This window comes from Vibrio sp. EA2 (assembly GCF_033042495.1).
GTDB lineage: Bacteria > Pseudomonadota > Gammaproteobacteria > Enterobacterales > Vibrionaceae > Vibrio.
In genome coordinates this window covers 287,419-344,946 of sequence record NZ_JAWLID010000004.1, presented here as the reverse complement: position 1 = coordinate 344,946, position 57,528 = coordinate 287,419, and the positions used below count along the sequence as shown (strand labels likewise).

The window sequence follows — 57,528 nt, the reverse complement described above, 5'->3', positions numbered from 1 at the left end:
TGCAAAAGCCAAAGCAGAGCGACACCTTTCGCCAGGCAGCTCACCAAAGAGTGATGGTAACTCTTCTAAAAGCAGCAGTAGTGGCAACCGCAAAAGTAGCCGTAAGAAGAACAGCATTGAACACCTGACAGAAGATGACTTTAAAGGCTGGCACGAATCTCTGTTCGAATACCAGCACACGATGCGTAACAACATCAAACAGCGTATTCGTAATATTCTCAAGTCTCGCCAGATTGGTGCTACCTACTATTTCAGTGGTGAAGCCTTAGAAGATGCGATTCTGACTGGTGACAACCAAATCTTTCTTTCTGCATCACGCGCACAGGCTGAGGTTTTCCGCAGCTACATCATTGCGATTGGTAAAGAGTTCTTAGACATCGAGTTAACTGGCAACCCGATTATTCTCTCCAACGGGGCCGAACTGCGCTTTTTGTCCACGAACAGCAAAACCGCACAGAGTTATCACGGCCACGTTTATGTCGATGAATATTTCTGGATCCCTAAGTTCGACGAGCTGAACAAACTGGCTTCGGCAATGGCAACGCATAAGAAGTGGCGCAAAACCTACTTTTCTACGCCATCGTCGAAGATGCACCAGGCTTACCCGTTCTGGACTGGCGACCAGTGGCGCAAAGGTAAAGACTCACGCGCCCATGTCGAATTCCCGACTTTTGATGAATTCCGAGACGGCGGGCAACTCTGCCCAGACAAACAGTGGCGTTATGTTGTCACCATTGAAGATGCGGCAAACGGTGGTTGTGACCTGTTTGACATTGACGAACTGCGCGACGAATACAGTGATGACGACTTCAAAAACCTGTTTATGTGTGTGTTTGTCGATGGTTCGCTATCTGTCTTCAAATTCTCTGACCTCGAAAAAGGCATGGTGGATGCCGCCCACTGGCAAGACTTCAAACCAAATAACAAACGACCTTTTGCCAATCGCGAAGTTTGGTTAGGTTACGACCCAAGCCGAACCCGAGACAATGCCTGTTTGGTAGTTGTCGCTCCGCCTGTCGTCGCGGGTGAACGTTTCCGTGTATTAGAAAAACACTATTGGAAAGGGCTTAACTTCCAATATCACGTTGCGGAAATAGATAAAGTCTTTCAGCGCTACAAAGTGACTTACATCGGCGTCGACACCACGGGTATTGGTGGCGGTGTTTGGGACTTAATTTCAAAGAAATACCCACGTGAAGCTCACGCAATCCACTACAGCAATGAAAACAAAAACCGCCTTGTAATGAAGATGATTGATGTAGTAGAAGCCAAACGCCTGCAGTTCGATGCCGAACACAAAGACATTGCGATGGCGTTTATGGCGATTAAGCGCGTACCAACCGCCAGCGGTAACGCTATGACCTTTAAAGCAGAACGCAGTGAAACGACCGGACACGCCGATGCATTCTGGGCGATTTCTCACGCCGTATCTAACGAACCGTTAGATCACTCAACACCAACTAAATCAACCTGGGCCACTGCAGCATGACCGAGCAAATGAACACTTTAGTCAAACAAGAAGAACACGCGCCAGAGTCGGTCTATCACATCGACTCTTCACCAGAGTCCATCGACTCAAACAGTTGGATGACCACCTATTCAGATTTGTTCTACAACGATTCCGACGATTATTGGGAGCCACCTATTTCACGAAGTGGTTTAGCTGATATTGCTCGTGCCAACGCCTATCATGGCTCACTGTTGATAGCCCGGGCTAACTATGTAGCCGGACGCTTCCTAAATGGAGGCGCGACCCGCCGCCGACACGTCCAAGCTTTTTGTCGTGATTACTTCACCTTTGGTGATGGGGCTTTTCTTAAAATCCGTGATGGTTTCAAACGTGTGGTTCGCTTGCATCCATTACCTGGCATGTACCTGCGCCGACGCAAAAACGGCAATTTCGTCATTCTGGAACGCGACAACCAGCAACGTGAATATCGCAAGGAAGATGTTATTTTCTTGCCTCAGTACGACCCGCAGCAGCAAATCTACGGTTTGGCGGATTATCTTGGCAGCATTCAAAGCAGCTTGCTGAACAAAGACGCCACCTTGTTCCGCCGTCGCTACTACAAGAACGGCGCACACATGGGCTTTATCTTCTACGCTACCGACCCTAGCCTTAGCGAAGATGATGAAAAGATGTTGAAGGAAAAGATCGCCAGCTCTAAAGGCGTTGGTAACTTCCGCAGTATGTTTGTGAACATTCCGAATGGTAAAGAGAAAGGGATTCAGCTGATTCCGGTTGGTGATATCGCCACTAAAGATGAATTTGAGCGCATCAAAAATATTACCGCGCAGGACATTCTCGTCGGCCACCGCTTCCCAGCAGGTAAAGGGGGCATTATTCCCTCAAGCGGTTCAATTTCACCCGACCCTGTGAAAGTAGGCAGTGAATATGCCAAGGATGAGATCATCCCGGTGTGTGAGCTGATTATGGATGAGGTTAACTCAGACCCAGAGGTGCCTAAGCACCTTCAATTGCAGTTTGATGTGTCGAAAGTTAGTGAATAAAAGAAAGCCCCTAATCACTATAGTTAGGGGCTTGCATTTACCTTTATTCAGTGGCTTCTGTTGGTTTACTCTCCGCCACTTTTTCTAATGTGTTCACCACTAAACACCGTTCGCCTTCAGTAATGAAACCTAATCGAGCCTCCTCTTCTAAGATTACATCAAGTCTAGAAATAAGTTCTTTGCTTAATTTCATCGAAACATCTACCTTTTGTCGACGATGGTAGGCCGTCCTACCATCATCTAATCCAAGTCATCACGACTACCTCCTATAGCTATTAATAAGATCTGCGCTCCTAATATCGAGCACTCGCATCATGTGTAACACAAAAATTGCACTAAATTAAAGGCAACACTGTACATAAACACAGCACATATTTTAATATTGTTAAGTCAGTCATAAAGTTAGGTCAATGTATGCGAGTTTATTGCCAGTGCGGTGAACGCGCGATTGTTAGCAGAAGCAACGCTGCGGATGCCAATTGCGCGGAATTATCCTGTTCATGTTCAAACCCCAATTGCGGACATACGTTCGTTAGTGCTATCGGGTATAAACATTCTTTAAATCCCTCAAAGCTTCATTTAGGAATTGGGGCGGCAAGTAAACCTTCAATGTTTGGTAGCCGGGTTTATTGTGGCTGTGGGGAACGGGCGGTAATAAAGAAGACGAACCGCCTTTCCAATGATTGTGCTGACCTGTATTGCGAATGTAAGAACCCAGCGTGTGAACATCAATTTGTAATGTCTTTATTTTTCAGCCACACGCTTAGCCCCTCTTCCAAAACGACCAGTGATTTAGCAACCTGCCTTATAAAGGCGTTATCTCCTGACCATCGCGATCACCTGAAACAACAATTGGCATTGTTTTAACACCCAACTCATCCATCTGGGCGGCTATTAGCTGCCCTTTTTTGTGTCTGAGAATCAGCTGCAACAAAAAGACCCCTACCTCATTGCTTTGGTCACTATTGCCGCATGTATCGTCTGCAAGTGCACACAAAACAAACTCCTCTGCTTTTTGATGTAGTTCAGACATTTAGCCTCCCAACCGACGTTTTACTGTATATTAATACAGTGGTTTTTACAGTACAAATATAATTAGTTTTTATGTGGTCAGCTACACTCTAGGAGTGTGCCGTCCTTTTTCACGGCACAGTCTAAAGATAAAAAAACGTAATCACTTGAATTCTTAAGCATTTATGTAAATGCTAACCATGGCTGGCTTTTCATCTACTAAACACGCCAAATTTGGCGTACTGAGAGATCGAAATGCCAAAACTGGACAACCACGTCTATTCAATTAACCAATACTTCACCCAATTAAGAATTGCGCGAAGGGTTACACAGAAAGAAGTGGCAACTAAAACCGGAATACCTTACCGAACGGTGCAACGGCTCGAACAGCAGCGCGCGGTAATTAATGCTGAGCAGATTGAAATGCTGTGTGAGTTTTACCAAATCAGCCTGTTGGAGATGGCACAAGGAACTCTCGCCTTGCGCCCCACCAACAGTATTGAGTTACTAACCTATCTGGAAAGACTCCCAGAGCCAGTAAAAAAGTCGATCACCCAGCTAATCATCACGCTATGCAGCAGTATTAAATGACTCCCACTCTCGCTGATAGATGGCATCTCGCATTGCTCTAAAGTGATTAAGGATATTAACCTGTTCTTCCAGCGTTTTGGCTGTCGCTAACTTCTCTTCTTCTAGGTCTACAACAAATTGGTATGTCGTCTTTGGACTACAGTTTTGCATATGTTATCCTGGTTCTTTTTCTTGTGCTTTTACTTGAGCATAACTGGCGATATAACATTTCCTAAACAGGTTAACTCACCGCTTACCAAACCAACCTAACCTAGGTTTCTGATCACGCAAGTCCTTAGAAAGTTGACGCAAATCACAAAAATAATCTAGAAATCGAGATTGCGGGATTGGATAACCGTGTTAATGACAGAGCTACCCTTTCCTTAAGAAAATTCACATGGGGGAGTTGGGGATGGAGTTTGAACTTATGCTGGATAATTCGTTAGGTCTAGCTCTGTTCTATTTGCCTACTAGTAACGTTTTAACGCTTTAATTTATCTTTAGCATCTAAACGTTTAATAGCGTTGATAGTAGAGCCTACTTCAGAGAGTACTTGATTAAACTCAGCTTTAATAGGCTCAAGTTGTTTGTAAAAATCAGACGAAAAATCAATGCTATTGATGTCAAAAGTGCCACCTTTAGCTTTTGCAAACTGACCTTGGTTACGATACCCATATTCATAAGCCAACGCTGCCTGAGCTTGTTCTAAAGCATTTTTCTTCTGATAGGCAGAAATAAAAGCATCTATCTCTGGATGTTTATTTAGGGGAAAATAACGACTCTGAATAAACATTGGTTTGGTCAATTCTACCGAAATTGAATCGTCCTCAAGAAAGATAGAATGATCTTTAATTGTATCCGTAGGGTATTTTTCTGTAACATCAAATAACTTCCCGTCGGGAGTTCTCCAAACAGCGTGATGCATAGCCTCAATATACCTTTTGGGCCAAATGAAAAATTGCCAACCGTATACAGCCTCCCCTCCATAGTTTCTAACTAGCTCATCCACATTCCAATAACAAAGCCCTATAGGTCGCAGTGTTTTATATGAATTTACCCTTACCACCTTAGCTCCTGGGCATAGTATGGTTGCGAAGCGCCTCAGTTTGGGGTGAGATTTACGAATTGTGCGAACATCAGGCCAAATAGCAGACATACTTTTATCCTCATGGGTTAACTCTTTAGCATATGTCATCACTTTAATATATAGCCCCTCCTTTTAAAATAAGCTTTAAAGCTCCTAGCTGAAATATCTTCAGAACTCAAGGCAAACCATAATCTCACACTAACGGCCAGTCGTTCCCATCAGGGAAGAACGACAAGTCTGGTTGTTGATACTCTTGCTTTTCTGGTTGGGCGAATACCTTGTCCCAACCTTCGAAATCCATCCATTTAAGATCATCTGCAGGTGCACGGCTTACTTCGACCAGCTGCGCCGGACGTATATTGCCGTGTTCGTCTACCTCCGCAGGGCGGATTTGAATACTGGTTGCATCGTCGATGCGAATTGAGCTGCCTTTTAGCAGTGCGGCCAGTGCCGTTTCATCAATATTTGGCGGATTATTCGCCCGACTATTCACCGGGTCTAAAATTCGGGTTAGCTGATCGCTGACCTGTACCTCGCGATGCTCCGTACAGTTATTGACAGAACTCCGAGAGGAGCCAGAGGCTCCAATAGCGGTCGCTGCGCTCCCTTGGGTGATCGCTTCAGCTTCTTCGATAACCTTTGATTTCTTCTGAATCGTCCAGACCTTAGTGCGAGTTTTCACGACTGCTTCTGGTGTTTGGAAACCTTCCACCTTGCGCACGTCTTCACCGTGAGGTGATGCGAATGGAAGGACTTGATATGAATTGGTGATCAGCAAATCTTCGCGTTTAACGAAAGGTCCACCCTGTCCCATGATGTAGCCTTGCCAATTACCATGATCTGCGGCTTTTAAAGTTTCTGTGATGCTTGAATCATCAGTGTTTAAACTTGCTTGGAAACTATCCCCTATTACTTTTATTAACTCTTTATTAGAAATCAGCTTACTAGGCTTAATAGGTCCAACGAGGTCACGCTGTAGCTTAATGTACATAGCAAGCAAATCCTCTCGCACTTGCATGAAGAGGTATTCCATAAAGGCTTTTTTGTTTTGGCTTGCGAATCGGCGCAGCTCACGGTAAGTCGTAACTGGCGCACCACCGAAGAATTGAAACTGGCGAATTGCCCAGCGGCTTTTCCAAGCGCTGACGTTCTTCGCCATGTCTTTGACTGATTTGCCTGTTTCGTCGGACACTTCATCGTCCATAGCAAAGCCGTCGATGTTCTTAGAAATGTATTTAGCGATGTAGCCCGTTGCTGTGCCTTTCTCTGGGTCGATGTAACCAAAGTCACAACGTGGACGGTAATCCATAGGACCAACATAAGCGCACTTGCGAAATGGCTTTTGCTTTTCCTTTTCGTATTGCGGGTGCAGTTCTGCTCGGTCTTCTTTGGTCGCGTATGAAATAAAGATGTCACGCACTTGCGCAACTTCTTCTGGTTTTACCCAGATCAGCAAATGCCAGTGTGGTGTGCCATCGTGATGAGGCTCGGCAACTCGTACACCAAACCAACGGATCTCTTCACGGCCTAACTTGGCGCGGATACGCTGCCAAGCATTGTTTAAATACGCTTGCGCCTCTCGTGGGCTTGCACCGTTCCAATGGTTGATGAAACCGCCTTTCTTGTAGGAATTGTGGTATTTCGACGGAGTGGTCAGAGTCAGGAACAAGCCTTGTAAGCCAAGTTCATTGCCGATGTCTTCACAACCACGGCAACGCACCATCAACTCATGACGCCGAATCGCAGGGTTAGACACGCTTTTCAAAACCATTTCGGACAGGTCTGCTTTCTCTTCGGTTTCTTCGTCGAAGAGTTCACACTGCTTGATGTATTCCCAGTTGCGCTTTTGTTGCTCTTGGTGCTCACGAACACAATCCCAAGACGCATAGGCAGAAGCTTTTGAAGACACTTGCCCCATTGCAATGGCTAGGTGTTCGCGCATAATTTTGCGAGCTTTAACCAAACGACCAAGCCACCACTTTTCACTGATCATGCGAGAGATGTCTTGCAGTGCGGAAAGCTCATTTTGCTTCTTGTATTTACAAGGCGGCTTGATGCCAAACTTAGCAGTGAAAGCAGCTAGCTGATGGTAGCCTTCAACGACAGGACAGAACGTATCGTCCTTTTCCAACTCAGCTTCGGTAATACTTGCCAACTTAGAAGAGATAATTTGGAAGCGCGCATTCATGATTTTTCCAATCTTGAATGCCATCTCTTTGATTTCGTCCAGCTCCAGTTCCGCCAAGATGCGGCATTTTACTGGCTTGCGGTTTTTCTCCGCCTTGTCGAAATCAAAGCGAAGTTGAGGTTTTGCTATCTCTGGATGCGCAGACGTAAAGTCGCTTTGCTCAGTGTTATCTAATTCTTCACTGAGCAAAGCAACCTTTTGGGTTGTTGGTAGCTTTTTGTATTTGCGTAAAACCATAACGGCGCGATCAGCAGCTGGGCCCATTCGTTCACGCAAAAAGATATTTGCTTCTCTGCGACCTTGCTTTTCGAAAACTGTAATGTAGCGAGTCACAAAGTACTTAGTTAGGTAATCTGGCAGGTCTTTGATTTTGCCTTTTGTCCACTCAAAATCATCTGGATTCACGTCAAACAGCTTACGTTCCAGAACACTGAGATCATCAGGCTCAATAGTTGTGTTATATCGACGAGCACCAAAGCAGCCCGCTTCAACTTCCGTTAAAGGGGCTTGCCATGGAAACTCGTATAAATCGATTTCGGTTGGTTCGGATAGATAGTTAGACACGATTGTTCTTATCCACCAAAACCTAGAGCCAAACGCCAAAGCTCTGGAACTTCAGTTGGTTTCTTAATACCAACCAGCTCTATTGGCTTAGCTTTAGATTTAGCGCGAAGCTTGCGAACTTGCTCAGCTCGCTTTTGGCTTTTTTGAACCTTCGCTACCGCTTCATCTATGGTGCATCCTGCTCTCAAATGCTTATAGATTGTGGTGTGCGTGGTGCCAATAGCTTTAGCGATGTTGTCTACACCTTTGATGCCCTTCCACACGTGAGTAGCAACGCCGCAATTGTTCTCACGGCCATCAACAAAATGAACCGCTTCACGAATTGTCTTGCCGTTACGTAAGCGAGATTTCAAAGTACCCAGTGGAACGCCAAACGCTTTCGCGATCGCTGACTGACCTTTATGACCGTCTAGTTCGTAGATGTAATCTGATCTCATGCTGCCACCATCCCTAATTTTTCTTTCGCAAATACAACAAACCGCTTTTGCCAATCTGGCTCATTAACGAAGCTTTCCAACTCTTCAATCCGAATGTTCATGGTTACACCCCAACCTTCTGGGCCAGCAAAGTAGACAACCACGCACTTTTCGAATGTCGCCGTTCTTCCTTCAAAGACTTGGATTTTGTCTTCATCTACAGAGAGGGAAGTAATCTTCTTGTATTTCATACCGCCTCCAATTCCTGAGTTGTCACCAACATAAAACCGCCTTTTCCGTTTCCTTTGCTCAACACACCTTTGGTTAGGTGAGTACAGCTAAGGGAAACACATGCCTGTTCGATCGCTTGGTCTAGTGAGTCGAAGTCGCCAACCATTACATTGGCAACTTCTTGCGTGTCTTCATGGCGAACAACGCCACCATCTGGACAAAGCATGATTGCTGCGTATTCCATTAGCTCTTTACTCCTTAACCAAAACAATGCCATCGTCTGTTTCAATAGCTCCGGTGATGACCGTGCCATCTTCAGTTCTGACTAAACCTAGTTCTTCGGCCTGTTGGATAGCTTCACGTAGTAATTCCACAATGCTCGGTTTCTTCATTGTTTTGGCGTTCGCCAGTGCATTGTTGTATTGAGCTGCATCAACCCAAACGATAAGAGCGGTCTTTTTGCCGTCCGCTAGTTCGGTGGCACCAAGACCATCGGTTTTGAATTTGATTGTGGTGCGCCCTTTGTTGTATTGGGCTGAGTCCATACACTGGTGAAGCGCTTGAACCGTTACGTTCTCGTCACCAATTTCATTAAGTAGCTGAGTGAGTGATGCCATTACTCACCCCCAACTTTCGCAAGAAACTCGTTAGCCATATCAATAAATGCACGTGCATCATTGGCCGTCCTTTCTGCATCTGCAGTTGTATGTCCTGACTTTTTGATAATGTCGTGGCTTGCATCAATGCAGTCGCACGTTTCCTGCAGGCGATCACGCAAAAAGCAGATCAGGTTTAGAGCTGATTTACTGGTACCGCTTTTTAAGGACAGGACACACCAACCCTCTGCGATACCAAACTGACCACCGTGTAAAACGTGGCTAACTTCGGCATTCGCTTCTTGTCTGGTGTATTCCCCGTTTGCATCAATTTCACGTAGGTTTAAGCAGTCACCAGCTTGGTAATCACGATCATTGATTCGAACTTCATGTGTTTTTCGGTGTGCGAGAACGTCAGCGAAATGGACGGATTGAATTTTTAATTCATGGATAGTGATGTTGCTCATGCTCCCACCTCCGCTTTTGCTTCGGCTTCTTCACGGGCTTCGATGATTAGTTCTGTTAGTTCGCTTTCAATTGTCAGAAGGCGCTCAACGTGGCAGTCACCTGTTGGGCAGCCTACATAGAACCCATCGATAAGACTCACCTCGCCACGGTAAACAACAGATTGAAGTTGATAGTCGTCACCTTCCGGAGAAACTACAGATAGTGGACGCACGCGAACAATGAACAGGTTCGAATTTCCACGGAACTGGGTATTGATGTTTAAAATGTCGGTATTCGCCATCGCCAACACATTGATAGAGTGCACGATGTCGAATGCCTCTCGAGTATTCAGACTAATTGCCATGTCGTCGGCGAAACTCTCCACCTGCTCTTCTTCTGCCAAATCAGTATTCACAACCGAAAGGATCGGCTTTGGCAGTAAACTGCTCATCGCCAAAATTAAACGGCGCTGATTAATTAACGCTTGGTCGGTAAAGCTAATCGACTTATTTAAGTTCTCGTTCGACTTTGCAAGTACTTGGCGAGCTTCCTCTAAAGCTGCATTTGCTTGTTCTAAAATTGGGTCATTCATCTCTATGCTCCTACGCTTAGACGAAAAAAAGGCCCCCATGGATACAGCGGGGGCAAAGGCTGGCTTGGTGATTAATGGGTGTTACTGAATTGGTAGTGCTTGAGGCGACGAACATCGCCGAGCGTGTTGTCAAAGCCCACGATCATTTCTTTGAGGTACTGCATACCTGAGCGGATTTTTTGCAGCTCTAAATCGTTGAACGACTCAAACTCACGTTGGTAATCTTTTGGTGACATACCGCCAGCGATAAGAACCAAACCGCGGCTTTTATCTGGCAGTTCGTTGAACATCTTTCTCAACTTGCCGCGTGTAGCGGAACCATTGAAAAGCGCTTTGCACGCGGCAATGCTTTCGTTGGCGTTGGGTGCTTGTTGTAATTGTTCTTGTTGAATAGCTAACTGACTCATTGGCTCTCCTTAGGCTAAACCGGGAATTGGCGCACCGTTGGCGAAGAAATCCAGCCCCATAGACAACATGGGTGTCGCGCCAGTCGTGCGGTTTTCAATATCGTTGATAAGAAGCACAAGGTTGCCGATGCCTGCTTGTGCTTTTTGGATAAGTGATTGTTTATGAGTGCGTGTTAGGCGTGGGCCATTGCCATGTTGCAATGCCCAGGTAGACAGTTCGCCAGCATTGGCACTGTGTTTTAGAAGTCGTTCAACAATGCTTTCCGCTTCTTCTGCGCTTTCAACTGGAGCTGCCACCATATCGAGCCCAAGCAAAAGGCTATTAACGAGTGTGTAGTTACCGCTGATTTTTGAAACCGCAACAACTTCCACTGGCTTGAGTACATGACGCTGACCTGGGTTTAACTTGGCGCGAAGCAAGTCTTCGCTCATTCCCATTTCACGTGCGATATGTGCCATGTTCTCAGAACTCGCAAATGAGCAACAAGCCTCGTCAAATGACTTTTGTCTGGACTCGCAAAAAACGGACATTGAGATATTTGCAGTCATAACTAATACTCAAATGAAGAAGAAAGGGACGAAAACGAATGACCAGCCGATAATATTCAGCCAAAGAGGACATTTGTTTGGATAGTTTTCTTCCCAAGACTCACTCTTAGCATTTTGCAGAGTGAGTTTGGTTTTAGGTAGGATGGCGAAGCTCATACATCTTGCTCCGCTGCGCGTTGGTAAAGCTTGACTAAGTTGATGAGAACGCTGCTGCTTTTACCAGCTTTTTCTAATATAGGGATTTCGCCAGCAGTGATTGCGCGGTCAAGGGAAGACGGAGACCATCCCGTACGACGAAGAAACTCTTTTTTAGTACAAAAAGGTGCGTCAACAGCTATTTGAATGCTTGCCATAAGTGGTATCCTACTTGTTTGTGTTTATTTGATGACTATTGAGTGAGATTGATTAGTCATCTTTACCTTTCGACTAATTATTAGATCGAATTCACTCAAATAGCAACATTTAAAAGTCAGCTAAAAGACGATAAGTCGATCTTTATCTAACTTTTATCAGCTTATGAATGGATTGGAAGTTTGGCTTATGACAAAAATACCAGCAAAAGTACCGCCATTTAACTACATAAATGGACGTGAATTTACTGAAAAACTAAAAGACGTGACCGGGTGTAAGACATATGACCTATTGGCGGATTATTACGGCATCCCAAAATCTACGTTTTCTACATGGCATACTCATAACCGCACAGGATGGGAATTGATAATCAGGACGCACCTTGCGACTGGAGCTTCTATTAGATATTTAGCACTCGGCGAGGGTGAACCTTTCGGAGATGGGGAGCCAAATACACTTACATCTCAAGACCTTCAGATATTTACGTTAATTGACGGGGCCCTAGTTGAAGCAGGTAAAACAGCTATTGACCTTGTTACTTTAGACCGCTTTGGTCTAAAACCATCACTAACTCAAGTAATTGAAGATGACCTAGGTATCTATTACATCAACAAGGAATCAACTGACCCAGTATCAGGTGATTACCTTATTGATATAGACGGCCGTCTTTCGATTAACTATCTACAGCGCTTACCTGGTAAAAAGTTGGCAATTGCGTTTGGCAATTCAACGATTGAAGTATCCGAAGAAGATATAAAAGTGCTTGGCCGTGTGGCTATGGAAATGAAGAAAAAATAAAAATTTGTTAATTGGCTAGGAAAATTAAAAATGGATAAAGTGGTTAGTACAAAACTGAAACTGGGCATCATTTTACTCCCTATCGTCTTCTCCTGGTTCACGCTAAAGAAAGGATATAGCTCATTGGCTCGGGTAGTTTCCTTCTCTTGGCTGGCCTTAACTCTAGTCGTAGTTATGTCTGGAGATGAGCAAGCTGGCGTGCTGATTGGTGTTATTGCACTAGGCGCTGTCATATACGCGATTATCTCACTTTTCATATTCGTATTTAAGAAAGCCACACAACGAAAAGAAAAAATGCTTTCGATCATCAATGATGACGAACAATGGGCTGAATACTGCATCAAGAAGAATCTAACTCCATCCGCTCAAAAGTTTGTATTAATGACTTATGGCATAAAAAAAGAACCGGTGGTTCTCCCAGATTCTGACATAAAAATAAAAGTGTCGGTTAGCAGCACATCAACATCAGATCACGAACGTGAGCGTAAATCGTACGATAGTGTTGATGCATGGGAGCAAGACTGCAAAGTCCTATGGACTGGTACAACTAAAGACATTGAGTTTTCATATTCTAGCTCTTGGTCTAAACCTAAAGAACGCAGAACCTTAACTCCCCAAGAGTTCGGCATTGATGGTAATGGTAGCGGCTACATAAAAGGTATTTGCCATAAATCTAATGAACAGCGCACGTTTAAGCTTTATAACTTTGAAACGAAAATCAAAGTTGGAAGTCAGCGATTTGAGCCTGATGAGTGGGTGGAAAAATACCTCAACTTAGATACTTACGATTTGTACCAAAAGTACGGTGCTAGCATTTAGTAATATTAAAGACATGTAAGCAAGTGACCAAAATATAACCCTTAGTAAGATCGACGTAAACCAGAAAGATAAGCACTATATCAACACTCATTGTTTACTTTGCAATAGACAAATAGCGCTTAGATTTGACCGTATCGTTGCTCTTTGTTATTTGGATACTGGCGAGTCTCTTGTATAACTATGGATGAAACAGAAATGCAAAATAACAATAACAACAACGATCAAGTATTGAGTACTGAACATCAATTAAGCATAGTTAAATGCTGGTTTATAAAAGTTAGAACTATCATTACTTCTAAATTGCCAAGTGTAGTTGAAAACACTAACAACTTCCTCATGAGGAGAACCTTGAAATTTTACCTCATTTCTACATTACTACTTATAGGTTCTCTTTCTTATGCTGTTTCAGCATCTCAATCAGATGATGGAATTGTAACACTCTCAGGATACCTTACTGGTATGCTAACCGTATTTTCCTCATTAGGTTCTCTGCTGGCTGGTATAGGTACTGTCGGAGCTGTTATAACTGCGCTGTACGTTAGTGGTGAGTGGAAAGAACAAAAGTTCCTAGAGTTATTTTTCCCATTAGCCACCAATTTAGAAGATAGCCTAATGGAGCTAAGTCTAAACATTAGCATGCTGCACTTCTATATAAAGCTATTCTCACTAGGTGACTTTACGGACCAACATATCGCCGATTATGAAGCCGTTTATTTAAAGTCTCTTGAAAATAAAAAATATCTAGCAAACATTAAAGTTAACTTAGAAAAGTCAGCTTACTTGACTAAAAACAACGAAAAGGTCAACGAGCTAGTCAATTTAATTGCTGTATTGAATTATTTAATCACACCTCACAATATTACAAGACTAAATATTACCCCTCTTCAACAGGATAACGGTAATTCTGTGCATCAACTTATAGAAACGACTGAGATCACTGACAAAGAGACTATACAATCCAACGCTGCATTTTTTGAAGAAAACGCAGAAAGCGCTACTAATAAAGTACGAGAGCTAAGTGTTTCTCTCTCTACATACTTAAAAAATCACATCTGAATATGACTATTCGCAACCTAAAAGACAGTAGCAAAAAGCCATGGCTCTGCGAGTGTTATCCGCAGGGCCGAAACGGAGCCAGAATACGTAAACGCTTTGCCACCAAAGGCGAGGCTCTGGCTTACGAAAAGTTTTTGATGAAAGAAGTCGATGATAAGCCCTGGCTTGGTGAAAGTAAGGACTTGCGCACACTTCAAGACTTAGTCGAACTCTGGCACAAGCTTCACGGCCAGCACCTGAAATCCGCTGAAAAAGTTTACCCTCGCCTCTGCACCATCGTTGAAGAACTAGGGAATCCGTTTGCAATCAAGTTCACGGCAAAAGACTTTGTTCATTGGCGCTCTAGCCGAAAAGCAAAAAACCGATACGGAGATGAGACTACTGCAGGCAAAGTGATATCTGCACCTACCAATAATCTCGACTTGAGATATCTGCGTGCGGTTTTCAACGAACTCACTTCCCTTGGTGAGTGGAACCAACCAAACCCACTTGCCAGCGTTAAACAGATCCCTGTGACTGAATCTGAAATGGGCTTCTTCTCAAATGAAGATATTACTACGCTCTTCGATAGGATCAGCAAGAGTAAACGAGCCAAAGAGTTCGAACTGGTCTGCAAAATTTGCTTATCGACAGGTGCACGAATTTCAGAAGCCAATAATCTCCGTCTTTCACAGATTACGAAATACAAGATCACGTTTCTTGATACCAAGAGCAAAAAGAACCGTACCGTTCCAATCACAGAAAAGCTTTATAACGAACTAATGGCGTTTGAAAGAACGGGAGAAAAGGACAGGCTGTTTAAGAACTGCGTTCATGGGATTACGTATATAGTAAATCAGACATTTCCAGACTTACCGGATGGTCAAAGCACCCATGTTTTTCGTCATACCTTCGCAAGTCGATTTATGGAGGCCGGAGGAAATATTCTGGTACTGCAAAAAATCCTTGGTCACAGTGATATCAAAATGACTATGCGTTATTCCCACTTTTCACCAGATCACCTTATCCAGGCGGCTGAGTTAAACCCTATTTCTAGTTTGGGACTGTAGCCATTATTCCAGAGAGAAATGGCGACAAAATGGCGGCAAATTTTCTTAATATTGATGAATATTGAATAGCATTGACGAAACAGGCACTTTGTAAGACATTGAAATAGCTAGCGAAGCCTTGATTTTACTGTGTTGTGAGAATATATATTGATTACACTAAGTAAGTTATAGTGTTATGCCGCGCCTCACGGCGCGGTTATTTCTACTGGTACTCCATTCTGCGCGGCAATTACAGCTTTTGCCTTCACATCTTTCATACCAAACTCACTTAACCACCAACCCAACTCTTTTGGTAATTCCAGCTCATCTTTCTTACCGTTACTGCGAGTTAATGGCTCGTGGGCTTCAATAAAGACGCTTCTGTCTGGTTCTAATGCCACTTTAACCGGTTGGTTAATCACCCTGACTTTCTCACCTCGGCGTACTTGTTCAAACAACCATTCGATGTCACTTGGTTCCATACGGATACAACCCGCACTGACCCGCATACCAATGCCAAAATCTTTGTTGGTGCCATGAATAAGGTACTCGCCGTTCCCGTAAGCTAAGCGCAGCGCGAACATACCCAACGGGTTGTCAGGGCCTGCTGCCACAACTGCTGGTAAATCTATGCCTTTTGCTTTGTATTCAGCACGAATAGACGCCGGCGGTGTCCATGTCGGATTAGGACGCTTTTGACTGACACTGGTCGACATCACGGGAGTATCACGCCCTATTCTGCCGATCCCAACCGGGAATACGTGCACGACATTCTCGTTAGACGGGAAGTAATATAAGCGCAACTCCGCCAGATTAATCACGATGCCTTGATGAGGAACATCCGGAAGAATGAGCTGAGTAGGGACAGTGAGAACGTGCCCTTCTTGAGGAAGAAACGGGTCGACGCCTTTATTCGCAGCCATTAAACCCAGCATACCAACGTCATAAAGCTTAGCAATATTGGCCATGGTTTCCCCGTCTTGTACAACGTGATTTTCGAGACGGCCAATGACACGACTGCTGTCTGAGGGTAACTCGTACATCTTAGCAAATGACAATCCACTCACTAATGACAATGATACTGATAACAGGGTTCGTTTCGCGATGCTCATTGATCGCTTCTTGCTAAGCATTTCACTCTATTCCTTGGCACTTTTGAAGAGCCGTAAGGTTATCTCTCTTTCTACTTTATGATCAACCATCGGAGTGTGATAATCCAGTAAAGAAAACCCTTCCCAAGTCCATGGTTTGTGGAGGAACTTGTTTGGCACACTTTTAATTTCTGGCACCCAATGACGTATAAAGCGGCCATCAGCATCAAACTTTTCTCCCTGGCTAATGGGATTGAAAATTCGGAAGTAAGGCTGACCATCACACCCGGTCGATGCAGACCATTGCCACCCTCCATTATTGGCGGCAAAATCACCATCGACAAGCTTACTCATAAAGTACTTTTCACCCCAGCGCCAATCAATGTGAAGATCTTTCGTCAGGAAACTTGCGACTATCATGCGTAAGCGATTGTGCATCCAGCCAGTTTGGTTCAGCTGACGCATCGCGGCGTCCACAATTGGGTAACCAGTAGTGCCAGTCTTCCAGCGCTCAAACGCCTTCTCGTCGTAAGACCACTGAATCTTGTCTTCCCAGTCAATAAACCCCTTGCCCTTGACTAGCTTTGGTTCAAAGACTAACAAATGTTGGTAGAACTCTCGCCAGATGATTTCACTTAACCATGTTGCTTTGCCTTCCGTTAAATCCGATTGCTCATTCTCAGCAAACAATCTGGCAATACATTGTCTCGGTGACAAAGCGCCAATGGCCAAATAAGGAGAGAGCTGACTGGTACCATCAGTGGCCGGGAAATCACGCTGCTCGCGATACTCATCACTTCGCTCACGAGCAAACTCTCTTAATTGACTGAGAATATCGCTCGTTGATGCAACCCAATGCTCACTGGACTCACGTGGATAGCTGAAAGTGAAATTATCATCAAAACACGCCCCCTTTATCTCTTTCAATACTTGCGGTGAAAGTGATGATTGAGCATAAGGTTTGGCTACTCTTGGTAGTTGAAACTTCTGCAGCCAGGCTCGTTTGAATGGGGTAAACACTTTGAAGTAGTCGCCCTGCTTATTCAAAACCGTGCTTGGTGCGTGAACACACTTGTCATGAAAAAGCTCAAAACCGATGTCAGATTGATTTAACGTCTGTGAAACTTGACGATCAAGTGCTTGCTCATTCACTTCATAGTGGATGTTAGCCATGACACTCTTTGCTTTCAGTAACTGCACCCACTGGCTTATCACCGCAGTGCAATCGGAGAAGTTATCGACTTCTTGATACAAAAACGGAATATTGAGATCGTTGAGCTCCTGATTTAAATGCTCTAAACGACGAGCGATCAGATCCGCTTGCATCGGAGCCATATCATGTTCTTGCCACTGCTGCGGAGTCGAAATAAAACACGCGACAACAGGTTGTCCAGAATCCAGGGCGGCTTGTAAAGCCGTGTGGTCTAACGTTCTTAAGTCACGTCGAAACCATACCAGAATCATGATGTCTCCTTAGCTATCTATTCTCTGCCTGTTCAAAATGAAGCTTCTCTATGACTTCTGAGCATTGAATCTGGCTGGGGAATTGCGCTCGCATCGCTTTTAACACCTCAACCTGTTTGGCTGGTAGTGCTTTATTAGAAAACAGAAAAATGCGCTGATAGCGATCGATGACCTCATGCTCAGCCAAGCCTGAAATGTCATTAACGTTAGCAATTAAGGTTGTGTGATAACCTTGCTCACAACGTATTGCGGCTTGAATCCAACTTTCTGCTTCTCGAGTTTGTTCAAAGCAAACCAGCAAACACTTGCCTTTTGAAGACGCCTTGTTTTCCGAGTCAACGATAAGAGCCAGCCGTTTGATCAGGCATGTCTGGAACAACCCCACCTGGATTGAACGAAGCGATCCTTTCACGAGTTCTAATGCTTCAAATACTGGCTCGATAAATTGCTCAATGACGATATTGAGAGGATATTCCTTCATTACCGATGACAGTACACTCTCCGTCTTGGCATGATTCAGATCAGATAACGCAGAAAGCAGCATTTCTACCTCTTCCAAAGTCGCTGACTCAGCGCTCATGTCTAACTCACCGGCTTTACCCAGCAGGCCTTTCACCTTACCAATGGCGATGCCTTTCGCCAGCCAACTTTGTATCTCTTTAATCGTGTCAATATCCTGCTGGCGATACAAACGATGTCCCTTATCTGTCCGCTGCGGCTGAATCAGATTGTATCGTCTCTGCCATGCTCGCAGGGTGACAGGCTTTACCCCGGTTATCTCTGCAACATCTCTAATTGCGTACAGTTTTTCTTGTGAACTACAAACCATAACGTAATCTCATCTCCTGCGGGTGCGGCTCTAAAAATTTTTGCTTTTGTAAATACTCGTCTGGGTAAGTATTTAGGTAGTGTTTAATCAGTGTTAGCGGCGCAAGTAACGGCAACACACCAGTGCGATAATCATGAATAACCGTCGCTAACTCTTCTTTTTCTTCTTTGGTTAAGGCACGTTTAAAGTAACCCTGAAGGTGCATCAACACATTGGTGTTATTTTTTCGACTGGCACGGTTTGAAAGTGCTTTCATCAGTCCCAAGCGATACTCTGCATAAAAGTCTTCAATCTCGTAGTTCGCAACCTCAGCCACTAAACGACCCAAGGCTCGGTATGATTCTGGATGATGCGCCATTAGCGTTAGTTTATAACGAGAATGGAAATCAATAATTTTGCCACGAGTCGGCTCCCCTGACATGGATTGATAAAAGTCATTCAGGCAGTAAACGCGAGTAATAAAGTTCTCTTTTAGAACCGGGTCATTCAAACGGCCATCTTCTTCTACTGGCAACCATGGCATTTTTTTCATCAGCGTTTGTGTGTACAACCCTACCCCTTCTTTAGAAGCATGATGCTTGCTGTATACTTTAACTCGCTCCATACCACACGTTGGCGACTTAGCACACACAATATAGCCACACAGCTGCTGTTCCTGTAGCTCGTCTACTTTATTAGCCGCGTAAGCCAACATATTATCCGTGTGGTCATTCTCAGGATTTTTTGTTTCAACGAGCGCAATCCGCTCTTCATCAGAGATGAGACGAATCGTAGGTCGCGGCACTGGCATACCAACCCCAACCTCAGGGCAAACAGAAACGAAATCGAAGTAATTGCTGAGCTCTTTGGTCACAAAATTACTGACTTTATGGCCAGAATCAAAACGAACACGCTCACCTAAAACGCAAGAACTGATACCAACTTTGATTAAAGATTCCATAATAGCGCCATCCTATACAAAAAGTTTTGCTGTATAACTTATAGCAAGTTAGTCCATATTGTACAAGATAATAAGTTGTACAATTTAATCGTTTTACTTCGCCATCGTGGATTTCGATCACCGAGAGTTAAAAAAGAATTTCCGCTCAAACCACCGGTTCTGTGTGCCACGTCAACAAACCTATACCCAGCAAATCGATTGCCTTTTCGCTTTCAACAGATTTGGTTATAATCGGCCGTGATGGTTTCCATAAGGGCGTTTTTTGTGACCAATCTCTCAAGGATACTGTGTACTCCCCGATATTATTGCCTCAACAAAAACGAACGAATTCAACAGAATTGGTAACAGGTATCTATACTAGATGCGTTTTATCAAACAAAACTTTGGAGAGCACTTATGGCAACCCCACATATCAACGCACAACCAGGTGATTTCGCTGAAACAGTCCTAATGCCTGGCGATCCTTTGCGAGCTAAGTACATTGCAGAAACGTTCCTGGAAGATGTGCAGCAAGTTTGTGACGTTCGTAACATGTTCGGCTTTACTGGCACTTACAAAGGTAAAAAAGTATCAGTAATGGGCCACGGTATGGGCATTCCATCATGCTGCATTTACGTGCACGAGCTGATCGCTGAGTACGGTGTAAAAAACGTAATCCGTGTAGGTAGCTGTGGCGCGGTACGTGACGACGTTAATCTGATGGACGTTGTTATCGGTATGGGTGCTTCTACAGACTCAAAAGTTAACCGTATCCGTTTTAATAACCACGACTTCGCAGCAATCGCTGACTTCGGTCTGCTAGAAGAAGCAGTAAAACAAGCACGAGTACAAGACGTTCCCGTAAAAGTGGGTAACGTATTCTCCGCAGACTTGTTCTACTCACCAGAATCTGACCTTTTTGAGAAGATGGAAAAACTGGGCATTCTGGGTGTTGATATGGAAGCAGCGGGTATCTACGGCGTTGCAGCTGACCTAGGCGCTAAAGCACTGACTATCCTGACGGTTTCTGACCACATTATCCGTGGCGAAAAACTAAGCTCAGAAGAGCGTCAAAAGTCATTCAACGACATGATGAAAGTTGCACTAGAAACCGCAATCAACATCTAAGTCATTATTTGCAGCCAGTGCCTGACTGGCTGCCCGAATTACCCAGAGGGGGCGATCGTGTCTAACGGCGAACTGCCAAAAGATGCAGATGGGTTACAACTCAACTTTTGTAAAACATTGGCGTGTGACAACTTTGGATTGAGTGATGCAAAGCGTTACGTTCTGCAACATGCTAACCCTAAGCGTCCAGCGATGGTATGCCGTGAATGTGGAGCTTTCCCCCCTTTACTTAACAATCGCGATGTCGTGAATGAGCTTCATCGTCTAAGGCACGTTCATAGTGACGGTTTGCCTGCCTGTCGCAATCATGACTGCGACAATTTTGGACTTTCCGTCCATACACATAAACACCTCTACCACGCTTTTGGTTACAGTGGCGATCGCCAGCGTTACCGTTGTAAAGCGTGTCAAAGTACTTTCGTCGATAAATGGTCCGGTGCGAACAAAAAGCTGCAGTTCCAGGAAAACCTGATGGCTTTACTGTTTACTGGTTATTCTGTACGTGAAATCTGCCGTAAACTTAGCATCAACCCAAAAACGTTTTACGATCACGTAGACCATATTGCCAGTCGCTGTCGCCGTAAATTAGCAACCATTGATGCCCGCTGGGTAAACCATGCGAACCAGTATGAATTAGCGTCAAACTACATCGCCTTGCAACCGAAAAGTAACAACGGTGTATACTGGATCGTCTCCGGCGAAGCACATTCCGGTTATATTCTCTGTCAACACGTTAATTACGCTTCTGATGAAGAACCAACAGGGTCACTTGATCACAATCCGTACGACCAGGTATCTCGTTTTGTATCTCAAGAATACACAGCAGAAGCGAGCGAACCACCCGCTGCACCTTCAAGCAAACTACGCGAACGTATCGACCAGAAATACCAAACTATTTTAGCGCGCGGTAATGTGGAGGACCCTTTGGGGAACCTGGCCATTTTTCATTATCCATCGAAAGGGGCGCTGATTCGGCCACCTTATACTTCGTACGCGCATTATTTGCATGTCCTTGATATGTGTAGCCCAAGCAAACGCGTGTCTATCTACATGCCCCAGGATCCCCTGCTTCGCTCTGCAGCATTGAGTGTCTGTTTGTCTCGTATTAAAGAAAAAAATATCGACTTAATGTACGTCGACGAAGATCCGGCATGGAATATGAAATTACCATTTGGCAAAATTGATATTGCTTACATGAGTTGGTGGCGCGACCGATGGGCTATTTCCAGCCAAGGAGACAACAGCAAAGGCATTTGTTACCTCGCCGGTGACCATAATGAACCTGAAAAATGGTTCAATGTAGCAACAATACGCCAAGTTCAATTCTACCAAAATAGATTCCAGCTACTTTTTGAAAGCTTCATCAACGAACCGCGTCGCAAATTAAGACCCGGAGGTCTGTTACCTCTTTTAGACATCTTCAGAGCTTGGCATAATTTGTGCTATCAAGATAAAGAAGGTCTCACGGCGGCGCAAAGACTCGAAGTTACTGACGCTCCTTTGACGATTAAACAGCTCCTATCCTAACCATCTAAATCATTAGGAGCGCTAACGGTATCAATGAGAGCTCCTGATGATTTATGAAGTAGCACTTGTCCTGCTCTCGTAATGAAATGCGCACCTAGCGATAAAGTTAGGGAATAAATTCCTGCTCGATGGTCTTGGATGTAAACGTTGGATAGAAGCAAAACTCAGCTAGCATACGAGCTCGCACTGCTTAAAGAGAAAGTTAGCTCTCAACCCAAATCCACTCTGCGTAAAGCTGAGCAGTTTCGCGTTACTGCGGAGCAAATGCTGTTTAGCGAAGGCGAAATCCAAGCCTTACTTATCATGTCACACTGTTGCTGGTGCGCTATGGATTATCGTCAAGGGCTTAAGCTGATAAAGACGGCTTACGATAAGCAGAGCCGACTCGATAACGACGACCACCTTCCAGAGATTCTTCACACTTTTGCGCTTCAGTATTGGGGGCAAGCCAAATATTTTTCCGCTCAGCAATACTGGATTAATGCGCTCGAACAGTCCGTTCTGATCAATAATATCGAAATTCAACTTGAATCTCTGCTTGGGCTCGGTAACGTTTGGCGTATCACCAATCAACACAAACTTGCCACATCAACGCATGAGCTAGCCGTCAAAGTGGCGAACAATGTCCGCATCTCCAGCCTGGAAGGAAAAGCCCGTATCTTACTCGCATGGGATTACTACCTGCAGAAAGATTACGTCAAGATGTTAACCGTGCTTGATGGCGCAGCCGAAGCGCTAAGCGATCATCAAGATTCGACATGGAAAGCAGAAATATGGGACTTCAAAGGACTGGCTTTTCTTGGGTTAGATAAACTAGACGCCGCCGAAGTTGCGACCAAAAAAGCGCACCAGATAGCGATGGATCATGATCTGACCTGGATGAAAGCCCATTCCTTCATTAGCAGAGCTCGTCTGGAACTTCTGCAGAACAATACCGAAAGTGCGACAAGATTGCTAATTGCTGCCGAAGAGTCCGCCCGGCATTTTGATAAGGGTGAGTTACTCAGTCAAATTTGTTATCAGCAATCACGTGTTGCAGAAGAACAAGGTCAGTTTGAAGCCGCATTCCACGCTTTCCAAAAATACCGGAAACATTCACTTCAAATACTAAAAGATCAAAGGCAGCGCCTCAGTCAGGATAAAGCGCACAGTTCCAAGCGCAAACTTGAACAACGCGCGAGTAAACTGATCAATCATATTCGTTCTCAACATGAATACGATCCTGAGAAGAGCCTTTCTAACGTTGTTTCTGAAACCTATTGGTGGGAGCAACTTATTCTCTTCAAAAGTGAGCTTAAGCAATCGAATCACGCAATTATTATGATTCATCACGCTAACCCGGCTTTTTTGGATGTCTGCACCGAACTCATTCACTCTTTAACCACACCAACCGATCTAGTATCCCGCCTTTCTACCGACAGGCTTGCCATGTTGATAGCGGACAAAGGTCAGGCAGCTGAATTGCTGTATAAAACGGTCCAGCCCATGATTAACATTTACCCATGGGAGAGACGCGGTCTGAAAGGACCAGCGCCCACCTTATATTTACAAGATATTCTGTCATTTCCGTTCACATTAGAGCAATTAGAAGAAAGCCATATAGAGGTAATGAAAAATGGAACAATTGCTTAATAAAGTCACCGAGGCAGGTATCGACCCCTCTTCTGTAACGGGTGAAGAAGCGGTAGCGCTGTGGAAACACATTCGGGAACACATCGCAGAGACCCACCTCGAAAAAGCACACTGTTACATTATCAGTGCAGAGTATCGCCGCGAGAGAAGACAGCTAAAACAAAGTATCGCCGAACTTCGACAAGCACTAGCGCATCTCAACCTGCCAGCCAATGCTGAAGATATTTTGTCAGTTAAATCGAGTTTATGTGAGCATCTGGTTGATGTTGGTGATTATGACCTAGCCATGGCCGAGTATATTAAGTCCACCAATATCGCGGTAGATTACGGCTTCATTGACGAATATGTGTTAGCCATCGTTGGCATGGGGAACTTGTGCGATGCCTATGGGGATCACGAACGTGCATTACGTTTTTACAAAAAAATCGAAGCGATGGACCATGCGATCAGCAGTCGAACATTACGTTTACGCTACAAACTATACATGCTCGCGTGTTTTGTCAGCCTAAAACACACCGATAATGCTATGGCGTTACTCACTGAATGTGAAGCACTCAGTATTCTGGTTAGTGATAAAAACCTCGCCGGTCAAATACACCTTTACCGAGCTAAAATGCATCGATTGAACAATGACTATACCCAGGCGTTACTGTCACTGTCGAATGTCCAGTATACTTCGGGTAGCTCTACAACGTTTTGGTTGTCTGCGATGGTCAAAATGGAAACCGCATACTGTCTGAACGGAAGTGGGAGCACCTCATTAGCCAACTTAATTATGGGTTCGGTAGCAAAGAGAATACAGCGCGACTCTTCCGCTATGCTTGCATGCAGTTTTTATAATGCGATGAGCGAGATTAGTGCTTCTCAAGGTCAGTTTGAACTCGCATTGGATTGCGAAAAACGTGCATTTCATATTGAGTCGGAACTGGTTCAACGTATTCCTATCAACGAGTTGGGCTCGACCCAACTTCGTCGTCTGGATCGCTTTGAATTACAGCTCAAACTTATCTTGTCAGAGATCGAAAACAAAGCGCTCAAAGAGACAACAAAACAACACAAGAATACCGTTGCTCAATTGCAGCAGGATGTTTTTACCGACCCCTTAACGTCGTTACACAATCGCCGCTGGTTAGAAATGAAACTAAAAGACTTGCTGCTTCGCGATACCGTTTTTGCTCTCATGGTGATTGATATTGACCACTTCAAATCCATCAATGATGAACTGAGCCATTTGGTCGGTGACAAAGCAATCCAGAGCGTCTCAAAACATTTATCCAACTACTTTGATTTTCCAGGCGCTTCATGCATACGCTTTGGCGGTGAAGAGTTTCTCGTCATACTTGAGAACGACAAATTAGAGCATGCCGAGAGCCACGCAGACCATTACCGGGAGCAAATTTATCACTACAACTGGCGTGATATCTTAGGTGAGCGCGGCCTCACGGTTTCTATCGGTATTACCGTCTACCGCGAGGGTGAAAATACACAACGTACTTTTTACCGTGCCGATAAAGCGCTTTACCGTGCAAAAGCCAATGGCCGCAACCAAGTGTGTACTGAGTTGTAAACCTTACCTAAGCGTACAGCAGTGATAAACAACCTGCTCATAAAAAGAACAACGAAACACCAAACAATGCGGCTAGCGTACCTAAAATGCTCTTAAGCCCAACTTTATCGCCTCGTATTACATAAATAGCCAGCATAAACAAAGGGCTGGTCGCGATAAGCGTTTGAGCAATGGCTGGGTTGGCATATTTTAACGCGATTTGCTGGAACCAGAGCGCTAAGAATGTTCCCACAAAAACAGCTAGCAATAGCCAGCCCAGCGCCTTTGTTCCCATTTCTAAAAAATGTGTTTTTATCCCTTTGAATGGCGCTTTCTCTATAAACTTGATCACCATACAAACCGCAAGTACCCCCACACTTAGACGAATGAGTGCGCCTAGGAGCGGAGGTAAATCGCCCGCTACCAACGCATAGTGAGAGATAACGACACCAGATGCCTGACACACACTCGCAAGCAAACCAAAGGCAATGCCACTCCAGTTCGTCTCCTCACCAGATACCGATGGCTGAAATACGACAAACGTAACCGCCACCGTCGTAATCACTACGCCCAGCCAGTTCTGCAAACCCAGTTCAGAACCCAAAAACATCAGGGCTAAGATGCCCGATAATGGTGGAGCCAGTGATTCTAACAACAGGGTTTTATTCGGTCCGATTCGCTTCAGTGAAGCGAAATAGGCAGAATCTCCAATAGCAATCCCAATTACTCCAGAGATCGCTAAGACCACTAGGTGAGTGGTTTCCAGGTTACCGTTTATATTGTTTGTCGAAATGGGCAGAACCATTAACATCATCAACGAGGCGACTAACCCTTTGACAATATTAAGCTGCAAGGCAGAGAACCGATGGCTGAATTGACTGTATATCAAAGTTGCAGTAGCCCACACAACAGCAGCACTAATTGCAGCTATTTCTCCTAAGTATGGCAATTCGTTTCCCTTCCCTTCCTTCTTATATCGTCTATTACTTAAAGTATGCTGAAACCAGATTGATTTAAGCCAATAGTATCTCAAGTAAAGCCTGTTCAAACTGTGAAATTTAGAATCCATTACAATATTGAGAGGCTCACAACCTGTCTATTTAAGCGTACTACTGGACTAGAGCAAAACATTTGAGATTAGCTGGGTATAAATGTCAAAAATACTTGATTCATTTATATTTGTATCAAATACTTAAGCAACTAATTTACGTAACTTTTTTCATATAGCAACAAGCACGGGTAAATAAGATGTTTTTAGATTATTTTGCACTTGGGGTACTCATTTTCGTTGCTTTAGTCATCTTCTACGGAATCATCGTCATTCACGATATTCCCTATGAAATCGCTAAAGAACGCGAACACCCACATCAAGATGCGATCCACTACGCTGGCTGGGTAAGTTTGTTCACACTCCACGCTTTGTGGCCTTTCCTGTGGATTTGGGCAACATTATGGCGTAAAGAGCGAGGCTGGGGCTTTAAACAACTGGAACAAGAAACACACGATATCCATCATCGCCTTGAAGAGCTCATTGACGAAGTAAACGAGCTAAAAAATGAAGTATCCGTATTAAAGAAACAAGCTCAGCAAAATCCTACCGCTGACCTAAGTAAAGAGGAAAAATAATGGATTTATTGTTGATCCTGACTTACACAGCCTTCTGTATCGCGATTTTCAAAATTTTTAAGATCCCTCTTAACAAATGGTCGGTTCCAACCGCCGTCCTTGGTGGTGTTGTACTGATAGGCACGCTCGTGCTTCTTATGAACTACAACCATCCCTTTACTCAAATAGGTAATCAGATCTACCCGACTACACCTATCGTTTCTGGTGTTCGTGGTCGTGTAATCGAAGTACCTGTGCAACCTAACCAACCATTAAAGACGGGCGATATACTATTTAGAATCGATCCGACACCTTTTGAGGCCGAAGTTGCGCGCCTTGAAGCAAAAGTAAAAGAAGCGAGCCAAGGAGCTTTGGGCTTAGAGTCCGGTTTACAGGAAGCACGAGCAGGTGTAATCAAAGCGCAAGCCGATCGTGACAAAGCCAAACGAGAGTTCGACCGCTACCAAAGAGGTTTTGATCGCGGCGCATTCACTGAGCAAGACCTGGATACTCGACGCCAGGAATATAAATCCACAGAAGCAATGCTTGAAGTCGCACTACAACAGCAAGAGCAAGCACAAATCGCACTAGATTCAGAAGTAGGTGGAGAGAATACCCAAGTTGCTCAATTGCTTGCCGAATTACGCAAAGCCGAGTTCAACTTAGAGCAAACCGTGGTTCGCGCTCCAACCGACGGCTACGTGACCCAGCTTGCTTTACGGCCTGGCGTGATGGCGGTACCTCTGCCACTGGCACCTGCAATGACCTTTGTTCATACGGAAGACTCTCAGTTTTACACTGCAGCATTCCGACAAAACTCGCTACAACGACTAGAGCGAGGCTTCGAAGCTGAATTCATGTTCCGAGCAATCCCAGGCCGTGTCTTTAAAGGCGAAGTCGTCGAGGTGATTCCTGCGATCGGTGAAAGCCAATTCCAGGCCCGTGGCGCATTGGTAGGTACAGAGGCACTTCGCACCAGTGGACGAGTGTTCGTAAAACTCAAAATCACTGATGATTTAAGTGACTACCATCTGCCAATGGGTACGGCAGTAGAAGTTGCGGTTTATTCAGACAGCTTCCACCATGTTTCTATTATGCGTAAAGTACTTATCCGTATGAAGAGCTGGCAAAACTATCTGTACTTAGATCATTAATACAGAGACTTTGACACATACTCAACAAAGGAGCGGATATCCGCTCCTATTTTTTATCTCTACGTCCACTGCCAACGTGAGTTTAATCACATGATTTCTCACATAGACCTCGATCGAGTCCCAATTAGCCTGGTGGCTGCTAAGCTTTAATAGGCAGTAAAATTATCGGTAATTCAATGTAATGAAAGTAAACGAAACTCAAAGCCGAGTATTAAGCAGAGGCTCTCTATGAATTTTTCTGGCAAAACTCTCATCGTTATTGCTACCGGCGCTTTACTCTACGGTATCGGTGGTTTACCTATGTTTGGCGTACCAGTTTTTGCTAATACAACACTGAAACCTGCCATGGCAATTTTAGCCGTGTATTCGGTGTTATTCGGTCCCATTGTTGGATTTTTGGTGGGTATTATCGGCCACTGGATCACGGATCAGTTCGCAGGTTGGGGCGTATGGCTAACCTGGGTTGCAGGATCAGGTGTTGTTGGTCTGGTGATGGGACTATTCCCCTACCTGACACGTCATCGTTTAGACGGTGGGGACTTCAGCAGAGAAGATTTTTTACGCTTTGTTGTGCTTGCTCTCATTGGTAACATTTTGGGTTTCGGTTGTTCTGCTTACCTTGACACCATTTTCTATGCAGAGCCATTTAATAAGGTCTTGACCCAAATGATAATTGTCGCGACGGGAAATACGGTTCTGATTGCTATCATTGGCTACTTCATCATCCGAACGATAGCGAAACGCAATAAGGGCAGCGACAAGCTAACAGAGACTTAATCACACTAGCACTAAGCTTTATATCGTTAAATTTGGACACAAAAATGGGATGCCAGCGCATCCCATTGTTAAATCAGATCATCGTGAGCAAATGGCGTAATAAATCTTAACTCCATCTCAGCACACGGGTTTCATTGCCTTCTTCTGGCTTGGCAGGGATGTTCAGAGAGAACAACAAACTCAGTGCTGCCATACCAGCGCCAATGTAGAAGACACTTGAAGGTGAAACCAGCCAGATAACACCAAACGTAACTGGAATGACAACCGCAGCAATATGGTTGATGGTGAATGCTACGCCCGCCGTCGATGCCATATCCGCTGGATCAGCGATCTTCTGGAAGTAGGTTTTAATCGCTAATGCTAAAGCAAAGAACAGATGATCAACGACATACAGCGCTGCTGCCCATTCTGCAGTTTGAACTAACCCGTAGCCAACAAACACAAAAATCAGACCGACGTATTCAAACATCAACGCCTTACGCTCTCCGACAATACCGATAAATCGACCAATTCGTTTTGCAAACAGGAAGTTAAATAAGTAGTTAATTAGAAACAGCAAAGTAATATCCGCAGCTGAATAGCCAAACTTCTCGACCATCAAGAATCCCGCGAAAACAGTGAAGATCTGACGACGAGCGCCACTCATAAACGTCAACGCGTAGTAGAGCCAATAGCGTTTACGCAAAACCAACTTCTTATTCTGAGGGACTGCGGATTTAAACTGAGGGAAAGCAAATGCCATCACCAAGATAAGTACAAAACCTATCCCGCCCATCACCATATAGACCGTTTGAAAATCAAGTTTAAGTTGCTCTAGCATGACCCACAACGCGCCATAAGTAACCAAAGATGCCAGTGCACCTACCGAAATGAACTTACCAAGCATTTCTGGGGCTTCGTCTTTAGACAACCACTGTAACGAAAGGGACTGCTTTAACGTTTCGAAATAATGGAATCCAATGGACATTAACAAGGTCGTAAAAAGTAAACCATACAGAGTGGGAAAATAACCTGTTATTGCCGTGCCTAATGTCAACATCGCCAGAGAGACCAACATAAAGCGTTGCTCGCGAATAAACAGCAGCACAAATACGGCGGTAAACGACAAAAAGCCCGGCACTTCACGGACACTCTGTAACAAACCGATGTCTGAGCCATCAAAGTTTGCTTTTTCGATAACGAAATTGTTGAGCAGCGCCATCCAAGTTGAAAAGGCGATAGGCACAATAATGGAGATAAGCAATAAGAAGTTTTGCGGTGTTCTCCAGCCTTGAGAAGAGGTATTCATGATGCATCCTTTAGATATGAAGGCATCATCATAGCTCTAAATGTAACAAATTCGCAATATCATTCTGATTTAAGGCGAAAGTAATATGAATGTTTAATCGATATTCTTTACACTCAGACGATTTTTAAATTCAAACACCTGCTCCGGACAAACATCTAAACAGCGACCACAGCTGATGCAGTTTTGATCCATCACCCGACGGTCACCTTCTTTCAAAGGCAGTCTCAGTACCTCTGGCTCTGGGCAGACATAAAAACAATCCATGCATTTTGTGCAGGCTTCCCGTCGTACAGCAGTCACTCTGATGACACTCTTTCTGCCAATAACACCATACGTCGCACCGAGAGGACATAAGTGGCCACACCACCCGTGTTCTACCAATAACAGGTCCAGAACAATGACAAGCCCGACTAACACCCAACCGGCTCCCATGCCAAACACAAGGCCTCGGTGTAGTGCAGCAACGGGATCTATCCATGTCCAAAGAATCGTGCCAGACAAAGCACTGCCCAACATCAGAACCGGTATTAACCAGTAACGAATAGATGGAGACCAACGATAACTTGCTTTGATATTCAGCTTTCTACGCAACCATCCTGCAAAATCTGTCACTACATTCAATGGGCATACCCATGCGCAAAATGCTCTTGGAGCAAGAATCGCATAAAACACAACGACAATAGTGACACCAAGCAGGGCATTAAACTCAGGAATGTGTCCGGTGGCCAGAGCCTGCAGAACAATCAATGGATCACTCATGGGAACCGTATCTAGCAACATACTAGAAGAAAGATTCCCCGAGAAAACCCCTATCGTTGGCCCAGCGATGAACAACGCGATAATGGTAAGTTGACATAGTCTGCGTAAGATAAGGAATCGATGAGCTCGCCACCAGCCCATTTTTTCGATCGCCTCTTTACCGGCATTTTGAGCTAAGTTTTTAGCCATTACCTACCTCCTTTGAGAGATTCAAGTGCGCCAGTTGGTACAGGATTCTCTTCTGGAAGCACATTTTCTAGAGGCTTATCAATTTCTTGCCAGCCGAAATTATAATGACTGCCAACTTTGCCTTTCGCCAGATCTGTTGGCACAACCTTAATAGCCGATATATCCAAGACACAAGCCTGCTCACATTTACCACAACCGGTGCAGATATCAGTATTAACTGTTGGAATCAGCTTAGCGTGGTAGCCCGTACGATCATTATGAATTTTCTCTAACGTAATCGCCTCATCAATAAGAGGACAGACTCGATAACAAACATCACAACGTAAGCCCTGCCAGTTGAGGCACGTTTCATGATCGATAAGCACCGCAGTACCCATGCGCGCGTCATCAATATTGGTTAATTCAGGGTCGAGAGCACCACTCGGGCACGCCACAACGCACGGAATATCATCACACATTTCACACGGTATATCGCGGGCGTTGAAATAGGGTGATCCGGTCGCTACCGGAGACAATAGTGTGGCAAGCTTTAATGTATCGTATGGGCACGCTTGGACACATAACCCGCAACGAATGCAAGCAGATTCAAAATCGCCTTCTGGAAGCGCACCTGGCGGCTTTATTGGCACACTTTTGGTTTCGCGGGCTTGGCTTTGTAAAGACTGTAGCCCCAATACACAAGCCGCGGCACCGACACCCATGGCGGTTCGAGCAGTATCACGCAAAAATCGGCGACGACTTTGGGACATTTTTGACGGGAAAGATTTCATCACGTTTCCTCAAAGAAGCTCCTTTATCAAGTTAAGCATAAATAGCCCGAAACGCCGCGCTTCCCTATACCTCAGAAGGGGTAACTCCAGCCTCTATTGATTCAAATCAACTGTGAGTCCCGATACACGTCACACTTTGACAACCGTCTTTTCTGCGTCAAAAACGAATTCCCCCAATTCCCTATAAAGGCATAAACCTCCAGTATAAAAATCCAACACCTTTTCAATCTTGTCGGCATTTTTAGCCTTAAACCTTCGTATAAACGTAGGGCAATAAAATCATAACCAATTGATTTTAAATGTATAAAATTCAAAAAATCAATAAATGCCATTCAAAATCAAAAAAAGAAGTTAGTTTAGTGAAAACAAACACATAGAGAGAAACATGGAAACAATCATACGTCCGACCACGGTTGAAGATACAACCGCGTTACAAACTGGGGGCTGTTTTATTGATATTGTGTTTTCAGTACGGCAATAGCCTTCGCGGTCAATGCTTCTGTATAAGGATTAATTTTCCAATGGCCAGGACTCCAGCCCTTTACGAAACGCTGAAAATCAGCCCAGGCGACAGCAAACAGTGGTCGCCACTCTCGCTCGACATCAGTAAGATCAAGGTGCGGTTGGTAGATTTTAAGTGCCTGATCCAATTGTGAGAAATAGGTATTGAGTATCCAACTTTCCATTTCTGAGCATAGATCTGGCTCAACCGCGCTACTCATAAACAGCGCGACATCTTTCATCGCACAGCCATGACCCACGTACTGAAAATCGACCGCAGCCACCGATGATTCTGTTTCATCAAAACAGAAATTCGCTAATTTGGCGTCTCCATGGACGATAGTTTGATATTTAGCTTCGGTAAGTGTGCGATCAATGAATATCGCGGCTTGCTTTAACGCTTTGTCTCCCAACGCTTCCAATTCATCAGGTCGCGTTGCCAAGTGCCAGTAGGTTCCGGTTTTCCATAGCTGATCGTTGTGAACCCCTATATAGCGGGCATGAAAATGCGCTAACCAAGAAAGGCAAGCCCGCAAGTGCTTTTTGGACGCCTTAGTCATCACTTTCGGAAACCCCGCTTGCGCGAGATCTTCCATGACGATCAGCCATTCGTTATCCGCCTGAAAGCACTTCAACCCTTCTGGAATTCGACAGCGTTCATCGACAAGTTGACTAAAGTGTTCATACCAACTGACTTCCACCTGATAAGAGTGCAGTTTGCGTTGATGGGCGCGATCAGTATTCCAGCCTCGCGGGTGTTCTGATGGTTTGGGAAGCCTCACATGCTTGACAATCACCGAGCCCTTCGGGAATTTGAGCCGCACCAGCTCACCATACCCGCCCCAAAGGGATTGAATCACCTCGATCGAAACAAGATTGCCAAGATTTAGTTCATTGCCAATGTTTTGGTACAAAGAATTAATAATGCGTGCTCCTACGCCAAAAGGTGTGCCCACTGCTTATTTTTATCAATGTAGTGTCCGACATAAGGACAAGCAGGGACGATTTTGTAGCCTAATGATTCAATTTCTGGCAGTACGGCCTCCATCATAAGCGTACCACACCCCTTACCTCTAAGTTCTTCAGGAACCACGGTAGACGTAATATGCATGTCTCCATCATGCAATTGATACACAACTTTGGCACGAAAGCCTTGTTCCAGTTCAACCCAAAAAAGGCCATTTTCGATGTCGTGAGTCACTTTTTGCATAACTTACTTCCTTATTTTCCGTTAACTTATTGAATCGAACTATATCACTGAATAAAATCAATACCACGCTAGGAAGCCCGGTCATTTCATATCAGTCCCTTTTTAGGTCCGACCATAATAATGAGAAATATGATAATCAGAGCCAAAGATGGCAAGCGACCTTTTCAAAGTAAGAGGGACCAAGAACGTCAGGCAACAACATTAAACAGCACCGATGCAATGGCAATGGTGGAGCACGGTAGTGAAGTTTCTTTAAACGTAACCACACCCGTAGGAACCAAGTTTATTACCACCAGCACCTTTGTTGGTTGCCATTCAAACCATACCGCATTGGTAGAAGTACCGAATATCTCAGAAGAAGATCTCAAGTTCTACTTTCAAGAAGGATTTTGGGTCAATATCAAAGCGTACTCTCAGCGTGGTGAAGGTGCCATTATTCCTTTCAGAGCTCAAATACAGCATCGCTTGGGGGAACCTTACCCAATACTGGTACTTAGTTTGCCTAACACCATGCAAGTGTACCAACTCAGGAAAGAAGTTCGCTACGAAGTTAATTTAAAAGCACACGTGCGCCTCGATACACATCGCAATGAATGCGAGATAAGAGATATCTCTCGAAGTGGCTGCCGTTTTGTCACTTCACCAATGAGTCGTCCGCTACAGGTTGGTGACCAGATCTCGCTAGATATCGCCATGCCGGATGAAAACCGAATATTGGCACCACTGAATGGGCGCATCTGTAATTTGCAAAAATCAACGCATTACTCCCGTTATGGCGTGGAATTTGATGACGCAGGCAAGACCAATGCAAAGCACTTACTGAGCAACCTAAAATTTGACGGCACAAAGCTCCAGTTAAAATAAAGCTGACGGCGCGAATATCTCCTTACTCTTACGCCTGTACAATAAAGATAGAAAAAGGCACTAAATGTGCCTTTTTCTTGTTGAGTTTAGTCAGAAACTGCAGCGCTTTTGTGTAATCCCCGATCTTCTATTTTCTTAACGCGTTAAGCTTGGCTTGCGCAAGACCGAAAATCGTATCAATCGGATAAGAGCCTTCTTCTGTCGGCTCACCGGCGACTTTTCCGGTGAACAGCTCAATCGCTTCGGTGACATGATCTATCGCCCAGATGTGAAACTCTCCTCGTTCTACTGCTTTCACGATGTCCGCTCGTAACATCAAGTTATGAGCATTAGACGCCGGAATGATCACCCCTTGACCATCATGACGACCTTTAATGACACACACGTCATAAAAGCCTTCAATCTTTTCGTTTACGCCACCAATCGGTTGTGCTTCTCCAAACTGGTTCATTGAGCCCGTGATGGCGATATCCTGTCGGTTTGGTTGTTTCGAGAACGCTGACGCAACCGCACACAATTCGGCCATACTGGCACTATCTCCATCAACACCACCATAAGATTGTTCAAAGGTAATCGTAGTCGTAAGCGGAACACGTGCATTTTTCCCAAACACGGACGACAAATAAGCCGATAAAATCATGACCCCTTTGGAGTGAATGCTGCCCCCCAAATCGACGCTGCGTTCTATATCAATCACCTCGCCGTCACCATAACATGTCGTTGCAGTAATACGGTTTGGTGCACCAAACATATAGTCGCTGGTGCTCAGCACAGACAAAGCATTCACTTGCCCGACTGCCGTCCCTTCCGTGCGTATCAAGGTCGTACCTTTAACATACGACTCCATCACATTGTCACGCAAGCGGCTCACGCGCATCTCTTGATTCTTCAGCGCTTCTTGAACATGCCCGGTGCGAATCATGTTGGAATTGGCCTGACGAGCAACGTAGTTTGACTCTCGGAGCAAGTTAGCAATGTTCGCAGAATGTAGCGACAGTTTGGATTGATCGCCTGACAAGCGCGAACTGTATTCGATAATACGGGCAATGGCTTTCTTGTCACAATGCAGCATGTTGTTATCGTGGACGACACTCGAAATAAAGCGCGCATAGTGCAGCTCCGACTCAGGTGTTCGGCTCATTTCATCTTCGAAATCCGCTGTAACCCGGAACAGTTCGCTAAATTCTGGATCGTAGTGCTGTAACAGTTGATAGGTTCGATAGTCACCAAACAGGATAATTTTGATGTCTAGCGGGATCGGCTCTGGATCGAGTGACACCGCACCCGTTAACGTCACTTCTTTCTCGAGTGAGGTAAAGCTTAACTGACGAGAGCGAATAGCGCGCTTTAGACCATCCCACACGTATGGCTGCTCCAGTACTTTCTGAGCATCCATTAGTAGCACACCACCATTTGCTTTATGCAGGCTCCCCGCACGGATAAGCGAGAAGTCAGTAAATACGGTACCTTTGAAGGTCGCGGTTTCAATTGAACCAAACAGAGAGTGATAATTGGGATTCTCTTCGACCACAATCGGAAAGTCACTGTTACTGCGACTGACCAGTACATTCACTTTATAGCGACGCGGTAACTTCTTATCTAAAGACGCGGTTGCTATTTCACCTTGCTCACCAGTTTGGTCAAGGAAGATATCTGCGTTCTCGACGATGTCTTTTTGCAGTTCCGTAAGGTAAGTTTTGATCTCTGGATATTGCGAATAATCAACCTTAAGCGTCTTAATGAAGTGAGTAATCACATCCAGTGTTACTTCATCATTAAGCTTTTTGATCTTTTCACTAAAGGTTTCTTCCCACTCCGTGAGTTCACGTACCATAGAGCGCAAAGCCACTTCCAACTCATCAATGGCATCGCTAAATTGTTCTTGCTCCTTTTTGCTCAGAGCGTCAAACGACTCTTCAGTATGCAGCTCATCGCCATTCATTGCGACGAACTGGTAGTCACCTTGCGTTGTGATCGTCAGGCTAATGCCTTTGTCCTTCGCTTCCTTACTGATACGATCCAACTCACTCTGTTGCTTGCTAGCCAGTTGGCTTTTTAAACGCTCCGCACGGCTAAAATACATTTCGTTATCGAATGCCAGTGGTAACGCATTGAGTAATTTACCCATTAAGGCTTCAATATCCACTCGTAGCTTATTACCAATCCCACAAGGCAGTTTCAGCACCTTAGGTGTACGAGTGTCTTCAAAATTTGCAACATAACACCAATCAAATAGTGCTTCCGCATCGTGTTGATGACGATTTAAGTAACGCAAAATCATCGTACGTTTACCTAAACCATTCTGACCGATCGCGTAAATATTGTAACCTTTCTCCTTGATAGACATCGCAAACTCAACCGCTTTTTGAGCGCGTTCCTGCCCCACGATTTCATCAATTGGAGGTAATTCCTTGGTCGACTTACATGGCATATTCTCTAGATCAGCTACAGAATACAACTGCATGGGTTCTAGCCTTAGTATTGCCATATCCGCTTCCTTTTTCTTATTGTGTTCAATTGAGTGTAGAGATTATTTGTTTAATTTTAAGTGATTTACATTACATCGCTGCCTAAGCGAACACTTTATGAGCAACCAAACCGAAAAAAATGGTTATCAAACCCACTTGCAATTGATAACTATTTTCATCTAACATGTAATTCAATCTTTTTTACGGAGTTGGATATGGATATTGAGCAATGCTGGATGCGCTACATCAAAGCGGGGCAGTTGGTGCAACAGGGTCACTGGCCTGAAGCGCATCGATTATATGAAGATGTACTCAATCATTTACCCAACCATATCCACTCAGCGTTAGAAAACGATCAGACCAAACCCTGCCAATTCATTTGCCTGATTAGCGGGCTGCGTGATGCAAGTGTGGCACAGTCAGAAATTCTTAACAGGCTAGGCTCGCAACGCGAGGCTTTTTCTGCTCTCAACCAAACGTATGCACTGTTCCAGTTTTTACAGCTAGAAAGCCATGATCTGATTGAACGCTTAAGTCACCTACTCGCGCAACATAGTGAAGACTTACTTGCACACATGGCAGCATTTTGTTCCGCTCAGCGCAACGCAGAATGGATGATAGAATTGAACCACGTGACTCATGCTCATGAACAGTTTTTGCATTTACAGGCGATGATTTCTGGAGAGACTGCCAATACACGCCTTTACAATTAAGCCACCAATCCCTAGTTCTGCAGAGATGCGTCATCTGGTAATCAAGATCTCGTATCAATTTAAAAATGGGCGTAGCTGCCTTTCGGTTTGGCCGCCGAGACTGGTTGGTTCATCGAGTCAGACTTAGTCAATCTGATTCAATATACTGTTAACAGTATAATTTGAGTTCCCCCAACCATGAAAAATGCCGCGATTCTGTCGCGGCATTTTTTATTCTTGTTATTTGTTGGCTGTTATACAGACTCAATTCCCATGTTGTACAACGTGAATGCGTATACATCCGTAGTGAGGTCAATTTGTTTACTCAGTGGCATGCCCGCACCGTGCCCGGCATTGACATCGATTCGAATCAATACTGGATTTTCGCCCTGATGTTTATCTTGCAGTTCGGCAATGAATTTGTAGGAGTGAGCAGGCACCACACGATCATCGTGATCGGCAGTAGTCACTAGCGTTGCAGGGTATTGCACGCCCTCTTTCACATTATGTACAGGCGAGTAACCAAGCAGATACTGGAACATCTCTTCACTTTGCTCAGACGTACCAAAATCATATTTCCAGCCCTCTCCGGAGGTAAAGGTGTGGTAACGCAGCATATCAAGCACTCCCACAGCAGGCAGGGCCACTTTGAACAGTTCTGGACGTTGAGTCATACATGCACCCACTAATAACCCCCCATTCGAACCACCACGAATCGCCAGGCGCTCTGAACTGGTGTAGTCGTTCTCGATCAAATATTCAGCTGCGGCGATAAAGTCGTCAAACACATTCTGCTTTTGCAATTGAGTGCCAGCATTGTGCCACGCTTTTCCATATTCGCCGCCACCTCGCATATTGGCGACCGCATAAATGCCCCCTAGTTCGAGCCAGTTAGCTATATTGCCTGAAAACATTGGCGTCAGACTGATATTAAAACCACCGTAACCATAAAGCATTGTCGGGGCACTGCCATCGAATTTAGTCCCTTTCTTGTAGGAGATGATCATCGGTACTCGTGTGCCATCTTTTGAGGTGTAAAAAACCTGCTTTGACTCATACTCGTTACGATCAAACGGTGCTTTAGATTCTTGATACAGCTTCGATTCACCAGTCTCAACATCAAAAGAGAAAATCGTCGAAGGGGTAACGTAATTAGTGAAGGTGTAATACAGCATCGTTTGTTCTTTCTTCCCAGCTAAGCCATACGCTGTGCCTTCGCTAGGTAGTTCAACATCACGAATCCATTCACCTTGATAGTTGAACTGCTGTACTTTCGACAGGACATCAACCATGTAAGTCGCAAACAGATAACCGCCGCCTTTGCCGATTTCTAATGGCTGCTCTTGCTCTGCGATGACCTCTGCCCATTGTGAAGTTTGGGTGTTGTAACTGACGACTTTGCCGTTTGGCGCGTCAAGATTTGTGTAAAACAGCAGAGTTTCATCATGATTATCAATAAGCTGCGTATCGCCTTGTGTGGTTTCGCGTAAGGTCACAATCTCTTGTGTTGCGGCGTTCAAGTCGATATAAAACAGGCGGTTGCCGGAAGTTGATTCCGCTCCAGAGATAATTAAGTAGCGATCATCTGTTGTCGTCGTAGCAAATACATAGCGATGTGTCTGAGAGTCCAACGCGCCAAACACGACTTTATCTTCAGACTGTGCAGTTCCCAGCTCATGATAGTAAAGTTTATGCTGCTCAGTACGCGCCGACAGTTCACTGCCTTTTGGCTTATCGTAACTGGAATAGTAGAAGCCTTTACTGCCTAACCAGGAAATTGAGGTGAATTTCGCGTCGACAATTTCTGGTTCCAGCTGTTCTTTAGTTTCCGCATCAATCACAAAGATCTTTCGCCAGTCACTGCCACCTTCAGAAATGGAATACGCGACTAAACGGTTATCTTTTGAAAAGCTCACTTCACCAAGAGAAGTGGTCCCTTCTTCAGAAAAGGTGTTTGGATCTAAAAATACTTCTGCCTCACCTTCTCCTTTGCGACGGTAAAGTACGCTTTGGTTTTGCAAACCATCATTTTTATAAAAATAGGTGTACTCACCGCGTACAAATGGCTGTGAGTATTTCTCATAGTTTTGGCTGCTAGCGACCAGATCGCGAATTTTCTGGCGATAAGGGATCTGACCGAGTAAATCGAAAGTCACTGAGTTTTGGCTGGAGACCCAGTTTGCGGTTTCTTCACTGCGATCATCTTCTAACCAGCGATAAGGATCGGCGATATCGTGTCCGAAGTAGCGGTCCACAATAGAATCTTTGCGAGTTTTTGGGTAATGCATAACGTCCGTGTTACTCCACTTTTTTGTTTTAGTTTTAAGTGAGACTAATTCTCAACACATACCTTAGGGCGCTAACGTTTGATTTCAACTAAAAGATTGAAACATTTATTAAATTGCTATCTAACACGCAGTTTGCATTGACCGAAAAACACTAAAAATAATGTGAAATCGCTAAGTAACGATCACGAATGTGTTCTATTAATAACTTCACTTTGTTGGGTGGCTGGCGAGTAAACGGATATACCGCATAAATACCCAATTTTTTGCCCACCAGCTCAGGGAAAATGTCCACCAGCTGGCCGTTACGAAAGTCGTGATACACCAAACATCTTGGTACGTAGGCGATACCGTGGCCACCCAGGGCCGCTTTGCGAAGCGCGGTAGCGTTATCAGTAGAAAAACTGCCCGACACTTTAACAATGTAGTTGCCTTCATCACTCTTAAACTCCCAATCGGAAGCACCTGTGGTTTGATAGGCATACTGAAAACAGTTATGACGCGTCAAATCGATCGGTTCTACTGGTTTACCATTTTTGGCTATATAAGAAGGGGAAGCACACACGACCCATTGAGAATCGAGAATATGGCGCGCAATTAAGCTGGAGTCTTCAAGATACCCGGTGCGAATCACCAGATCGTAACCGTCAGCCACGAGATCAACAAAGCGATTATCAAGCGACATATCGACAGTCAACCCCGGATGAAGATTGCAAAATTCGGCGACTGCATCAGCCAGAATCAAGTCCCCAGAAATAGAGGGCACAGACATCTTGATATGTCCGCTGACATTCTCTCCAAAGCCTGCAACCGCATCCATAGCCTCCTGAGTGGCTTGCTTCACATTTTTAGCACTATGTAATAACACCTTCCCTGCTTCCGTCAGGGTCAATTTACGTGTTGTTCGATATAATAGCTGCGCGCCGATTTCTTCTTCCAATCTGGCAATTCTTTTGCTAACTACCGAATTTGTAAGGTTATTTACCTCAGCAACCTTACTAAAACTCCCCAGTTCAATCACCTGAGAAAATAGGATTAAATCGTCTGCTCTCATTTTATTATGTCACTTTTGGAATTAATCATTTTCATTATTTCCCTATATCTAAAAAAAATAAAGGAGTAGATTCACGCCCTGTTAACAAAACGATCACAACAAAACCATTACAACAAAAAGTCGCCTCTACAACGGAAACATACCGTTCAATCAGTCTGCGAACGAAGGATGTACAAATGAGTGAAACCCTACTTGCCCTCGTGGCATTTTCGCCAATTGTTGTTGCCGCCATTTTATTGGTTGGTCTCAACTGGCCTGCAAAAAAAGCTATGCCTGTTGCGTTCGGTCTAACCGTCGCTATTGCCCTCATGTTTTGGGATATGTCAGCAACTCGTGTACTGGCATCCATATTCCAAGGCCTAGGAATTACCGTATCTGTTCTCTGGATTGTGTTTGGCGCCATCTTCTTGCTCAACACTTTAAAACACACTGGAGCGATCACGACTATTCGTAACGGCTTTACCGATATCTCTGCCGACCGACGTGTTCAAACTATCATCATTGCGTGGTGTTTTGGCTCGTTCATCGAAGGAGCTTCTGGTTTCGGCACGCCAGCGGCGATTGCTGCACCTCTATTAGTTGCGATTGGCTTCCCTGCAATGGCAGCCGTGCTTATGGGCATGATGATTCAGTCTACACCTGTGTCATTTGGTGCTGTAGGCACACCGATCATTGTCGGTGTCAATAAAGGACTGGATTCACATAACATTACCGAGACATTGGTAACACAAGGTTCTTCATGGGAAGCATACCTACAGGACATTACTGCTCACGTAGCGGTTATCCACGCGGTTGTTGGTACTATGATTCCAGTGTTAATGGCTGTGATGTTAACACGATTCTTCGGTAAAAACAGAAGCTGGACTGAGGGTCTTGATATCCTGCCGTTTGCGCTGTTTGCTGGTGTCGCATTTACCGTTCCTTACGCGCTAACTGGTGTATTCTTGGGCCCTGAATTCCCATCTCTGATTGGCGGCCTAGTTGGTCTTTCAATTGTGGTAACGGCAGCGAAAAAAGGCTTCCTGGTACCAAAAACAAAATGGGACTTTGAAAGCGAAGACAAGTGGCCTGCAGAGTGGTTAGGTTCTCTTAAAATCAATATTCAAGATAACGCTGGTAAGCCAATGAGCCTCGCAATGGCTTGGGTTCCTTATGTATTGCTAGCTGTGATTCTTGTTGCTAGCCGTGTAAGCGCTGAGTTCAAGGGCTTCCTGCAAAGCATCAGCTTATCTTTCAGCAATATTCTTGGTGAAGCGGGCGTTAGTGCAGCGATCCAACCACTCTACCTACCTGGTGGCATCCTGGTGTTTGTTGCTCTACTAGCAGCACTACTGCAAAACTGCAGTGCGAAACCACTTCGTGAGGCATTCGGTGAATCAAGCAAAACATTAATTGGCGCTGGCTTCGTACTGGTATTCACCATTCCGATGGTACGTATCTTTATCAACTCAGGTATCAACGGTGCTGACCTTGCAAGTATGCCGGTAACTACAGCGAACTTTGCCTCTGACCTTGTAGGCTCTGCATTCCCGGCATTGAGCGCTACTGTTGGTGCACTAGGCGCGTTCATCGCTGGTTCGAACACGGTATCGAACATGATGTTCAGCCAATTCCAGTTTGAAGTCGCTCAAACGCTATCTATCTCGAGTGTGATTGTTGTTGCACTTCAAGCCGTCGGCGCGGCGGCAGGTAACATGATTGCGATTCACAACGTCGTCGCGGCATCAGCAACGGTTGGTCTGCTGGGACGTGAAGGTGCGACGCTACGTAAAACCGTTATCCCAACATTCTACTATCTTGTAATGACGGGCATCATCGGTTTAGTACTGATTTACGGATTCCATGTAACCGATATATTGATGAAGTAAACAAAAGCGCAGGGTGTCACCGCTCTGCCCTATTTTGACACAGCTATGAGCAACACTACCCAAGAAAGGCTTATTAAGTCTGAAAATCACCCCCGGTAGCTGTGTCACCTTCTCGCTTTTTGTATAACTGATTGAATAGTTGAACGCTGATTGTTCAATCAATTATGTAAATTGGTTACCTGAATTACTCTATCTGATAGTCGTAATTCTTGGTTAACCCTTATTCTGATGTCGTCAGCTACTCCGTAGCGATGAGAAACAATGCTCCACTACTTTGCTTAGAATAAACGCTAGGACACAATTATGATTATATCTGCTTCTACCGATTACCGCGCAGCCGCTAAAGCCAAGCTACCTCCATTTTTATTCCACTATATTGATGGCGGCTCTTACGATGAACGTACTCTGAAGCGCAATACTGACGATTTAGGCGATGTCGCACTTCGTCAGCGCGTCCTGCGTGACATGGCTGATTTGAGCCTGGAAACCGAGATCTTTGGTGAGAAACTTGCTATGCCTATCGCACTTGCTCCTGTTGGTTTGACGGGCATGTACGCACGCCGTGGCGAAGTGCAGGCAGCAAAAGCAGCAGAGAAAAAAGGCATTCCTTTCACCATGTCTACGGTTTCCGTTTGCCCAATTGAAGAAGTGGCTCCAGCGATTGAACGTCCAATGTGGTTCCAGCTATACGTCCTAAAGGACCGCGGCTTTATGAAAAACGTTCTAGAGCGTGCAAAAGCAGCAGGGGTAACGACGCTGGTCTTCACCGTTGATATGCCAGTACCAGGCGCGCGCTACCGCGACATGCACTCTGGTATGAGTGGCCCTAATGCCGCAATGCGCCGCGTATTTCAGGCTATGCGCCACCCAAGCTGGGCGCTGGATGTCGGTATGCTGGGTAAACCTCACGATTTAGGTAATATTTCCACTTACCGTGGTGAACCAACTAAGTTAGAAGATTACATTGGTTGGCTAGGTGCAAACTTTGATCCTTCAATCTCCTGGAAAGATCTAGAGTGGATTCGTGACTATTGGGATGGTCCAATGGTGATCAAAGGCATTCTCGATGAAGAAGATGCAAAAGACGCGGTACGCTTTGGTGCGGATGGTATTGTGGTATCTAACCACGGTGGTCGTCAGCTAGACGGTGTGCTTTCTACCGCTAAAGCTCTGCCAAGTATCGCTGACGCGGTTAAAGGCGATCTTAAGATTTTTGCTGACTCTGGTATTCGTACTGGATTGGATGTGGTTCGCATGCTTGCTCTTGGCGCTGACTGCACGCTGCTGGGACGCTCTTTTGTTTACGCACTGGCTGCACAAGGTGGTACTGGTGTAGAGAACCTGCTGGATCTGTACGACAAAGAAATGCGTGTAGCGATGACATTAACTGGTGCTAAAACGATTGCCGACCTTTCACAAGACTCATTAGTGAAAATACCAAATTAACGCTATATGAAACAAAAACGAGCCATCAGTGGCTCGTTTTTTTATGGCTAATTAGCTAGGGGCTGTAGAACATCGTCAATGGCGAAAGTGTCATTCTAATAGTGATTACGACGACGAAATCTAGCTAACTTGATGGACGTATTCGATCACCACTTGGTTGCCGTCAATAAACACGTTACTAATATCGCCATCCACCGTTACTCGGCTTTGCAGTTGTACAGAACCTATAGCAGACATTTCTCGCTCATTTAGAGTCGGAATCACTTGACTAGGGCGCACATGTAGCTGCTCGCATAGCTGTTTTACAAAACCCAATGTCAGGGGTGAACTACCACGTAATAAGCCAGAAAACTCATGCAAGCTTACGCCAAGGCGTTTCGCCATATCCATTTGAGTAATGTGCATTTTGGCTTTTTGTGACATCCAAATGTTATAGAGCGCAATTCTATCCTGCTCTTTAAATTCCATATCTGCCTCCGCTAATTTTAAGTGGCAATACCCTCTCACACTTGCCTCCGCTTAATGTTAGCGATAAGTCAAAGAACTTATAATTAAACGTTCAAGTCCTGTAAGTTAATATGACTCACTTTACTGACCATAATGCGGGTTCTATACAATCTTTGTTAAATTTCTGGGGTGAGCGTTTAATATCTGCTACCTTTCTCACCAAGACTCATTCGAAATAAAGTTACTTATGTCACAGTGGTTTATCGACCTGCAAAATTATGTTCAGACACATAGTCAGGATTGGAGCGGAAGCGTTCTTTTCATCACACTTGCCAGCTTTTTAGCCTGGGTAGCCTGGCGGTTGATTCGCTCTCGCCTGGCCATTTTGGTAGAAAAAACGCAATTCCATTGGGATGACATGCTGCTACAGGCACTAAAAGCGCCCGTGAGTACACTTATTTGGTGTTGGCCTGCAACCGTATCACTCGGCATTATTTTAGAAAGCGAGCTAAACGACAAGATAGACTGGCTGAGCACACTCAAGCTCATTTTGGTCATCAGCATATTGGTCTGGACCTTAATGAGGTTAATCACCAATGTAGAAGAATACGTACTCGAACATCAGAAACGTGACGAAACGACGGTACAGGCTATCGCAAAAGTGGCTCGCTTGTTCTTCGCGACACTAGGTATCCTCACGATCATGCAGGCGTTCGGTCTTTCTCTATCTGGCCTGCTCACATTTGGTGGTGTCGGTGGCTTGATCGTGGGTTTAGCCGCTAAAGATTTACTGTCTAACTTCTTTGGTGGTTTGATGATCTATTTCGACCGACCATTTAAGGTCGGGGACTGGGTCCGCTCGCCAGACAGAGAGATCGAAGGTACCGTTGAACGTATCGGCTGGCGCATGACGATTATTCGTACATTTGATAGACGCCCACTGTACGTACCAAATTCGGTTTTCAGTAGTATTGTCGTGGAGAACCCATCTCGAATGCTCAATCGACGTATCTATGAAAAAATTGGCCTTCGCTATGATGATGCTGAAAAAGTGCCGGAGATCATCACTGCAGTCAAAGAGATGCTGAAGACTCACAAAGACATCGATGCACGCCAAACGCTAATAGTGAACTTTGATTCTTTTGGCCCTTCGTCGTTAAACTTCTTTGTTTACACCTTCACGAAAACCGTCAACTGGGTCCGCTACCACGAGGTGAAGCAGGATGTTTTACTGCAAGTTGTCTCTATTATCAAAGAGCACGATGCAGACATTGCCTTCCCAACTCAAACGCTTAAGCTGGACCCAATTCAAATCGCCAACGCAACGGGACAAGATGACGACGATTTGTAACGATTTAACAATACAAAGCCCACTCGATTGAGTGGGCTTTGACATTATGGTTTAAGCAGGCGTTATTGCTTAGTCAGAATCAGACGCGCATTCAATGCTTGAACCGGACGATTGTTCTCACCCATTGCTTTTTCAAACTTTTTGATTTGTTGGCCAGAAATAGTCTGCGGCTCTTTAATGACTAACCAACGTACCCCTTCTGAACACGGCGGCGTCGTTAAAGAACCATTGAAACGGTAATAGTCTTTATCACTCGGGATAAGAGCACTCGCATCAAAGGGCGCACGAATAGTAACGTTATTCTCTTTTTCAGGAACACTCTCAAGCAAGTTGGCTAGCGCTGGGTTAGCATCACCCTCCTCGAAGAATACCGCAACAACCGCCAGATTCCCCTGGTCATCAGCATGAACGTAGTGCGCCTCTAACGGGTAGGATTTTCCATCTACATGGTTTTCTGACGGAGTATGGAAGTGAAATTGCTTAAGGTTAAATGACTGCCCGTCAACAAGCAGGTTGTTATCCCCTTCTAAACTCGTTTGTAGAGTATGACCATTGTTCGTTAGTGAAATTGCTTTACCTTTGTAATCTAATTCCAGCTTGGCCAACTCAGCCTGAACCGCAGACTGTATATTAATCGGGCTCTGGTTTTTCCCCTGTGCACACTCAGAAGCAAACTCTCCCCAGTGTTCAGGACCATGGTTGCCTTCATATCCCCAATTAGCTGCATGCGCTGTACCAACTAATGCCAGTGATAAACCTAACGCTGTAAGTGACTTATTCATAGTTTTACCTTATTCCATCAAGCGAAGTATTTTTAACCTCGCTATACTAATCGCATAAGATCCAGTAGGAATAGTCTGAAAACTTTGATTGCAAAAAAACTTTGGTAGCAAAGTCTCTCGCTGTGTAATTGACAGTTATCTCATCCGCTATAGGTTCACAGAAAGTCACAAAAATCAAACGTAGAAACCCTCTTGGAAATCATCTTCACTTTAAACGTTGCATAACTGGCAACAGGCCTGAAATAGATATTGCATCAATAATCAGGTCAATCCTTGAATGGATTTATTGGGGGTCTGGCGTTGTTTCAAGCCCTGCCGGTATTTGGTAAAATCGCGGCATAATTTATTAGCGAGAACCAGTGAGTGGCAAAACGTACTCCAGTTATAGAAATGACGTCCTATGGGATTTACTCCCACTGGGATGCAAAAGCCAAAGAGTTGCCTCAAATTAAAGCGTTCACCCAAACCGTGACCGCCGATGAAGGGGTTGAGTTTGGCTTTACCGTCAATATTAAAAAAGCGAAAGGACAACTATTACAGTTTTGCATCCATCATCCGGGCATCATCAACAAGAAAGGAAAAATACTCGCGCCTTTTGATGGTGAAGTGTATGTACGGAGCAATGACTGGCACTTTTATCTGGGAGATACCATTCAGCTGCTGTGCCCGATTAATGGACTAGAAAGCAACTTGGGTGAATGGCGAATGATGCTGGAAATGGAAGGTAAAATCATCGCCGAGAAAACATTCAAAGTCGTCGCTCGTGACGAAGGTCAGTTCTGGAAAAACCGAGGTTTTTAAACTGACTTATGTTAAAAATCCACTAAAAGCAGACTCATAGCGACACTTAATGAGCCTGCTTACTGACCAATTATGTTTCAATGCTCGTTTTATAGAGGCTTAACGTTAGTCGCGCACGGACCTTTCTGCCCTTGCCCTACTTCATATTCTACTTTCTGACCATCATTCAGCGATTTATAACCACTCATTTTAATTTCGGAGTGATGGACAAATAAATCTTTGCTGCCATCATCTGGGGTAATGAAGCCAAATCCTTTATCCCCATTGAACCACTTAACTATTCCTGTACTCATATTCTCGATCTTCATATTCGGTGAACTATGAATGACTTACCTTGCTATCACCATCACAAGAGCCGTTTTGTTTTAACGCTTTTATTAGCTCTAAAATAGGCCAATTGATTAATTGCACATAAAACCACAAGTAACCATTAACTTAGTATGGGCAATAGACAAGAAAATTGCTGAAAATATTTTGAGCTGATCTTGGTAAAGAAGCCGATATCCTCATCCGGAGTTATTACCCGCTTAGGATCACTTACCTCAACTCAGCCATAGAGCACACGAACGTCAATATTAGCTCCCCAGCCAAACAGAAGTCTTCTTTCTACATTTAAGTTCCAACGTTGGTCCGTCATACTGTTCAAGGTTAAATTATGGGGCGAGTATCACACTAAACATTCATATATCAGATTATTCTAATGCATATAACTAAGTTTCATACCCAAGCAGGTATGAATAAATTACTGTCCGTTCGTCAGCAGGCCAAAAAACATGCAACTTTATGCAAAGTGCCCTTCTTGTAAGAAGAGTTCGGTATTTAATCGAATACACCGAACATTCATAGAAAAAGTGTTTCGAAAAAAGCACTTAAAATACGAGTGTGTAAATTGTTCAGCAGAAGTTTTTTCTCATCAAACTCAAAGAGATATCGTTCTCCATCGAAATAGGAGCTGCAATGAACAATAACATCAGATCGATAGATCAAGCTGAAGGTTTACGTCGTCTTGTGAAATCTCCAACTGGCTTAGATAAATTAAAGGCTATACAAGTTGCATTACGGCAAGCCATTATTGCGGGTAAATTTAAAGAAGCAGAGACACTCATGGCATTGCTAGATAACGCTCAAACAGAGCTAGAAAAAACGTATTGGAGATAGCATCCGTTCAGTTCGTCTTTGTGGGGGCAGGTTTTTTGTGATAAATCGCTAATTAAGATTCATTGATTAAGAATACGGCTTACACTCGTAAATATGGCGCTAAAAGGGGCTATATTTTCCATTTTAATGTTTCGCCGGACATCTGGGGTATAAACAAAAAACGCCCCTTTCGGAGCGCTTTTCTTACTTAGAAGGTAAAGGTTATTCCCAATCTAGGATAACTTTACCAGACTGACCGCTACGCATAACGTCGAAACCTTCTTGGAAGTCATCGATCTTGTAGTGGTGCGTGATGATTGGCGACAGATCCAGACCTGATTGGATCAGTGAAGCCATCTTGTACCAAGTTTCGAACATCTCACGTCCGTAGATGCCCTTGATAACCAGACCTTTAAAGATCACTTGGTTCCAGTCGATCCCCATGTCTGATGGTGGAATACCTAGCAGAGCAATACGGCCGCCGTGGTTCATGGTTGTTAGCATTGAGTTGAACGCTGCAGGGTTGCCAGACATTTCAAGGCCAACATCGAAGCCTTCTGTCATGTTCAACTCTGCCATTACATCATCTAGCTTCTCTTCTGCTACGTTTACTGCACGAGTTACACCCATCTTACGAGCAAGCTCCAGACGGTACTCGTTAACGTCTGTGATGACTACGTGACGCGCACCAACGTGTTTTGCAACCGCAGCTGCCATGATGCCGATTGGACCAGCACCCGTGATCAGCACATCTTCACCAACTAGGTCGAAAGAGAGTGCGGTGTGTACTGCGTTACCAAACGGGTCGAAGATCGATGCAAGATCGTCAGAGATCTCATCTGGAATCTTAAAAGCATTGAACGCTGGGATAACCAGGTATTCCGCAAACGCACCTTCACGGTTAACGCCCACACCGATGGTGTTACGACACAGGTGTGTACGACCACCACGGCAGTTACGGCAGTGACCACAAGTAATGTGGCCTTCGCCAGAGACGCGATCGCCAATTTCAAAGCCACGAACTTCCTGACCAATCGCTACGACTTCACCTACGTACTCGTGGCCCACAACCATAGGTACTGGAATGGTTTTTTGTGACCATTCATCCCAGTTGTAGATATGAACGTCTGTACCACAGATCGCGGTTTTCTTAATTTTTATCAGAATGTCGTTGTGGCCAACCTGAGGTTTTTCCACCTCGGTCATCCAGATGCCTTCTTCAGGCTTTAGCTTTGATAATGCTCTAATTTTCATAATGTAACCCAAACTATAGGTGCTAAACGTTAGCACCTAAAAGCCTTAAATAATGCCCATATCCTTACCAACTTGGATGAATGCGTCGATCGCACGATCCAACTGCTCACGAGAGTGCGCCGCTGACATTTGAGTGCGGATACGCGCCTGACCTTTTGGCACAACAGGGAATGAGAAGCCGATGACGTAGATGCCTTTTTCTAGTGCTCGCTCAGCGAACTCAGCCGCTACTTTCGCATCACCGAGCATAATTGGGATGATTGCGTGATCAGCACCGCCCATGGTGAAGCCAGCCGCTTCCATACGTGCACGGAAATGCGCTGCGTTTTCCCACAGACGGTCACGTAGGTCACCACTTTCTTCTAGTAGGTCTAGAACGCGGATTGACGCATTAACGATTGCCGGAGCAACAGAGTTCGAGAACAGGTATGGGCGAGAACGCTGACGTAGCCAGTCGATCACTTCAGCTTTACCAGATGTGTAACCGCCTGAAGCGCCGCCCATTGCTTTGCCTAGCGTGCCTGTGATGATATCGATACGGTCAACGACATCATGGTATTCGTGCGTACCTGCGCCAGTCTTACCCATAAAGCCAACGGCGTGAGAATCATCAACCATGGTCAATGCACCGTATTTTTCTGCCAGGTCACAGATAGCAGGAAGGTTCGCGACAACGCCATCCATTGAGAACACGCCATCGGTAACGATTAGAATGTGGCGAGCACCCGCTTCTTTTGCCGCAATCAGTTGTTGCTCTAGCTCTTCCATGTTGTTGTTTGAGTAACGGAAGCGCATTGCCTTACACAGACGAACACCATCAATAATAGACGCATGGTTTAGTGCGTCAGAGATAATTGCATCTTCTTTACCAAGAATGGTTTCAAACAGACCAGCATTTGCATCAAAGCAAGAAGTGTAAAGAATCGTATCTTCCTTACCCAGGAACTTTGACAGTTTCTGCTCTAGCTCCTTATGGATGTCTTGAGTACCACAAATAAAACGTACTGACGCCATGCCAAAACCATGCTCGTCCATGCCCGCTTTACCCGCTTCAATCAGGGCAGGGTGGTTAGCAAGGCCTAAGTAGTTATTTGCACAGAAGTTCAGTACTTCTTCACCGGTTGAGATTTTCACAGCGGCTTGCTGTTGAGACGTAATAATACGTTCTGCTTTGTAAAGACCTTCAGCCTTCACTTCTTCAATTTGCTGTTGAATCTGTTGGTAAAATGCAGAAGACATTCGCAATTCCTTCTTGATTACGTTGGCGAGTTTTCACTCGTTTTGAATTTGGTTTAGCCTTTATGTGACGGGCGTCACCGGCGATCACTGTTCAATTAATTGTAGTGTAATTCAAAGCAGGAAGAGGGATTATCCCTTGAGGTGGAAAAGCATTAATGAACCTGAGGCACAAATATCATCAATGCTTTACTATCATATTGTATTGAAAGGATTTACAACCAGATTGGCTGTTTTAGTAAGGCTTCAAACTCCTCAGCAGGCAGTGGACGGCTATAGTAGAAACCTTGCCCGAACTCACAGTTTAGGTCATTGAGAAAATCGACGTGTCGGCTCTCTTCGATGCCTTCAGCAACAATTTTTAGATTGAGTGCTTTCGCCATCGCAACGATCACATTAACCAGTTCTCGATCTGACTCATTTTCAAACACGTTCTGCATGAATGCCCGATCGATTTTCAGACGATCAAATGGGAACTTCTGCAAGTAACTTAATGCTGAATACCCCGTTCCAAAATCATCGATAGTCAGTTTGGTTCCTAAAGCGCGTAAGTTGTCTAGCATATCCAGGAGCTCCTGGTTATGGTTGAACAACAAACTTTCCGTTACTTCGACATCAAACTTGTCTGCGGCAAGCCCTGACTCACGTAAGTTTTGCGTAATAAGCTCAAGCAATCGTTCACAATAACGGAATTGCACACTAGAGAAGTTGACCGACATAAACAAAGGAGTGATAGATTGCCATTGTGCAGCGCGCTGACACGCTTGCTGAATAGCAAATTCTCCCACTTGGTGAATTAATCCATTTTTTTCCGCGATGGAGATGAACTCTTCAGGATTAACGAAACCGTATTTGTCATCATTCCAACGCATCAGTGCTTCAGCCCCGACAATCTGACCGGTTTTCAACTCCACAATCGGCTGGTAATACACTTCCAATAACTGATTGGAAATCGCACTGCGTAGTCGGCTTTCCAAATCGAGATAGCGCTGTAAATCTTGGTTCATGTTCTGGTCATAAAAGCAGAAAGCGTCACGGCCGTCTTGTTTGACTCGATACATTGCCATATCAGCACACGCCAGTAATTGCTCCGCCGTTTCTCCATCATCAGGGAACACTGACATCCCGATACTGCTGCTCAGGAAAAACTCATGATTGTTCCACACCAATGGCGCATCAAACGAAGACAGTACACTGGAAGCGACACGTTTAGCCGCTTCACCATTTGGTAAATCAGGCACAACCAGTAAGAACTCGTCACCACCAATTCTGGCCAGTAAGTCCGTTTGTCTCGCCACACGGTGTAGTCGCTGTGCACTGAGCTTAAGGATTTCATCACCAACAAAATGACCCATGGAATCATTGATCTGTTTAAAGTGATCCAAATCGATAAACATAACGAGTACTTGAGTGCCATTACGAGAAGCTCGTATTAATTCCAACGCCAACCTTTCTGAACCATAGCTACGATTGGGTAAATTGGTTAACGTGTCATATTTCGCTTGGAACTCGAGCTCTTTTTCTGAAGCGATACGTCGTTCAATCTCATTAGTCAGTTTTTGGTTTTGTTTAGATAGAATATCCTTGCGCTTTTTCTCTTCTTCAAGCTTTATTTTTAATCCAATTCTATTGTTATTTGCAATAAAAGCATAACAGAGGCCAATAACGATCATTACAGCAAGAATACTCAGGCCAATAATAAATAGACGAGAGGTAAGAACATCGCTTTCACTTAAAGGTTCAAACCAAGCTCTTAATTTAAAGTGGTATCGATCAACTGGCACTTCAAAATAGATTTTATTCTTCAATTCTTTTGGTTCAACTAAACGCTGGTGTTGTTTATCTGTAGAATTCTTCGTAATAGAGTCCCACACAACCATTTCAACGTTTTTAACATTGAGAACCATTCGACTATAACTATCTTCATGTTCCTGATTGGTCAGTTGTTCAATCACGACATTGGTATTGATGTCGGCCACAATAAACGCAACTTGTTTACCCGAAAACGCGACTTTTTTGACCACTTGAATGAGGGTACCGTCCTCATCTTCAGACGCATAAACTTCCTCTGTATGGCCATGATCGATTGAGAGTTTATTGACGTCTATCACCTGTAAGTCCTGAGGTTCTGTAGAGACAATAATCGTTCCATCACCTCCCACCAGCGTTAACTTATTATAAATATGGCTGTTATTTATTTTCTTACTCGCTATTTTACTATCAAAGCGGTGTTTAAGATTAATGAGACTCGCACCTAAACCATATTCCATTGACATGCCAGAAGCTAAGTTGGCAAAAAAGGTTTGAACCGTCTTATCACCAGATAAATTTTCAACATCTTCACTTGCAATAGTAAATAAGTTGTCAAGTGTACTAGCATAACTTTTTACTTTTAAGTCTAACTCTCTATATTGTGACTCTTTTAATTTATCTTGACCTAGACTGGTAACCACAATAAGCATTGTCAAATAGGCAGACACTAAAATGGCGCTTATTGTTATTATTTTTCTACTGGATATTTTTTTAACAGCCTTTTTCATTAATCTGTCTTACTTTTTTCTATGAAATAATCATTGTAAAAGTAGTAAATAGATGGGTAATACTTCTTCACCAGTTTTTCATACGTTCCATCTTGTTTAATAGAATTCAAATATTGGTCAAACGCTTCACGTAGCTCTGGTGAATTTTTCCGAAATGCTACCGCCATCTTTTGATTTTCTGATATTGGGCCAATCACTTTTATTTCGCCTGGCCATTTTTCTAGTGCGATAAGTGTATCAGCAACATCTAAAAGTGTACTTTCAGCATCATTCTTCAAAATTGCTGGTACCATCTCATTTAAGAGACGATCACCATCAGGAAGAATGACTTTTGCTCCCGTGTCATATAAGTCATAAAGATTGGGATCCAGACAGGAGTGCTCCAAAGCTAAAACCTCTCGGCCGTCAATAAGCTCTTTAACGATACTAATGTCGTCGTCAATCGAACCCGTAGGTTTAATGGGAGAAAGAGATGAGTCCGTTCTGGAGACCAACCAAACACCAGAAGGGAAGTAATCCTGAGAAAAGTCGACGACTTCAGTTCTCCAGTCAAGAATAGTGACACCGTTAGCAATCAGATCGCCTTCAATGGGTGTTGTTTCACCTAAAACCGCCCTTTTGTCTTGGTAATGCACATGCTGACCAATTAGCTTGCCAATCATATTACTCCACTGAGCAGGCACGTATTCGTAACGCACCCCCAAGGATTGAGCGAAGCCTCTTACTATGTCCACATCAAACCCTGTCAGTGTTTCCATTTCACCTTGTTCGATATAAGAAACAAAATTGGCGTAAGGAACACCGATATGACGTAGGACTCCACTCTCGCGGATTTCTTCCAGATCACTTGACCAAACAGAAGATGACATAACAGTCGCTGTTATGAGCCCTACCGTTGCTATGGTTCGTTTAAGTATCTTGACTGACATAGTGCATAACCTTTTTCACAAAGCGCCCAAACAGCAGGCGCTCAAGTGATAAACAATAATCTTAGAATGAGCGTGAGTAGTACAAGTCTGCAATCGCTTGGACTAATCCTTCTACATCTTGCTCATCATGGAACAAGTGTGTAGAGATACGAAGCGCGTGGATATCGTCATTATCATCTTTGTTCAACTTGAAATCGGTTGTACGGACGATATAGCCATACTCCTCGCGCAGAAGATCTCGGAACTGAGTCAAAATATCAATTCTCGTCAACCTATCAAAAAATGGGTTGAACGTCGTGATACCACTCTTTAGACCGTCTACATTCGGCGAGAAAATTTTCGCATCTGGCAAAGCCTCAGCGAGTAACTCTTTACACAGACTGCCTAAACCAAGAACACGCTCTTCAATTCGATCACGGCCAATTTCATCCCACATTTTACAGCTATCCGTTAACGCTTGCTTTGCAGGGAAGTTATCGTTACCAATGTACTGAAACTGGGCTTGCTGACCTATAGAATCAACATGAGACAGTGATGAGTTAATCAACCACAGCGGATTTTCTCGATCGCTCCAGTAGTCATCATTCAAACGCCCGCCAAGGATACCCTTCTCATCTTTTCGTACGTATAAAATACCAGTCGCGCCGGCACCACACTGCCATTTATGCCCAGAACCTGCATAAAAGTCACAGTCTAAGTCATGGAAATCAAGATTTAGCATGCCAATGGTGTGAGCACCGTCTATCAACGTAGGGATATTGTATTCTTTTGCGAGCCCACAAATATCCTTGGCCGGTAAAGCCGTGCCTGTTTTATAAGTGATATGAGAGAAAACGATCAGTCGCACATTCGCATTTGATTCAATCGCTGTACGGAATGCGTCAACATATTTGTCTACCGATACCTCTTCCTTACCAGTAAACTCAGGAAGTTGAATTTCAACAATCTCAGCCTTGAAACGCTCTTTTGCGACGTTAAGAGGAGAAAGGGCTGCCGCATGTTCATGATGCGTTGTAAGGATAACGTCACCCTCTTCGAATTGCAGTCCATTGATGATTGTACACATGCCGTCGGTTGTATTTCGGCTAAGGATAATTTCGTCGCCATCCGCGCCAAATCCCGCAGCAATTTGCTCTGCCATATTACTCACTTGTGGCCAAGGACCAAACTTGCCTTGCATATCCCATGGGTATGTTGCCACTAGCTTGTTATTTTCTGCGTAGTTTTCCAGTACATGCTTCGGCATAGAACCTGTCGTGCCAATGTTCATGTACGTCGTTTTTTTGTCTAGAACAAACTGCTTTTGAACTTTACGCCAAAATTGTCTATCGTTTTTACTACCTAGACCTTGACTACCCCAGTTAATTTTCTGCTCACCGGCTTGTGCTATGCCGGAAAAGGCAGATGCACTCACACCAGCAACAACGGCGCCCGTTGCCCCTTTGAGAAAATTACGGCGGCTGCGATCTGTCTGAGTAGATTCCTTATTGCTCATCTTTTTTCATTCCTTGTCGAAATTAGCCATCAAATTGTTAATTAAGAACACGTAACTATTTGTTACTAAAACATTATTACTTATTCAAACCATAGTTTAATTTTTTTCTGCGTAATTAAGTGATCCTTATTCCATTTTTCTAACAAAATGATGACATAAGCAACAACTTAACTACTAGAAGATATTCACCTTGGTTCATAGTGAAATATTAGCTAAGTTGACGAATATTAATAGGAAAAGTTTAAATTCTCCTTTCGTTTAAAACAGCGATGAGCACTATCCTTAAGGTTAACAGCTTTATCTTTATCAACTATTTCAAATACCTTTACTGTTCATTCATTAATTATCACGATGATTCTCATACCAAATATCTCTGATATGCTAAGTTTTATTAAAGTCGGGAATTCGGCGGTACGGCTTGAGATCTTTCTTTAGTTCACAGGAAAAGTTGTTAAAAGAGCATGAAACAAAACACGCTCTTTCATGAAACGGATACTTTGAACTTAAGACCATCCGAATATAAATATGGAAGGACAAACCATGTTAAAAGGATTACTGAGCATTTCTGCAACTGCGACATTGATCGGAGTAATTGCCCCTGCTGCGATTGCACAATCGATCTCCATGACCGACCTCAATACCAACAAAAGCGTTGGAACCGTGGAGCTATCAGAAAGTCCGTACGGTGTTGTATTTACCCCTAATTTATCCAGCGTCCCAGCTGGCTTACATGGCTTTCATGTGCATGTAAACCCATCTTGTGAAAGTGCCGAAAAAGATGGAAAAACAGTTCTAGGTGGTGGTGCTGGCGGCCATTATGATCCGCAAAATACAGGTAAGCACGGCTATCCTTGGACAGACGATAACCACCTCGGCGATCTTCCTGCTTTATATGCCGATATGCAAGGCAATGCCATTTCCCCTGTCCTAGCCCCACGTCTGAAGTTATCTGACTTAAAAGGCAGAGCGTTAATGATCCATGCAGGAGGCGACAATCATTCTGATCAGCCAGCGAAACTTGGTGGTGGTGGAGCTCGCATTGTTTGCGGGGTGATCGAGTAACGCCCTCATCCCCCCATTGGCCTGTGTATTGAGTTTGTATTTAAGCGTAATAACCAGACGGAAATATAAGGCAAAAGAGAATCCTTCTCCTCGCTTCAGATGAGAAGGATTTGTTCTTCCTAAACGCCAACGATCAGACACCGTTACAAAATTCGTGAAAGCGAGACGGACACACTTGAATCTACTCATGCAGTGCCAGAAAATACC

59 protein-coding genes and 1 pseudogene (1 of these 60 only partly in view) are annotated in these 57,528 nt (G+C 44.4%); 24 read left to right on the top strand and 36 right to left on the bottom strand.

Features of this window, described 5'->3' with window-relative positions:
• Positions 1-1,489, top strand: the 3' portion of a protein-coding gene (locus RXX31_RS12420; protein WP_317589727.1) for a terminase large subunit domain-containing protein. It extends 284 nt beyond the left edge of the window; the window shows 1,489 of its 1,773 coding nt (coding positions 285-1,773); its start codon lies beyond the left edge, outside the window; it ends in the stop codon at positions 1,487-1,489.
• Positions 1,486-2,511, top strand: coding sequence for a phage portal protein (locus RXX31_RS12415; RefSeq protein ID WP_317589726.1), 1,026 nt, complete (start codon positions 1,486-1,488; stop codon positions 2,509-2,511). The genes RXX31_RS12420 and RXX31_RS12415 overlap by 4 nt, the downstream gene beginning before the upstream one ends.
• Before the next feature lie 43 nt (positions 2,512-2,554).
• Here the strand turns inward: RXX31_RS12415 and RXX31_RS12410 are convergent, their stop codons facing one another.
• Positions 2,555-2,704 carry a hypothetical protein gene (locus RXX31_RS12410; protein ID WP_317589725.1) on the bottom strand — a complete coding sequence of 50 codons (150 nt, stop codon included), beginning with the start codon at positions 2,702-2,704 and terminating at the stop codon, positions 2,555-2,557.
• 221 nt (positions 2,705-2,925) lie between these two features.
• Between RXX31_RS12410 and RXX31_RS12405 the strand changes: the two are divergent.
• Together RXX31_RS12405 and RXX31_RS12400 are read left to right on the top strand one after the other, a co-directional pair.
• Positions 2,926-3,054 (top strand): annotated as a pseudogene (locus RXX31_RS12405) (ogr/Delta-like zinc finger family protein); the annotation flags it as partial.
• Positions 3,055-3,120: 66 nt separating this feature from the next.
• Positions 3,121-3,378 carry an ogr/Delta-like zinc finger family protein gene (locus tag RXX31_RS12400; protein WP_262584451.1) on the top strand — a complete coding sequence of 86 codons (258 nt, stop codon included), beginning with the start codon at positions 3,121-3,123 and terminating at the stop codon, positions 3,376-3,378.
• On the opposite strand, the gene RXX31_RS12395 is transcribed toward RXX31_RS12400, so the two are convergent.
• Positions 3,317-3,544, bottom strand: coding sequence for a hypothetical protein (locus RXX31_RS12395; protein WP_317589724.1), 228 nt, complete (start codon positions 3,542-3,544; stop codon positions 3,317-3,319). The genes RXX31_RS12400 and RXX31_RS12395 overlap by 62 nt on opposite strands.
• 233 nt (positions 3,545-3,777) lie before the next feature.
• Here RXX31_RS12395 and RXX31_RS12390 point away from each other — a divergent pair, with 233 nt between their 5' ends.
• Positions 3,778-4,113 carry a helix-turn-helix transcriptional regulator gene (locus tag RXX31_RS12390; RefSeq protein ID WP_317589723.1) on the top strand — a complete coding sequence of 112 codons (336 nt, stop codon included), beginning with the start codon at positions 3,778-3,780 and terminating at the stop codon, positions 4,111-4,113.
• On the opposite strand, the gene RXX31_RS12385 is transcribed toward RXX31_RS12390, so the two are convergent.
• The 13 genes from RXX31_RS12385 to RXX31_RS12325 all read right to left on the bottom strand — a co-directional run bounded on the left by RXX31_RS12385 (position 4,093) and on the right by RXX31_RS12325 (position 11,522).
• The gene (locus tag RXX31_RS12385) at positions 4,093-4,263 is read right to left on the bottom strand and encodes a hypothetical protein (RefSeq protein WP_154216603.1); all 171 of its coding nucleotides are present in this window, start codon (positions 4,261-4,263) and stop codon (positions 4,093-4,095) included. The two genes, RXX31_RS12390 and RXX31_RS12385, sit on opposite strands and share 21 nt — an antisense overlap.
• 310 nt (positions 4,264-4,573) lie before the next feature.
• Positions 4,574-5,248, bottom strand: coding sequence for a hypothetical protein (locus RXX31_RS12380; protein ID WP_317589722.1), 675 nt, complete (start codon positions 5,246-5,248; stop codon positions 4,574-4,576).
• 124 nt (positions 5,249-5,372) lie between these two features.
• Positions 5,373-7,931, bottom strand: a complete 2,559-nt coding sequence (locus RXX31_RS12375; RefSeq protein WP_317589721.1) for a replication endonuclease — start codon at positions 7,929-7,931, stop codon at positions 5,373-5,375.
• An 8-nt stretch (positions 7,932-7,939) separates the two neighbouring features.
• Positions 7,940-8,368: a hypothetical protein gene (locus tag RXX31_RS12370; protein ID WP_317589720.1), complete on the bottom strand. Its 429-nt coding sequence runs from the start codon at positions 8,366-8,368 to the stop codon at positions 7,940-7,942.
• Entirely contained in the window at positions 8,365-8,598 is a 234-nt protein-coding gene (locus RXX31_RS12365; RefSeq protein WP_317589718.1) for a hypothetical protein, read from the bottom strand. The genes RXX31_RS12370 and RXX31_RS12365 overlap by 4 nt, the downstream gene beginning before the upstream one ends.
• On the bottom strand, positions 8,595-8,822 hold the full coding sequence (locus RXX31_RS12360; RefSeq protein WP_047508607.1) for a hypothetical protein: 228 nt from the start codon (positions 8,820-8,822) through the stop codon (positions 8,595-8,597). The genes RXX31_RS12365 and RXX31_RS12360 overlap by 4 nt, the downstream gene beginning before the upstream one ends.
• 7 nt (positions 8,823-8,829) lie before the next feature.
• Entirely contained in the window at positions 8,830-9,195 is a 366-nt protein-coding gene (locus RXX31_RS12355; protein ID WP_317589716.1) for a hypothetical protein, read from the bottom strand.
• Positions 9,195-9,641: a DUF3850 domain-containing protein gene (locus RXX31_RS12350; protein ID WP_317589714.1), complete on the bottom strand. Its 447-nt coding sequence runs from the start codon at positions 9,639-9,641 to the stop codon at positions 9,195-9,197. Before RXX31_RS12350 ends, RXX31_RS12355 begins: the two co-directional genes overlap by 1 nt.
• On the bottom strand, positions 9,638-10,213 hold the full coding sequence (locus RXX31_RS12345; protein WP_317589713.1) for a hypothetical protein: 576 nt from the start codon (positions 10,211-10,213) through the stop codon (positions 9,638-9,640). Before RXX31_RS12345 ends, RXX31_RS12350 begins: the two co-directional genes overlap by 4 nt.
• Positions 10,214-10,284: 71 nt before the next feature.
• Entirely contained in the window at positions 10,285-10,620 is a 336-nt protein-coding gene (locus RXX31_RS12340) for a hypothetical protein (protein WP_317589711.1), read from the bottom strand.
• Positions 10,621-10,629: 9 nt separating this feature from the next.
• On the bottom strand, positions 10,630-11,151 hold the full coding sequence (locus RXX31_RS12335) for a phage regulatory CII family protein (protein ID WP_317589820.1): 522 nt from the start codon (positions 11,149-11,151) through the stop codon (positions 10,630-10,632).
• Positions 11,152-11,178: 27 nt separating this feature from the next.
• On the bottom strand, positions 11,179-11,325 hold the full coding sequence (locus RXX31_RS12330; RefSeq protein WP_317589710.1) for a hypothetical protein: 147 nt from the start codon (positions 11,323-11,325) through the stop codon (positions 11,179-11,181).
• Positions 11,322-11,522, bottom strand: a complete 201-nt coding sequence (locus RXX31_RS12325; RefSeq protein ID WP_317589709.1) for a Rha family transcriptional regulator — start codon at positions 11,520-11,522, stop codon at positions 11,322-11,324. Before RXX31_RS12325 ends, RXX31_RS12330 begins: the two co-directional genes overlap by 4 nt.
• A gap of 187 nt (positions 11,523-11,709) precedes the next feature.
• Here RXX31_RS12325 and RXX31_RS12320 point away from each other — a divergent pair, with 187 nt between their 5' ends.
• The 4 genes from RXX31_RS12320 (at position 11,710) to RXX31_RS12305 (ending at position 15,242) form a co-directional block, all read left to right on the top strand.
• The gene (locus tag RXX31_RS12320) at positions 11,710-12,318 is read left to right on the top strand and encodes a phage repressor protein CI (RefSeq protein WP_317589708.1); all 609 of its coding nucleotides are present in this window, start codon (positions 11,710-11,712) and stop codon (positions 12,316-12,318) included.
• A 30-nt stretch (positions 12,319-12,348) separates the two neighbouring features.
• Complete coding sequence (locus RXX31_RS12315) at positions 12,349-13,137, top strand: hypothetical protein (protein WP_317589706.1); 789 nt, start codon at positions 12,349-12,351, stop codon at positions 13,135-13,137.
• 180 nt (positions 13,138-13,317) lie between these two features.
• On the top strand, positions 13,318-14,193 hold the full coding sequence (locus tag RXX31_RS12310; protein ID WP_317589704.1) for a hypothetical protein: 876 nt from the start codon (positions 13,318-13,320) through the stop codon (positions 14,191-14,193).
• Positions 14,194-14,195: 2 nt separating this feature from the next.
• Positions 14,196-15,242, top strand: coding sequence for a tyrosine-type recombinase/integrase (locus tag RXX31_RS12305; protein ID WP_317589702.1), 1,047 nt, complete (start codon positions 14,196-14,198; stop codon positions 15,240-15,242).
• Between the two features lie 185 nt (positions 15,243-15,427).
• Here the strand turns inward: RXX31_RS12305 and RXX31_RS12300 are convergent, their stop codons facing one another.
• Genes RXX31_RS12300 through RXX31_RS12285 form a run of 4 tightly spaced genes read right to left on the bottom strand, consistent with a single transcriptional unit; the run spans position 15,428 to position 19,545 of the window.
• Positions 15,428-16,354, bottom strand: a complete 927-nt coding sequence (locus tag RXX31_RS12300) for a L,D-transpeptidase family protein (protein ID WP_317589701.1) — start codon at positions 16,352-16,354, stop codon at positions 15,428-15,430.
• Positions 16,355-16,360: 6 nt separating this feature from the next.
• On the bottom strand, positions 16,361-17,776 hold the full coding sequence (gene phrB, locus RXX31_RS12295) for a deoxyribodipyrimidine photo-lyase (RefSeq protein ID WP_317589700.1): 1,416 nt from the start codon (positions 17,774-17,776) through the stop codon (positions 16,361-16,363).
• Positions 17,777-17,789: 13 nt separating this feature from the next.
• On the bottom strand, positions 17,790-18,605 hold the full coding sequence (locus tag RXX31_RS12290; RefSeq protein WP_317589698.1) for a MerR family transcriptional regulator: 816 nt from the start codon (positions 18,603-18,605) through the stop codon (positions 17,790-17,792).
• Complete coding sequence (locus RXX31_RS12285) at positions 18,595-19,545, bottom strand: DUF523 and DUF1722 domain-containing protein (RefSeq protein WP_317589696.1); 951 nt, start codon at positions 19,543-19,545, stop codon at positions 18,595-18,597. Before RXX31_RS12285 ends, RXX31_RS12290 begins: the two co-directional genes overlap by 11 nt.
• A gap of 396 nt (positions 19,546-19,941) precedes the next feature.
• On the opposite strand from RXX31_RS12285, the gene deoD reads away from it, so the two are divergent.
• The 4 genes from deoD to RXX31_RS12265 all read left to right on the top strand — a co-directional run bounded on the left by deoD (position 19,942) and on the right by RXX31_RS12265 (position 25,378).
• On the top strand, positions 19,942-20,652 hold the full coding sequence (gene deoD, locus RXX31_RS12280) for a purine-nucleoside phosphorylase (RefSeq protein ID WP_317589695.1): 711 nt from the start codon (positions 19,942-19,944) through the stop codon (positions 20,650-20,652).
• Between the two features lie 57 nt (positions 20,653-20,709).
• The gene (locus RXX31_RS12275) at positions 20,710-22,179 is read left to right on the top strand and encodes a lactate dehydrogenase (protein WP_317589694.1); all 1,470 of its coding nucleotides are present in this window, start codon (positions 20,710-20,712) and stop codon (positions 22,177-22,179) included.
• 147 nt (positions 22,180-22,326) lie between these two features.
• Positions 22,327-23,811, top strand: a complete 1,485-nt coding sequence (locus RXX31_RS12270; protein ID WP_317589693.1) for a hypothetical protein — start codon at positions 22,327-22,329, stop codon at positions 23,809-23,811.
• On the top strand, positions 23,795-25,378 hold the full coding sequence (locus tag RXX31_RS12265; RefSeq protein WP_317589692.1) for a GGDEF domain-containing protein: 1,584 nt from the start codon (positions 23,795-23,797) through the stop codon (positions 25,376-25,378). Before RXX31_RS12270 ends, RXX31_RS12265 begins: the two co-directional genes overlap by 17 nt.
• Before the next feature lie 37 nt (positions 25,379-25,415).
• On the opposite strand, the gene RXX31_RS12260 is transcribed toward RXX31_RS12265, so the two are convergent.
• Positions 25,416-26,306, bottom strand: coding sequence for a DMT family transporter (locus RXX31_RS12260; protein ID WP_317589691.1), 891 nt, complete (start codon positions 26,304-26,306; stop codon positions 25,416-25,418).
• Positions 26,307-26,605: 299 nt separating this feature from the next.
• Here RXX31_RS12260 and RXX31_RS12255 point away from each other — a divergent pair, with 299 nt between their 5' ends.
• The 3 genes from RXX31_RS12255 (at position 26,606) to RXX31_RS12245 (ending at position 28,893) form a co-directional block, all read left to right on the top strand.
• A complete protein-coding gene (locus tag RXX31_RS12255) occupies positions 26,606-26,983 on the top strand; it encodes a DUF3302 domain-containing protein (RefSeq protein WP_317589689.1) in 378 nt (125 codons plus the stop codon).
• On the top strand, positions 26,983-28,116 hold the full coding sequence (locus RXX31_RS12250; RefSeq protein ID WP_317589687.1) for an HlyD family secretion protein: 1,134 nt from the start codon (positions 26,983-26,985) through the stop codon (positions 28,114-28,116). Before RXX31_RS12255 ends, RXX31_RS12250 begins: the two co-directional genes overlap by 1 nt.
• Positions 28,117-28,344: 228 nt before the next feature.
• The gene (locus RXX31_RS12245; protein WP_317589686.1) at positions 28,345-28,893 is read left to right on the top strand and encodes an ECF-type riboflavin transporter substrate-binding protein; all 549 of its coding nucleotides are present in this window, start codon (positions 28,345-28,347) and stop codon (positions 28,891-28,893) included.
• A 106-nt stretch (positions 28,894-28,999) separates the two neighbouring features.
• Here RXX31_RS12245 and RXX31_RS12240 read toward each other — a convergent pair whose 3' ends face one another.
• The 5 genes from RXX31_RS12240 to RXX31_RS12220 form a co-directional block, all read right to left on the bottom strand.
• Positions 29,000-30,181, bottom strand: a complete 1,182-nt coding sequence (locus tag RXX31_RS12240) for an MFS transporter (protein WP_317589685.1) — start codon at positions 30,179-30,181, stop codon at positions 29,000-29,002.
• A 93-nt stretch (positions 30,182-30,274) separates the two neighbouring features.
• The gene (gene napH, locus RXX31_RS12235; protein ID WP_317589684.1) at positions 30,275-31,129 is read right to left on the bottom strand and encodes a quinol dehydrogenase ferredoxin subunit NapH; all 855 of its coding nucleotides are present in this window, start codon (positions 31,127-31,129) and stop codon (positions 30,275-30,277) included.
• Positions 31,129-31,899, bottom strand: a complete 771-nt coding sequence (gene napG, locus RXX31_RS12230; protein WP_317589683.1) for a ferredoxin-type protein NapG — start codon at positions 31,897-31,899, stop codon at positions 31,129-31,131. The genes napH and napG overlap by 1 nt, the downstream gene beginning before the upstream one ends.
• Positions 31,900-32,348: 449 nt before the next feature.
• Positions 32,349-33,326: a phosphotransferase gene (locus RXX31_RS12225; protein ID WP_317589819.1), complete on the bottom strand. Its 978-nt coding sequence runs from the start codon at positions 33,324-33,326 to the stop codon at positions 32,349-32,351.
• 8 nt (positions 33,327-33,334) lie between these two features.
• Positions 33,335-33,610, bottom strand: coding sequence for a GNAT family N-acetyltransferase (locus RXX31_RS12220; protein ID WP_317589682.1), 276 nt, complete (start codon positions 33,608-33,610; stop codon positions 33,335-33,337).
• Positions 33,611-33,739: 129 nt separating this feature from the next.
• Between RXX31_RS12220 and RXX31_RS12215 the strand changes: the two genes are divergently transcribed.
• Positions 33,740-34,474, top strand: coding sequence for a flagellar brake protein (locus RXX31_RS12215; RefSeq protein WP_317589680.1), 735 nt, complete (start codon positions 33,740-33,742; stop codon positions 34,472-34,474).
• 127 nt (positions 34,475-34,601) lie between these two features.
• Here the strand turns inward: RXX31_RS12215 and RXX31_RS12210 are convergent, their stop codons facing one another.
• Positions 34,602-36,962, bottom strand: coding sequence for an ATP-binding protein (locus tag RXX31_RS12210; RefSeq protein ID WP_317589678.1), 2,361 nt, complete (start codon positions 36,960-36,962; stop codon positions 34,602-34,604).
• Positions 36,963-37,157: 195 nt separating this feature from the next.
• Between RXX31_RS12210 and RXX31_RS12205 the strand changes: the two genes are divergently transcribed.
• A complete protein-coding gene (locus RXX31_RS12205) occupies positions 37,158-37,655 on the top strand; it encodes a hypothetical protein (RefSeq protein ID WP_317589676.1) in 498 nt (165 codons plus the stop codon).
• Positions 37,656-37,888: 233 nt separating this feature from the next.
• Here the strand turns inward: RXX31_RS12205 and RXX31_RS12200 are convergent, their stop codons facing one another.
• Entirely contained in the window at positions 37,889-39,922 is a 2,034-nt protein-coding gene (locus RXX31_RS12200; protein ID WP_317589675.1) for a prolyl oligopeptidase family serine peptidase, read from the bottom strand.
• 151 nt (positions 39,923-40,073) lie between these two features.
• Positions 40,074-40,973: a LysR family transcriptional regulator gene (locus tag RXX31_RS12195; protein ID WP_317589674.1), complete on the bottom strand. Its 900-nt coding sequence runs from the start codon at positions 40,971-40,973 to the stop codon at positions 40,074-40,076.
• Between the two features lie 176 nt (positions 40,974-41,149).
• Here RXX31_RS12195 and RXX31_RS12190 point away from each other — a divergent pair, with 176 nt between their 5' ends.
• On the top strand, positions 41,150-42,841 hold the full coding sequence (locus tag RXX31_RS12190; RefSeq protein ID WP_317589673.1) for an L-lactate permease: 1,692 nt from the start codon (positions 41,150-41,152) through the stop codon (positions 42,839-42,841).
• 303 nt (positions 42,842-43,144) lie between these two features.
• Positions 43,145-44,287: an FMN-dependent L-lactate dehydrogenase LldD gene (gene lldD, locus RXX31_RS12185; protein WP_317589671.1), complete on the top strand. Its 1,143-nt coding sequence runs from the start codon at positions 43,145-43,147 to the stop codon at positions 44,285-44,287.
• A 120-nt stretch (positions 44,288-44,407) separates the two neighbouring features.
• On the opposite strand, the gene RXX31_RS12180 is transcribed toward lldD, so the two are convergent.
• Positions 44,408-44,755, bottom strand: a complete 348-nt coding sequence (locus RXX31_RS12180; protein WP_317589669.1) for a helix-turn-helix transcriptional regulator — start codon at positions 44,753-44,755, stop codon at positions 44,408-44,410.
• A 226-nt stretch (positions 44,756-44,981) separates the two neighbouring features.
• Between RXX31_RS12180 and RXX31_RS12175 the strand changes: the two genes are divergently transcribed.
• Positions 44,982-46,085: a mechanosensitive ion channel family protein gene (locus tag RXX31_RS12175; RefSeq protein WP_317589667.1), complete on the top strand. Its 1,104-nt coding sequence runs from the start codon at positions 44,982-44,984 to the stop codon at positions 46,083-46,085.
• Positions 46,086-46,147: 62 nt separating this feature from the next.
• Here RXX31_RS12175 and RXX31_RS12170 read toward each other — a convergent pair whose 3' ends face one another.
• Positions 46,148-46,867, bottom strand: a complete 720-nt coding sequence (locus RXX31_RS12170; RefSeq protein WP_317589666.1) for a carbonic anhydrase — start codon at positions 46,865-46,867, stop codon at positions 46,148-46,150.
• Positions 46,868-47,230: 363 nt separating this feature from the next.
• Here RXX31_RS12170 and RXX31_RS12165 point away from each other — a divergent pair, with 363 nt between their 5' ends.
• Positions 47,231-47,668, top strand: a complete 438-nt coding sequence (locus RXX31_RS12165; RefSeq protein ID WP_317589665.1) for a DUF3859 domain-containing protein — start codon at positions 47,231-47,233, stop codon at positions 47,666-47,668.
• Positions 47,669-47,757: 89 nt separating this feature from the next.
• Here the strand turns inward: RXX31_RS12165 and RXX31_RS12160 are convergent, their stop codons facing one another.
• A complete protein-coding gene (locus RXX31_RS12160; RefSeq protein ID WP_317589664.1) occupies positions 47,758-47,961 on the bottom strand; it encodes a cold-shock protein in 204 nt (67 codons plus the stop codon).
• A 664-nt stretch (positions 47,962-48,625) separates the two neighbouring features.
• Here RXX31_RS12160 and RXX31_RS12155 point away from each other — a divergent pair.
• Positions 48,626-48,826, top strand: coding sequence for a hypothetical protein (locus tag RXX31_RS12155; RefSeq protein ID WP_317589663.1), 201 nt, complete (start codon positions 48,626-48,628; stop codon positions 48,824-48,826).
• 201 nt (positions 48,827-49,027) lie between these two features.
• Here the strand turns inward: RXX31_RS12155 and tdh are convergent, their stop codons facing one another.
• From tdh to RXX31_RS12130, 5 genes are all read right to left on the bottom strand, one after another.
• Positions 49,028-50,059: an L-threonine 3-dehydrogenase gene (gene tdh, locus RXX31_RS12150; RefSeq protein WP_317589662.1), complete on the bottom strand. Its 1,032-nt coding sequence runs from the start codon at positions 50,057-50,059 to the stop codon at positions 49,028-49,030.
• Between the two features lie 45 nt (positions 50,060-50,104).
• The gene (locus RXX31_RS12145; protein WP_264908326.1) at positions 50,105-51,298 is read right to left on the bottom strand and encodes a glycine C-acetyltransferase; all 1,194 of its coding nucleotides are present in this window, start codon (positions 51,296-51,298) and stop codon (positions 50,105-50,107) included.
• Positions 51,299-51,510: 212 nt separating this feature from the next.
• On the bottom strand, positions 51,511-53,835 hold the full coding sequence (locus RXX31_RS12140) for a bifunctional diguanylate cyclase/phosphodiesterase (RefSeq protein WP_317589660.1): 2,325 nt from the start codon (positions 53,833-53,835) through the stop codon (positions 51,511-51,513).
• Complete coding sequence (locus tag RXX31_RS12135; RefSeq protein ID WP_317589659.1) at positions 53,835-54,764, bottom strand: transporter substrate-binding domain-containing protein; 930 nt, start codon at positions 54,762-54,764, stop codon at positions 53,835-53,837. The genes RXX31_RS12140 and RXX31_RS12135 overlap by 1 nt, the downstream gene beginning before the upstream one ends.
• A 61-nt stretch (positions 54,765-54,825) precedes the next feature.
• Positions 54,826-56,259 carry an aminotransferase class V-fold PLP-dependent enzyme gene (locus RXX31_RS12130; RefSeq protein WP_317589657.1) on the bottom strand — a complete coding sequence of 478 codons (1,434 nt, stop codon included), beginning with the start codon at positions 56,257-56,259 and terminating at the stop codon, positions 54,826-54,828.
• Between the two features lie 540 nt (positions 56,260-56,799).
• Here RXX31_RS12130 and sodC point away from each other — a divergent pair.
• A complete protein-coding gene (gene sodC / locus RXX31_RS12125; RefSeq protein ID WP_317589656.1) occupies positions 56,800-57,321 on the top strand; it encodes a superoxide dismutase [Cu-Zn] SodC in 522 nt (173 codons plus the stop codon).
• The last annotated feature ends 207 nt before the right edge of the window (positions 57,322-57,528 follow it).

Coding starts and splice junctions, on each gene's coding strand:
- RXX31_RS12415 (WP_317589726.1), top strand. CDS start 1,486: ATGACCGAGCAAATGAACACTTTAGTCAAACAAGAAGAACACGCGCCA.
- RXX31_RS12410 (WP_317589725.1), bottom strand. CDS start 2,704: ATGAAATTAAGCAAAGAACTTATTTCTAGACTTGATGTAATCTTAGAA.
- RXX31_RS12400 (WP_262584451.1), top strand. CDS start 3,121: ATGTTTGGTAGCCGGGTTTATTGTGGCTGTGGGGAACGGGCGGTAATA.
- RXX31_RS12395 (WP_317589724.1), bottom strand. CDS start 3,544: ATGTCTGAACTACATCAAAAAGCAGAGGAGTTTGTTTTGTGTGCACTT.
- RXX31_RS12390 (WP_317589723.1), top strand. CDS start 3,778: ATGCCAAAACTGGACAACCACGTCTATTCAATTAACCAATACTTCACC.
- RXX31_RS12385 (WP_154216603.1), bottom strand. CDS start 4,263: ATGCAAAACTGTAGTCCAAAGACGACATACCAATTTGTTGTAGACCTA.
- RXX31_RS12380 (WP_317589722.1), bottom strand. CDS start 5,248: ATGTCTGCTATTTGGCCTGATGTTCGCACAATTCGTAAATCTCACCCC.
- RXX31_RS12370 (WP_317589720.1), bottom strand. CDS start 8,368: ATGAGATCAGATTACATCTACGAACTAGACGGTCATAAAGGTCAGTCA.
- RXX31_RS12365 (WP_317589718.1), bottom strand. CDS start 8,598: ATGAAATACAAGAAGATTACTTCCCTCTCTGTAGATGAAGACAAAATC.
- RXX31_RS12360 (WP_047508607.1), bottom strand. CDS start 8,822: ATGGAATACGCAGCAATCATGCTTTGTCCAGATGGTGGCGTTGTTCGC.
- RXX31_RS12355 (WP_317589716.1), bottom strand. CDS start 9,195: ATGGCATCACTCACTCAGCTACTTAATGAAATTGGTGACGAGAACGTA.
- RXX31_RS12350 (WP_317589714.1), bottom strand. CDS start 9,641: ATGAGCAACATCACTATCCATGAATTAAAAATTCAATCCGTCCATTTC.
- RXX31_RS12345 (WP_317589713.1), bottom strand. CDS start 10,213: ATGAATGACCCAATTTTAGAACAAGCAAATGCAGCTTTAGAGGAAGCT.
- RXX31_RS12340 (WP_317589711.1), bottom strand. CDS start 10,620: ATGAGTCAGTTAGCTATTCAACAAGAACAATTACAACAAGCACCCAAC.
- RXX31_RS12335 (WP_317589820.1), bottom strand. CDS start 11,151: ATGTCCGTTTTTTGCGAGTCCAGACAAAAGTCATTTGACGAGGCTTGT.
- RXX31_RS12330 (WP_317589710.1), bottom strand. CDS start 11,325: ATGAGCTTCGCCATCCTACCTAAAACCAAACTCACTCTGCAAAATGCT.
- RXX31_RS12325 (WP_317589709.1), bottom strand. CDS start 11,522: ATGGCAAGCATTCAAATAGCTGTTGACGCACCTTTTTGTACTAAAAAA.
- RXX31_RS12320 (WP_317589708.1), top strand. CDS start 11,710: ATGACAAAAATACCAGCAAAAGTACCGCCATTTAACTACATAAATGGA.
- RXX31_RS12315 (WP_317589706.1), top strand. CDS start 12,349: ATGGATAAAGTGGTTAGTACAAAACTGAAACTGGGCATCATTTTACTC.
- RXX31_RS12310 (WP_317589704.1), top strand. CDS start 13,318: ATGGATGAAACAGAAATGCAAAATAACAATAACAACAACGATCAAGTA.
- RXX31_RS12305 (WP_317589702.1), top strand. CDS start 14,196: ATGACTATTCGCAACCTAAAAGACAGTAGCAAAAAGCCATGGCTCTGC.
- RXX31_RS12300 (WP_317589701.1), bottom strand. CDS start 16,354: ATGCTTAGCAAGAAGCGATCAATGAGCATCGCGAAACGAACCCTGTTA.
- phrB (WP_317589700.1), bottom strand. CDS start 17,776: ATGATTCTGGTATGGTTTCGACGTGACTTAAGAACGTTAGACCACACG.
- RXX31_RS12290 (WP_317589698.1), bottom strand. CDS start 18,605: ATGGTTTGTAGTTCACAAGAAAAACTGTACGCAATTAGAGATGTTGCA.
- RXX31_RS12285 (WP_317589696.1), bottom strand. CDS start 19,545: ATGGAATCTTTAATCAAAGTTGGTATCAGTTCTTGCGTTTTAGGTGAG.
- deoD (WP_317589695.1), top strand. CDS start 19,942: ATGGCAACCCCACATATCAACGCACAACCAGGTGATTTCGCTGAAACA.
- RXX31_RS12265 (WP_317589692.1), top strand. CDS start 23,795: ATGGAACAATTGCTTAATAAAGTCACCGAGGCAGGTATCGACCCCTCT.
- RXX31_RS12255 (WP_317589689.1), top strand. CDS start 26,606: ATGTTTTTAGATTATTTTGCACTTGGGGTACTCATTTTCGTTGCTTTA.
- RXX31_RS12250 (WP_317589687.1), top strand. CDS start 26,983: ATGGATTTATTGTTGATCCTGACTTACACAGCCTTCTGTATCGCGATT.
- RXX31_RS12245 (WP_317589686.1), top strand. CDS start 28,345: ATGAATTTTTCTGGCAAAACTCTCATCGTTATTGCTACCGGCGCTTTA.
- RXX31_RS12240 (WP_317589685.1), bottom strand. CDS start 30,181: ATGAATACCTCTTCTCAAGGCTGGAGAACACCGCAAAACTTCTTATTG.
- napH (WP_317589684.1), bottom strand. CDS start 31,129: ATGGCTAAAAACTTAGCTCAAAATGCCGGTAAAGAGGCGATCGAAAAA.
- napG (WP_317589683.1), bottom strand. CDS start 31,899: ATGAAATCTTTCCCGTCAAAAATGTCCCAAAGTCGTCGCCGATTTTTG.
- RXX31_RS12220 (WP_317589682.1), bottom strand. CDS start 33,610: ATGCAAAAAGTGACTCACGACATCGAAAATGGCCTTTTTTGGGTTGAA.
- RXX31_RS12215 (WP_317589680.1), top strand. CDS start 33,740: ATGATAATCAGAGCCAAAGATGGCAAGCGACCTTTTCAAAGTAAGAGG.
- RXX31_RS12210 (WP_317589678.1), bottom strand. CDS start 36,962: ATGGCAATACTAAGGCTAGAACCCATGCAGTTGTATTCTGTAGCTGAT.
- RXX31_RS12205 (WP_317589676.1), top strand. CDS start 37,158: ATGGATATTGAGCAATGCTGGATGCGCTACATCAAAGCGGGGCAGTTG.
- RXX31_RS12200 (WP_317589675.1), bottom strand. CDS start 39,922: ATGCATTACCCAAAAACTCGCAAAGATTCTATTGTGGACCGCTACTTC.
- RXX31_RS12195 (WP_317589674.1), bottom strand. CDS start 40,973: ATGAGAGCAGACGATTTAATCCTATTTTCTCAGGTGATTGAACTGGGG.
- RXX31_RS12190 (WP_317589673.1), top strand. CDS start 41,150: ATGAGTGAAACCCTACTTGCCCTCGTGGCATTTTCGCCAATTGTTGTT.
- lldD (WP_317589671.1), top strand. CDS start 43,145: ATGATTATATCTGCTTCTACCGATTACCGCGCAGCCGCTAAAGCCAAG.
- RXX31_RS12180 (WP_317589669.1), bottom strand. CDS start 44,755: ATGGAATTTAAAGAGCAGGATAGAATTGCGCTCTATAACATTTGGATG.
- RXX31_RS12175 (WP_317589667.1), top strand. CDS start 44,982: ATGTCACAGTGGTTTATCGACCTGCAAAATTATGTTCAGACACATAGT.
- RXX31_RS12170 (WP_317589666.1), bottom strand. CDS start 46,867: ATGAATAAGTCACTTACAGCGTTAGGTTTATCACTGGCATTAGTTGGT.
- RXX31_RS12160 (WP_317589664.1), bottom strand. CDS start 47,961: ATGAGTACAGGAATAGTTAAGTGGTTCAATGGGGATAAAGGATTTGGC.
- RXX31_RS12155 (WP_317589663.1), top strand. CDS start 48,626: ATGAACAATAACATCAGATCGATAGATCAAGCTGAAGGTTTACGTCGT.
- tdh (WP_317589662.1), bottom strand. CDS start 50,059: ATGAAAATTAGAGCATTATCAAAGCTAAAGCCTGAAGAAGGCATCTGG.
- RXX31_RS12145 (WP_264908326.1), bottom strand. CDS start 51,298: ATGTCTTCTGCATTTTACCAACAGATTCAACAGCAAATTGAAGAAGTG.
- RXX31_RS12140 (WP_317589660.1), bottom strand. CDS start 53,835: ATGAAAAAGGCTGTTAAAAAAATATCCAGTAGAAAAATAATAACAATA.
- RXX31_RS12135 (WP_317589659.1), bottom strand. CDS start 54,764: ATGTCAGTCAAGATACTTAAACGAACCATAGCAACGGTAGGGCTCATA.
- RXX31_RS12130 (WP_317589657.1), bottom strand. CDS start 56,259: ATGAGCAATAAGGAATCTACTCAGACAGATCGCAGCCGCCGTAATTTT.
- sodC (WP_317589656.1), top strand. CDS start 56,800: ATGTTAAAAGGATTACTGAGCATTTCTGCAACTGCGACATTGATCGGA.